Here is a 57671-nt window from a genome sequence, read left to right as displayed (position 1 = left end):
GCTATCCGCCGCGCGTTGCTCGAGCTGATCGTTCACTTCCCCGTGTATCGCACCTACATTGCCGCGCGCGGTCGGCGCGAGGCCGACGAGCCGTTCTTCCAACAAGCGTTGGCCGCAGCCCGCACCACACTGGGAGAGGCCGATTGGCCGCTACTCGATCACCTTGATCGATGGTTGGGCGGCGAAGACCTTCGCTCGTTGCCGCCGGGACCTGCACGGCGCATCCGCCGATATGCCTGCACACGGTTCCAGCAGCTAACCTCGCCGGCTGCCGCCAAGGCCGTGGAAGACACCGCCTGCTACCGCTCCGGCGCGCTGCTGTCGCGCAACGACGTTGGCTTCGATCCGCAGACCTTCAGCGCGCCTGTCGACACCTTTCATGCCGAGTGCCTGGCGCGTGCCGAACATTTCCCTCGAAATTTGCTGACGACGGCCACCCACGACCACAAACGCGGCGAAGACACCCGTGCTCGGATGACCGTGATCAGCGAGCGTGCCGAATGGTACGCCAGCAAAGTGCGCCACTGGCGCCAACTCGCCTATGGCCAGCGTCAGGAACTGCCCGATGGGCCGGCGCCTTCTGCTGGCGATGAAACGCTGCTGTTTCAGGTGTTGCTCGGCTGCTGGCCGCTGGATCTGAACACCGACGACAAGCCGGCCATGGAGACCTTCTGCGAGCGGATGATCCAATGGCAGGAAAAGGCCGTACGCGAGGCCAAGTTGCGCAGCACCTGGACCGATCCAAACAGTGACTACGAAGGTGCGTGCCAGCATTACCTGCGAGCGCTGCTTCTGGGTGACGAGTGCAAAACGCTGCGGGACGACATCGCGGCGGCTGCCCACGAGCTGGCGCCTGCCGGCGCGCTGAACAGCCTTACTCAAACGCTCCTGCGAATGACCACTCCAGGCGTGCCCGACCTCTATCAAGGTACGGACTACTGGGATTTCAGTCTGGTCGACCCTGACAACCGCCGCCCGGTCGATTTCGATAGCCGTCGCGCCACCTTCCAACCGGATGCCCAGCCGACCGAACTGATGAAGAACTGGCAGGACGGGCGCATCAAGCAATGGCTGATCGCGCGCACGCTAAAGCTGCGTCGGGCCCAACCTCAGCTGTTCACCGCGGGCCGCTACCTGCCGTTGAAGGTCGAGGGCGAGCACGCCGAGAGCCTCATCGCCTTTGCCCGTGAGCTCGATGGCAGTTGGTTGATTGTGGTAGCAGCGCGTCTGGCCAGCGGCCTGCTCGGCGACAGCACGACACCCAGTATTCCGGCCGCGAGCTGGGGCGACACCCACGTTCGATTGCCCGATGCGCTGAGCGGTCATGCGATGGAGCGACTTTTTGACGGAATGGCAGTCACACCCAAACAAGAAGGGTTGAGCGTGACTGAAATTTTGCAGCATCTGCCTTTTGCGCTTTTACAGCTAACAAACAGTTCAACAGGAGAATCAGAACGATGACTAAACAAGAGCAGCGCATTCGCGAACTGGCGTATGACATCTGGGTATCAGAAGGCCGTCCGCACGGTGAAGATGCACGCCATTGGGCGATGGCACGCAAGCTGGCCGAGGCGGAAAACGACACTTCCGATACCAAGCCAGCAAAAACCCGCAAGGCAGTCACCAAACCAACGGATGCAACGCCTGCTGACAAACCAGCCAAGGCGACCAAAGCAGCCAAGCCTGCAAAGGACAGCAAAGAACCGAAAGACGTCAAACCAGCCAAGCCAGCGGTCGCCCCAACCAAGGGAGCTGCGCGCCCTAAAGCCAAGGCGGGTACCGACGCTGCCGAAGGCACACCGGAAGGCGTGAAGAAGACTCGCGCGCCCCGAGCCAAGAAAGAAAGCTGAAAGACACCGCGCCACGAATCCGAACCAGCCCTCGCAGAGGGTTGGCGGGCTGTGACGACTCTTCACCTTGCACAGCACCTACCTAGCGTTGCCATCGGAGATTTCATGAGTAGAAACAAACCTGCGGCGCCTCAAATTCTGGTGCCTTCGCGTATTCGCGAAGGACAGCCCTTCCCGCTTGGCGCCACCTGGGACGGATTAGGGGTTAACTTCGCGATCTTTTCCGCGAATGCCACAAGGGTTGAGCTGTGTCTGTTCGATACCGATGGTGAAACCGAACTCGAGCGAATCGAGCTGCCCGAATACACCGATGAGATCTGGCACGGTTACCTGCCTGATGCTCATCCGGGCCAGATCTATGGCTACCGTGTGCATGGACCTTACGAGCCGGATGCTGGCCACCGATTCAACCCGAACAAACTGCTGATCGATCCCTATGCCAAGCAGCTGGTCGGTGGGCTGAAATGGTCCGAGGCGCTCTTTGGCTACACCATCGGCCATGCCGATGCTGACCTGAGCTACGACGAGCGCGACAGTGCGCCCTTCGTACCGAAGTCGAAAGTCATCGACCCGGCGTTCACTTGGGGTCATGACCGACCGGTTCAGGTCCCTTGGGACCGCACAATCATTTATGAAACCCACGTGCGCGGTTTCACCATGCAGCACCCTTCAGTACCCGAAGACATGCGCGGGACATTTGGCGGTTTCAAGACGCCGGACGTCATTGATTACATCCGCAAGCTCGGCGTCTCTTCAGTGGAATTCCTGCCCATCCATGCATTTGTCCAGGACCAACACCTGCTCGAAAAGGGCATGACCAACTACTGGGGCTACAACAGCATCGCCTTCTTCGCGCCTCATCCGAAGTACCTGGCAAGCGGTAAGATCAGCGAATTCAAGGAAATGGTCGCACACCTGCATAACGCTGATCTGGAGGTCATTCTCGACGTGGTCTACAACCACACCGCCGAGGGCAACGAGATGGGTCCCACCCTGTCCATGCGCGGCATCGACAACGCCTCCTACTACCGCCTGATGCCCGACGAGAAGCGCTACTACATCAACGATTCCGGCACTGGTAACACCCTGGACATGAGCCACCCATGCGTGGTGCAGATGGTTACCGACTCACTGCGCTACTGGGCTGAGGAAATGCATGTCGACGGCTTCCGCTTCGACCTGGCAACCATCTTGGGGCGGGAACATGACGGCTACGACGAGCGCCACGGCTTCCTCGTAGCGTGCCGCCAGGACCCGGTCCTGGCCAAGACCAAACTCATTGCAGAGCCTTGGGATTGCGGCCCTGGTGGCTATCAGGTCGGCGGCTTCCCGCCGGGTTGGGCCGAATGGAATGACCAGTATCGCGACACCGTTCGTGCCTTCTGGAAAGGTGATGGCGACCAGTTGCCGGACTTCGCCGCTCGTCTGACGGGGTCGGGCGATCTGTTCAACCAGCGGGGTCGTCGCCCATTCAGCTCGGTGAATTTCATCACTGCGCATGACGGCTTCACCCTGAACGACTTGGTTTCGTACGACGACAAACACAACGAAGCCAACGACGAAGACAACCGCGATGGCAGTAGCAACAACATCTCGTGGAACCACGGCGTCGAAGGTCCGACTGACGACCCGGAAATCCACGAGCTGCGCTTCCGTCAGATGCGCAACTTCTTTGCAACGTTGCTGTTCTCCCAGGGCACCCCGATGATCGTGGCCGGCGACGAGTTCGCTCGCACACAACATGGCAACAACAACGCCTATTGCCAGGACAGCGAAATCGGTTGGGTCAACTGGGAAATCCCGGAAGAAGGCCGAACACTGCAATCCTTCGTCCGGAAACTGATTCGCCTGCGTCAACGCTACCCGATGCTGCGCCGTGGACGCTTTCTGGTCGGCGCCTACAACGAAGAACTGGGCGTCAAGGACGTGAGCTGGATTGCACCTCACGCAGAAGAAATGACAATCGAGCACTGGGAGGATGGCAACAACCGCTGCATGGGCATGCTGCTGGACGGCCGTGCCCAGCCTACCGGCATCCGCAAGACCGGTTCGGACGCGACCCTGCTGATAATCGTCAACGCCCATCATGACGTGGTGAACTTCACCCTGCCGGAAGTGCCGCAAGGCATCTACTGGAATCGCCTGATTGACACAAACAACCCCAACGCGCGCGCCGAGCGATTCGATTTCAACAATGAATACGCACTGACCGGCCGTTCGCTGCTGTTGTTCGAGCTGATCAAAGAAGAAGAGTGAAGCTAAAGCGCTAGCCTTGGCCTGAGTCGAAGTAATTGAAGAAGCCCCGGATAACGGGGCTTTTTCATATCTACAGAGCACTATCGATGTAATCACTCAACCGTTCGTTTGATCTCGACGTGCGGTATTGAACCCCGCAATGCGCCCCAAGTCCCAACCCACAGCGCGGTGTTCATGAACCCAACGGATTTGTTCCTGCCAGCCGCGGGCAGAGTGTCCCTTCCGTGACGGATCACTTTTTTTATGCAACTTACTCGGCTGATCTCTTTCGTCCTTCTAACCTTGTGCTCGCTCGCCACCCTGCCCTCGCTTGCCGGCGGGACCATCAGCAACGCGACGCTCCCCGCCGCCAAGCCCGGCACTGTGAAGCTGTTCGTCAACCGGATCGGGTCGGGCAAAGCGATGGATGTGCGCAACGATACGGACGTTCCCGTCGAAGTCGTGTTGCGCCTGACGCACATGGTCAATGTCACGGGCGTTGGCAAAGGCGTGGTTCGCAAGACGGTCCCCGCACGGACCCGCATGCGCATTGCCACGCTTCGCAAACGCCAAGCCGGCTATCCACTGATGTACCAGCAGTCGTTCAGCTATTCGTTGATCTACTCACCGGAGCCAGGCAAGAAGGGTTCTGTTGGCGGTTATGCCTATGCCCTGCCTTGGAAAGGCGGTCCGTTCTCCATTTCCCAGGGCGCTGGCGGGGATTACAGCCACACCTCACCCAAAGGCCGCTACGCCGTCGATATAGCCATGCCGGAAGGCACACCAATCGCTGCGGCGCGCGCGGGAACGGTATTGAAAGCGCGCGATGGACAGCACGGGCGGATGCCCAACCCGGCGGGCAACTACGTGCGAATCCTGCACGATGACGGTACGCATAGCGCCTATCTGCACCTGAAGCGTGGTTCGGTAAAGGTCAAGCCAGGGCAACAGGTGAAGGTCGGCAGCCTGCTTGGCCACTCCGGCAATACGGGCCGCAGCACCGGCCCGCACCTGCATTTTGTCGTGCAGAAAGCCTATGGCGACTCGATGTTGTCGATTCCCTTCCGTTTCTCGCAGCCGGTCAGCACGCTGCCGAATTTCGCCAGTAACAATTGAGCGCTACGGTGCGTCAGCACGCTGCCAGGCGAAACTGAAGGTCTCGCCGGCCGACATGCGCTCTAGATGATCGGCCACTACGGTTTCCATTCGCGCCAACAGCTCCTCGTCCTGCGTCTGCAACTTTGCCATCAGGCTGTTATCTCCGGCCGTCAACCAGCATTGGGTGGCGCCTAACACGATATGCCCCTGATGATCATCGAAGTCCACCTCGAACTTGTGGCTCCAATGTTTGCAGAGGCGGCGGATCAGGCGACTCGGATCGGATGTCTGGATTTGTACGGTAGAGCTCAGCATGATGAATCCTCTTTCTTAAAATGGGCTGATGAATCAGCCAAACCGATAGGCTGACAGCGTCGTATGCATGACGCGGTCGGTGAATATCCTGCGCCCGGCACTATCGCCCGCAGCGCCGGCCGCCACCATCAGCGGCAATAGATGTTCTTCGCCGCCCGGCGGATGACAGAGCCGCGCCGAAGGCGCCTGCTCCCAGTGCTGGAGCAACGCCTCGCGACGCGCGGGCGGTGCGCTGACGGCGTCGCTCAACCATTGATCAAAGGCATCCGAAATCGGCGCAAAACGCGGATCGCCATAGCCACGCATGTTATGGAAGCTCATGCCGCTGCCGACGATCAGCACGCCGTCGTCGCGCAACGGAGCGATGGCGCGACCAATGGCAAGATGGGCTGCAGCATCTAGATCGCGCTGCAGCGACAACTGCACCACCGGCACGTCAGCCTCTGCAAACATAAGTTTCAGCGGAATGAAGGTGCCATGGTCGAAGCCGCGCAGACCATCTTCGCCCGCCGGAATGCCAGCTGGGCCGAGCAACTCGACCAGACGTGCAGCCAGCGGCGGATCGCCTGGCGCCGGGTAGTCTAATGCGTAGGTGTGCGCCGGAAAGCCTTTGTAGTCGTAGATGAGTTCAGGCCGTGCGTTTGCGGTAACCGTGGCCCTGGGCTCCATCCAATGCCCGGAGATCAGCACAATCGCGCGAGGGCGCCGCGGCAACGTTGCGGCGACAGACCTCAGGAAGGCAGCCATCGCGTCCCAGGCATCGATCGGGTTCCACTCCATGAAGAAGCACGGACCGGCGCCGTGCGGCACGAAAAGCGTTGGCATCCGAGCCGGTGGCGTCCTGTTGGCGTGTTCGTTCATGGCATCGTGATCCTGAGCGGGCGGACGCACAGTATGGATTACACTCGTTTTGAGCTGAACAAGGGAATCCACGTCAACAGTTTCAACTGAGAGTAGGAGCTTCAATGCTCGACCGAATCACCGGCATGCGGGTGTTTGCGCGTGCGGCCAGTGCTGGCAGCCTCTCCGCCGCTGCACGCCATCTGGGACTGTCGCCGGCCATGGCAACCAAGCACGTCGATGCGTTGGAAGCACGCCTAGGAGTCAAGCTGTTCCACCGCAGCACCCGAAGGCTAAGCCTGACTGCCGCAGGAAGCAGTTACCTCGAGGCGTGTCTGCGCATCCTGCCGGAAATCGACGAAGCCGAGGCCAGCGTAGCCTCACAGCGGGTCGAGGCTTCAGGTCTGCTGCGCATGAACGTACCACTGTCGTTCGGCACCCGCTTCATCGCGCCATTGATGCCTGCTTTCAGTCAGCGACATCCTGCGGTCAAAGTCGAACTGGGGCTCACCGACAGTCAGGTCGACCTGATCGATGGCAGCTGGGACATGGCGGTGCGGATTGGTCGGCTCACCGATAGCCCGCTACAGGCCAGGCGCCTGGCGGATTGCCCGATGCTGGTATGCGCCTCGCCCGGTTACCTGGCCCAGCATGGAGTGCCAAGACGGGTGAGCGACCTGTCTCAACATAATTGCCTGGGGTACAGCCTGTCGAACCTGCTGGGCGGCCGAGAATGGGCATTTGGTCCGGCAGGAGAATTCCGCGTGCCGATTCAGGGCAACTTGATGGCTAACAACGGCGCGGCGCTGGTCGCTGCTGCCGTCGGCGACCAAGGGCTGATTTACCAACCGCAGTTCATCGTGGCCGCGGCCCTCGGCCGGGGCCAGCTGGAAGTCGTTGAACTCGATCAGCCACCGCTCGGCCTTGGCGGCATCCACGTCGTCTACCCACCAGAGCGCCGCCCGCCAGCCAAAGTGAGGGCCATGATCGACTACCTGGTCGAAGCCTTTGCTGGCGACCTTCCATGGAATCGCCCGCTCCGTTGACCTTGCCGAAGCTGTAACCCGCCTCCCAAACCTGAACAGGCGCTCGATACCGAGCGTCCTAGGGTGCCGTGCAGCCGAAAAAAAGATGAACCGGGCAAGCCACCGTCAGTCCGAATGAAGGGAGCCGATTGCGTACGCAACGTGCCACGGATCGCGCCGCCTGTAGAGGCTGGCGCATTCCTGAGGATTCTTCAGCCCAGCTGTACCAGCTCGGCTGAACTACAGGATGTCACTGATCATTCGTTCAGCCCAATCGAAGCCCGGCCAGGCGCGATTGGGACCGTTTATGGAGACGCCCATGAAAGCTGTTGTGTATCACGGTGTCGGCGACATACGCCTCGAAGACGTACCCGACCCCAAGATCGAAGCCCCGACCGACGCCATTGTCCGAATCACCGCTTCCGCCATTTGCGGAACGGATTTGCACTTCGTTCGCGGCACCTTCAGCGGCATGAAGCCCGGCACCATTCTTGGCCATGAAGCGGTCGGCATCGTTGAAGAGCTCGGTGAAGACGTTCGCAATCTGCAGGTCGGCGACCGCGTGGTGATTCCCTCGACCATCGCGTGCGGCAACTGCTCGTACTGCCGGTCGGGCTATTTCGCCCAGTGCGACGTGGCCAATCCCAACGGCAAGGAAGCAGGCACCTCGTTCTTCGGCGGTCCGGCGGCAACCGGTCCGTTCCACGGACTGCAAGCCGAAAAGGCGCGCATTCCCTTTGCCAATATCGGCCTGGTAAAGCTGCCTCCGGAAATCAGTGATGATCAGGCAATTCTGCTCTCGGACATCTTCCCGACCGGCTATTTCGGCGCCGAGATGGCCGAAATCGAGGCCGGTGACACGGTAGCGGTATTTGGCTGCGGCCCGGTGGGCCAATTCGCCATTGCCAGCGCCAAACTGCTGGGCGCCGGGCGCATCTTTGCCATCGACCAGTACGACGACCGTTTACGCATGGCCCAGAGTCAGGGCGCCGAGATCATCGATTTCAATCGCGAAGACCCAATCGAAACGCTCAAGCGTTTGACCGGTGGGATTGGCGTCGACCGCGTGATCGATGCCGTAGGCGTCGATGCGGAACACGGTTGCTGCGGTGGCAAACCTGCTGACGGCGCGAACCTTGATCAGAACGCCAAATGGCAACCGGGCGATGCTCCGTCGCAGGCGCTCGAATGGAGCGTGCAGAGTTTGGCGAAGGCCGGCACCTTGTCGATCATTGGGGTTTATCCGCCAGATGCGACGACCTTTCCCATCGGCATGGCGATGAACAAGAACATCACCATGAACATGGGTAACTGCCACCACCGCAAGTACATCCCGCGGCTCATCGAAATGATCCAGGCGCGGCGCATCGACCCGACCAAGATTCTTACGCAGGTCAAGCCGATGACCGACGTCATAGCGGCATTCGAGGCGTTTGATCGTCGCGAAGGTGGCTGGATCAAGGTCGAGCTCAAGCCCCAACGCGAGGGCTCGGGCGTTAACGGGTCGGAAGAAAATCTGGTCGACGAGGCCATCGCCGACACCTTCCCGGCCAGCGATCCAACCAGCATGCAGAACCCCCGTTAGGCCACAGGAGCAGGCGATGGCAGCCATCCATATAGGCATTTCCGGCTGGCGCTACGCACCCTGGCGAGGCGACTTCTACCCTAAGGGGCTCGTGCAGAAGCACGAGCTGAAGTTCGCCTCGCGAGCCGTGAGCAGCATCGAGATCAATGGCTCGTTCTACTCGCTGCAAAAGCCGGAGCTCTATGCCGGCTGGTATGACGAGACGCCCGAGGGCTTCGTTTTCAGCGTCAAAGCGCCCCGCTACATCACCCATGTGCTGCGCCTTCGGGACGTGGAGAAGCCCATCGCCAACTTTCTCGCTTCCGGTGTCCTTGCGCTCAAAGACAAGCTCGGCCCGATGCTCTGGCAATTCCCTCCGTCGTTCAAATTCGATCCCGAGCGTTTCGAAACCTTCCTCGCTTTACTGCCGCATGACACCGAAGCGGCATTGGAAATGGCGAAAGGGTGTGAAGCGCGCATGGAGGGACGTAGCTATCTGCAAATCGATCGCAAACGTCCCCTTCGACATGCGGTCGAAATACGTAACGACAGCTTTGTCGATCCGGCGTTTGTGGCGTTGCTGCGCAAGTACAAGGTTGCACTGGTCGTCGCCGATACGGCCGGCAAGTGGCCCTATCGAGAGGACCTAACGAGCGATTTCGTCTATATCCGCCTCCACGGAGCGGAAGAGCTTTATACCAGCGGCTACACCGATGAGGCGCTGGACTACTGGGCTCAGCGCATCACCCTCTGGAGCAACGGCAGCCAGCCTGACGACGCTCACCTGATCAGCTCCAGCAAACCACCGGCGCGCAAGCGGCGCGCCGTCTACTGCTATTTCGATAACGATGTAAAGGTCCGGGCGCCGTATGACGCGCGACAGTTGTTGCGCCGGCTCGGACTGGATAAAGACCTGGAACCCACTCCAGGCCAGTTGGAAGGAGCATTGGCGTGAATCTGGACAAGAACCATCCCCTCGACAGCAGCGATCTCGACGCGCACATGTCCACCGCGGTCAACACGGTCCGCCTGCTGACCGTGAACACCCACAAGGGCTTCACCGCCCTCAATCGGCGGTTCATCCTGCCGGAGTTGCGCGAGGCAGTCAGGGCGGTATCGGCCGACGTCGTGTTCTTACAGGAAGTGCTCGGCACGCATGAAAAACACGCGTTGCGCTTCCACGACTGGCCCAAGATGTCGCAGTACGAGTTTCTGGCCGACAGCATCTGGACCGATTTCGCCTATGGTCGCAATGCCGTCTACCCCGACGGTGACCACGGCAACGCCCTGCTGTCGAAATTCCCGATCACGCGCTACGAGAACCTCGACATTTCCATTGCCGGGCCGGAACGACGCGGCCTTTTGCACAGCGTGTTGCAAGTGCCGGGGCATGAGGAGTTTCACGCGATTTGCGTACACCTGGGCCTGCGCGAAGCCCATCGTCAGCAGCAACTGCGCCTCCTCTGCGACCTGCTCGACTCACTGCCATCGGATGCGCCGGTGGTTGTCGCAGGGGACTTCAACGACTGGCGACTCAAGGGTGCGCAGGTGCTTGATCGCTGCGCGGGCATGCACGAGGTATTCGCGGTGGCCCAAGGCAAGGTGGCCAAGACCTTTCCGGCACGCTGGCCAGTGCTGCGCCTGGACCGCATCTATGTGCGAAATGCCACGAGCCACAAAGCGAGAATACTGAGCAACAAACCTTGGACACACTTGTCCGATCATCTGCCCTTGGCGGTGGAGATACACCTATGAATTTTCACTGGAGAGACGGGAATCGTCTTCAGTTGCTGGAAAACGGTGAGGAATTCTTTCCCGCCGTCTTCGAGGCCATTGCAGCCGCGGAAAAGGAAGTCCTGCTGGAAACCTTCATTTTCTTCAAGGACAAGGTGGGACAGGAGCTGCAACAGACGCTGATTGCCGCAGCGGAGCGCGGAGTCAGTGTGGACGTCACCGTAGACGGTTATGGCTCGGCTGATCTGGACGGTGATTTTGCCGCGGCGATGGCGCGCGCCGGTGTACGTATCCATGTCTTCGATCCAGGCAAACGGCTGCTCGGCAAGCGGATCAATGTGTTCCGACGCATGCACCGCAAGATTGTCGTGATAGACGGCGAGTTTGCGTTCATTGGCGGCATCAATTTCTCTGCAGATCACCTGGGCGATTTTGGCCCTGCTGCAAAGCAGGACTACGCGATGCGGGTTGAAGGCCCCGTGGTGCATGACATCCACCGCTTCGCACTGAGCGCTATCGGTCCTGCCCAATCGGGCCGGCGCTGGTGGCACCGGCGAATGCGAACGCAAAGCAACGGTTTTGTCGGGGTAAGCCGGGGCGAAGCGCGTGCGCTTTTCGTTACCCGTGACAACAACGACCATCGCAACGATATCGAGCAGCACTACCTGCAGGCCATCCGCGACGCCCGCTCGCGCCTGCTGATTGCCAACGCCTATTTCTTCCCAGGTTACCGAGTGCTGCGGGAGATTCGCAACGCCGCACGGCGCGGCGTTCGGGTCCGACTGATTCTGCAGGGCGAACCGGACATGCCCATCGCCAAATTTGGCGCGCGGATGCTCTACAACTACCTGATGAGCGACGGTGTGGAGATCCACGAATATTGCCGCCGGCCACTGCACGGCAAAGTCGCACTGGCCGACTACGAATGGTCCACGGTGGGTTCGAGCAACCTTGATCCGCTAAGCCTGTCGCTCAATCTTGAGGCGAACCTGATCATTCGCGATCACACGTTCAATCGCCAACTTCATGAGAATCTGGACCGGCTGCTGCAACACGACTGCCGCCGCATTCCGTTGGAACGCATCATCCGCGGCTACTGGTGGCGCGCGCCGCTGGCCTTCATCATCTTCCACTTTCTGCGTCACTTCCCTCAGTGGGTGGGCCTGTTGCCGGCCCATAAACCAAGGTTGCAGTTGCTCGATCCGGAACCGCTTGAGCCCAGCCCTGCCCCCTTGCAGCGAGACCACCAATGACCGAGCGCCAGCAGCAGTCGCAGAGTGGGTGGCGCCGACGCTGGCCGCTGATCAAGAAGATCCTGACCTACTGCTTCTTCATTCTTGTCGCCGGGCTATTGATCGGGCTGGCGCGCAACGTCAACTGGAGCGAGGTCTACCAAACGCTGCGCAATTACAGCGCCCGAACCCTGTGGTTGGCTGGCGCAGCCACCGCAGTGAGTTATGCGGTGTATTGCTGTTTCGACATACTCGGCAAACGTTATGCGCAGCACGACCTGCCGATCCGGCAAATCGTCCCGGTGACCTTCGTCTGCTACGCCTTCAACCTCAACCTGAGCGCCTGGGTGGGAGGTATCGCGCTGCGCTATCGGCTCTATTCTCGGTTTGGCCTGCGCACCTCGCAGATCACCCGGGTGTTTACCATGAGCGTGCTGACCAACTGGCTTGGTTATCTCTGGTTGGCCGGCCTGATCTTCGCCTTGGGCTGGATCACGCCGCCCGCCGATTGGGAGATCGGACGTACCGCATTGCGTGTACTGGGCGCCGGGCTGCTGCTGGCGTCGGCGATTTACCTCTGGGCCTGCGGCTTTTCCAAACGCCGCCACTGGACGATCCGCAAGCACGAAATCTATCTGCCGACCCTACGCCTAGCGGTCGTCCAGATGCTGCTCGGCGCGAGCAACTGGGCGCTAATGGCGCTGGTGGTGTATTTCATGCTGTCGCAGCAGGCCCCCTACCCCGTTGTGCTAGGCATCCTGATGATCAGCAGCGTAGCCGGCGTGATTGCCCACATCCCGGCGGGTCTGGGTGTGATCGAAGCGGTATTCGTGACGATGCTGGGCGGTGGCGAGCTGAGCCAGGCCAGCATCGTGGCGGGGTTGATTGGCTACCGGGTGGTGTACTTCCTCATCCCGTTGCTGTTCGCCACGGTTGTCTACGTGATCTTGGAGATACGGGCCAAGAAGCTGCGCTCCAATAACCAGACTCTCCCCAATGACGATGCGCAAGAGGAGCACCCACCCACCGCCGCCTGATAGGTGTGCTCTTCTAGCCGGGGAACCCGCACAAGCACCAGACACAATAAAGCCGGAGCGATCACCGCTCCGGCTTTATTGTGTCGGCGCCTGCATGTCAGGCGCTGTCTGCCAGGTAAGTTATCCCTGGGGTCGAAGGATGACCACACCGAGCGGAGGCAGCGTCAGCGCCAGCGAAACGTCCTGGCCATGCGCCGGAATCTGCTCGGGGAGCATGCCGCCGCCATTGCCCACGTTGGAACCGCCGTAGCACTCGGCATCGCTGTTGAAGATTTCCACCCAGCGGCTGTCTTCAGGCACCCCTACCCGATAGTTCTCACGCACCACGGGCGTGAAGTTACCCACCACCAGCAGCGGATCGCACGTGGAGCTTTTGCGCAGCCAGGCAAACACGCTGTTGGCACGGTCGTCGCCAATCAGCCACTGGAAGCCGGCCGGGTCTGCATCGAGCTCATGCAGGGCAGGCTCGTGGCTATACAGACGGTTCAGATCGCGCACTAGATTCTGCGTGCCGCGGTGGTCTGGCTCATCCAGCAAATGCCAATCAAGCTCGCGGTCATGGTTCCATTCGCGCCACTGGCCGAACTCGCAGCCCATGAACAGCAACTTCTTGCCCGGATGGGTCCACATGAACGAGAGGTAAGCACGAAGATTGGCAAACTTCTGCCAACGGTCCCCCGGCATTTTCTCAATCAAAGAACCTTTGCCATGCACCACTTCGTCGTGCGAAATCGGCAGCACGAAGTGCTCCGAATAGGCGTACACCATGCCGAAGGTCAGCTTGTCATGATGGTACTGCCGGTTGATCGGATCTTCTTGAATGTACTGAAGGGTGTCGTGCATCCAACCCATGTTCCACTTGTAAGCAAAGCCCAAACCGTTCTCGGACGTCGGCTTGCTGACGCCTGGGAATGCTGTGGACTCTTCCGCGATGACCAGCGCACCGGGAGTCTCAGTAGCCACAACGTCGTTCAGGTGACGTAGAAAGTCGATGGCTTCGAGGTTCTCTCGACCGCCGTGACGGTTGGGAATCCACTCGCCTTCCTTGCGTGAGTAGTCTCGATAGAGCATCGAGGCCACCGCATCTACGCGCAGTGCGTCGACGTGGAATTCCCGCAGCCAATGCAGCGCCGACGCGAGCATGAAGCCATGCACTTCGGTACGTCCCAGGTTATAGATGTAGGTATCCCAATCCTGGTGGAACCCCTCGAACGGGTGTGCGTACTCGTATAGCGCAGTGCCATCGAACTCGCCCAAGCCGTGAGCATCTGTCGGGAAGTGTGCCGGAACCCAGTCGAGAATCACGCCGATACCGGCTGCGTGACAGGCATCGATAAAGGCTGCGAAATCGTGTGCATTCCCGTAGCGCGCACTGGGTGCGAACTGCGACAGCAGCTGATAACCCCAGGAGCCGCCGAAGGGATGCTCCATGATGGGCATCAGTTCGATATGGGTGAAGCCCAGGTCGACCACATAGGGGATCAGCCGCTCGGCCAGCTCATGCCAGTCGTACAGGCGACCGTCATCGCCACCATCGCGGCGCCACGAGCCTGCGTGCAGCTCGTAAATGCTCATCGGGGCTTTTACCGATTGTTGCGCTGCCCGCTGCTGCAGCCAGGCCTCGTCTTTCCACTCATACTCGAGCGGGTGCGAAATCACCGATGCGGTGCCCGGTGGGAGCTCGGTGGCCAGCGCAATCGGATCAGCCTTTAACGGCAGAATGCCGTTTGGCCCGAGAATCTCGTATTTGTAGGATTCTCCCGGCTGCAGACGCGGGATGAAAATCTCCCAGACGCCGGACGGGAAGCGCAGGCGCATCGGATGCCGACGCCCGTCCCAGCCGTTGAAGCTGCCGACCACCGAAACGCGGCGCGCATTGGGCGCCCATACTGCGAAGCGGACGCCCTGTACGCCCTCGACTTCCATGGGCTGAGCACCGAACACGCGACCGACCTGACGATGGTTACCCTCGGAGAACAGATACATGTCCATTTCGCCGAGTTGGGGACCAAAGCTGAAGGGGTCCTCAGTAATCTGTTCGCCACTTGCCCAGCGAATCTTCAGTAGGTACGGCTGTTGATTGGTCAGCCGGGTGAAAAAGAAGCCGGGTACCTGACCCTGCTCCATTGCTGCCAGTACCCGCCCTCCGCTGCGCTCGAGCACCTCGACGCCCAATGCGTTAGGCAGATAAGCCCGCACGACCAGGCCATCGCCGTCAGGATGTGGGCCAAGGATGGAAAACGGATTGCCATGTTCGGCGCGCACCAGCGCATCGACATCGGCATCGGTTGGCAGCAGGTTTTCACCGGGCATTGTCACGGCCGGACGATCAATCATTGGGAACCTCCATCGGAAATCTGTTGTGCCAGCGCCGCCAGCCCCTGAAGCGGGACAGACAGCCAAGCCGGGCGGTTCTCTGCCTCATAGGCCACTTCATACGCGGTCTTTTCCAGGCTGAACAGGGCCAGCGCCGCATCGGCCCCAGCGGCGTCCTTCCAGGCGTGAGGCAACTCGGCGGTCGCTTCACGGTAGGCTTCGAGGAATACCGCACGTGCGCTTTGCTGATAGGTATCGGAAATGTTGCGTCGTGCCTGACCGGCCGCCTCTGAGCTGTCGCTGGATTGAGCGTTGCGCAGGGTCATGGCGGTGGCGTACTCGAAAGAGCGCAACACCCCGGCGACATCTTTGAACGGGCTCAGCTTGCTGCGCCGCTCTTCGAGCGAGCGCGCCGGCTCGCCTTCGAAGTCGATGAAATAGGCATCGCCTTGCGCAACCAGTATCTGCCCAAGGTGCAGGTCACCGTGGACGCGGGTGCGCAGCCCACCAAGGGTACGATCGGCCAGCCGCTTGACCTCTGCGACCAGCTGTTTACGTTGACCAAGCAGCTGGTCGACCAGCGCGGTGGCCTTGCGGTCCAGATCGCCACGGCGGGCTTGCAACAGATCAAGCGCATGCTCGACCTGCCCGGAGATCAACTGCGTCCACTCCTTGGCGTCCGTAGACTTGGTCGGCTCGGCGGCAAAAGCCTGGTTATCAGTCTGCACTGCCAAGGTCATGTGCATCTCACCGAGACGCTGTCCAAGCAAGCGGTTGAAGGCCTCCAGCTCCTCCAGCGCACTGAACTGGTTTTCATGCAGCGAGACGCCGCCTGCAATCTGGTCGCGCACCGCCCGATCGAGTGTGTTCAGCGTCCATTCCCAGGCATCGCCCTGGTTGTCGAGGAAGCGCTGCACGACCATCAGGGCGTATTGCTCGCCATTCTTGTCGAAGCGGCTCACCTGACCCAGCATGGCGGAAATATGTGTGAAACCCTGTTCGGTCAGGAAGCTGCCCATCTCCAGTTCAGGGTGCATCCCTGCCGAGACGCGACGCAGCACCTTGATCATCATGCTGCCCCCGACAATCGCCGAGCTGTTGGACTGCTCAGCGGTGAGATAACGCACCTCAGCCTCAGCAGGCAGGTCAATATCGGCAAGCTGCGCCATCGGCTGGAAACGTATCTCGCCGTCACCGCATGGCAGCACTTGCTCGTCGCGTAGCCCTTGAATGACCCCAAGCACAAACTGCTTGAGCGCGAAAGCATCTGTCAGCAGGCCTACCTGCGGGCCGCGGCGAACACGTGCCATGGCCAGCTGCTGTGGCAGTGCAATGTCGAAATCACCTTCGTCCAGGAAGCCCAGCGGTAACTGGTAAAAATCCGTACGCCCACCCGCCTCGACTGCGATCTCACTCAGCAATACCGGACGTTGTGGGTCGCCAAATGGCACGCTGTAGCAGATCTTGATCGAATTGATCGTCGCATCCTTGCTAGCGAACCAACGCCGCTTCGGCAGGTACGCGGGTAGAGACTCGGTTTCCAGAATCCTTTTATTGGAAGCAGTAAGCGTATCCAGGCGCTTGAGCACCAGCGTTTGAAAGTCAGGCATGGTTTCCACCGGTTCCTGGTGCCAGCTGGGCATCTGATGACTGGTTGCCAGCTGGAACCAGTAGAAGCCGTAAGGTGGCAAGGTCAGCAGATACGGAAGTTGGCCAATCGGCGGAAAGGCGCTACCGCCGACCATTTCCACCGGCACCATTCCTGCGTAATGCGACAGCTCCAGCTCTGCAGCCTGTGCAGAGCGCGACACGTTGGCGACGCAAAAAATCACTTCCGTCTCGCCAGTTGCCGTCGTGAACTCGCGGATGTACGCAAGAATCCGTCGGTTGCTCGGTGCGAGCATCTTGAGGGTGCCACGACCGAAAGCCTTGAATTGCTTGCGGATCGACAGCAGACGACGCGTCCAGTTGAGCAGCGAATGCGGATCACGCTGCTGAGCCTCGACGTTGATCGCCTGGTAGCCATACAGCGGATCCATGATCGGCGGTAGCACCAGGCTTGGCGGGTCGGCTCGGGAGAAGCCGCCGTTACGATCGACCGACCACTGCATCGGCGTACGTACACCATCCCGGTCACCGAGAAAGATGTTGTCCCCCATGCCAATCTCGTCACCGTAATAAATCACCGGTGTGCCGGGCATCGACAGCAGCAAACTGTTTAGCAATTCGATTCGACGGCGATCCCGCTCAAGCAGCGGCGCCAAGCGACGACGGATGCCGAGGTTGATCCGTGCGCGCTTGTCCGAGGCGTAATAATTCCAGAGGTAGTCGCGCTCCTTGTCGGTCACCATTTCCAGCGTCAACTCGTCATGGTTGCGCAGGAAAATCGCCCACTGACAGTTTTCCGGAATGTCCGGCGTCTGCCTGAGGATGTCGGTGATCGGAAAGCGGTCTTCCTGCGCCAGCGCCATGTACATGCGCGGCATCAGTGGGAAGTGGAACGCCATATGGCATTCGTCGCCCAGGCCGCCATCTTCCCCACCGAAGTACAACTGTGTGTCTTCAGGCCATTGATTGGCCTCCGCCAACAGCATGCGGTCGGGGTAATTGGCGTCGATCTCGGCGCGGATCTGCTTCAGTACAACGTGGGTCTCCGGCAGGTTCTCGTTGTTGGTGCCGTCGCGCTCGACCAGATAGGGAATGGCATCCAGACGCAGACCGTCGATCCCTAGGTCCAGCCAGTAGCGCATCACGCTGAGCACTGCCTTCATCACCTGCGGATTGTCGAAGTTGAGGTCGGGCTGGTGAGAATAGAACCGGTGCCAGAAGTACTGCTGGGCAACCGGGTCCCACGTCCAGTTCGAGGTTTCGGTATCGAGAAAGATGATCCGTGTGCCGTCGTACTTGTCGTCGGTATCGGACCAGACGTAGAAGTCGCGAGCGGCGGAGCCCTTCTTCGCCTTGCGGGCGCGTTGGAACCATGGATGCTGGTCGGAGGTATGGTTGATGACCAGCTCGGTGATGACCCGCAGGCCACGCTTGTGCGCTTCGGCGATAAAGCGCCTGGCGTCAGCCATGGTGCCGTAGTCCGGATGCACGCCGCGGTATTCGGCAATGTCGTAGCCATCGTCCCGGCGCGGCGACGGATAGAACGGCAACAGCCAGATGGTGTTCACCCCCAGGTCAGCGATGTAATCGAGCTTGTCGATCAAGCCTTGAAAATCACCGACACCGTCATTGTTCGAGTCGAAGAAGGATTTCAGGTGGACCTGGTAGACCACCGCATCCTTGTACCAAAGAGGATCCTTGATAAAGGCAGCAGGTTTACGCGCTCTGGCCATGGTCTTGTTCCCTTTCATCTGCCCCCATGACTGGCCCATATGTCTGGCCAGCCGAGGCGGAAAAGTAAGCCAGTCGATTTATAAACTGGATAATGAATAGCCTATAAGCAGCTGATATATCTAGTTTTTAGGACATTCTTTAGACATCACTTTAAGTCAGGATCCATGGCATCCGAACTGATACGCCAAATGCCGAATGGCTGGTGCCAAGGCTCGATTCGCATCCACTGAGTCTTGCCGTACCAAGTCCAGCGATGCCCGTTCATAAGGTCTTCGCCTCGGGTTTCGGCATGGTCCGGCAGCCCCATCTCCCATAGCGGAAGCTCGAAATGTGCTTCCTGAGCGTTATGCGGATCGAGGCTGATTGCGACGAGAATGAAGTTCGTGCGATCCGGCGTGCGTTTGCCGAAGAACAAGATGTTGTCGTTGTAAGCCGTGTACGCCTTAAAACCCAGGTGGGTCTGCAGGGCCGGGTTTTGCCGACGGATGCGGTTGAGCTGAGCGATCTCCGCGACAATGTTGCCCGGTGCGTGATAATCCCGGACCCGTATCTGGTACTTCTCGGAATCCAGATACTCCTCCTTGCCGGGGATTGCCGCGGACTCGCATAGTTCGAAGCCCGAGTACATGCCCCACAGCCCGGAACCCATGGTTGCCAGCGCCGCCCGGATGAGAAATCCCGCTCGCCCGGAGTCATGCAGGAAGAACGGATTGATGTCCGGCGTATTGACGAAGAAATTCGGCCGATAGCAGTCACGCAGCGGATGCTCGTTCAGCTCGGTGAAGTACTCGCTCAGCTCCGCCTTGTTGTTGCGCCAGGTGAAGTAGGTGTAGCTCTGGTTGAATCCGACTTTGCCCAAGCGCGCCATCATGGCCGGCTTGGTGAAGGCCTCAGAGAGGAACATCACGTCTGGATCGCGCTCGCGGATGTCGGCGATCATCCACTCCCAGAATGGCAGCGGCTTGGTGTGTGGGTTGTCGACGCGGAAGATCTTCACGCCCTGCTCGACCCAATGCCAGACCACATCACGTAGAGCGATCCACAGGCCGGGCATGGCGTCTTCGGCGTAGAAATCGACGTTGACGATGTCCTGGTATTTCTTCGGCGGGTTTTCCGCATAACGGATGGTCCCGTCCGGCCGCCAGGAGAACCAGCCCGGATGCTCATTGAGCCATGGGTGGTCCTGAGAGCACTGGATGGCGAAGTCGAGGGCGATCTCCAAACCGTGCTCGCGTGCGGCAGCTACCAGGTCGCGGAAGTCATCGAGCGTGCCGAGATCGGGATGAACTGCATCGTGCCCACCGGCTTCGCTACCGATGGCATACGGGCTACCGGGATCATTCGGGCCAGCGTGCAACGTGTTGTTCGGCCCTTTGCGATGCTGTCGGCCAATTGGGTGAATCGGCGTGAAATACAGGACGTCGAAGCCCATGTCCCGAATTGATGGCAAACGCTTATGCACGTCACGGAAAGTACCGTGACGGTTAGGGTCATCGGTTTCAGAGCGCGGAAACAGTTCGTACCAGCTGGCAAACAACGCAAGTGGGCGCTCGACCTCAATCGGGAACACCTCACTCTGGCTGCAATGCTCGCGGGGGTCTGCGTCAGCCATCGCGGCAGCCGTTTCACTGGCCAGCATCACCGAGACACGTTCATCGTCCAGGTGCGCCATGCTCAACCGATGCAGCAGATCATCGATGATGGCTTTGGTCTCGCCTTGGGCACGCTGGCTGGCGCGCTCGAGCAGCAGGCGACCTTCTTCGAGTTCAAGCTGAACCGGTACGCCAGCGTTGTGCTTCTTCGACAGCTCGTAGCGGTAGGTCTCGTAGATATCCCACCAAGCTTCGATCATGAACTCGTGCGAAGCGACTTGCGTCGGGGTGAACTGCCCTTCCCAGCTGTCATTGCCGATCAACTTGAGCCGTGCCCGGCGCCAGGTGGTTTCATCCTTGGTCCGCCAGCAGATCGATGCGGCTAGCTGATCGTGCCCATCGGCAAAGATCTTGCTCGTCACATTGATCGGGTGGCCGATGGTTGCCTTTGCCGCAAATCGTCCGCCTTCCAGTACGGGCTGGGTCGATTCAATGGCAATGCGCGGCATCTGCAATGCCTGTTCAAGTCGGGGGTGAATCACCGGATGGGGCTTTGCATCGGTCATTGAACGGGGCTCCTAGGCGAAATTGCAGCGAAACGGCAAACCTACCCCGCTCGTGACTGGCAATCGAGCGTGGCTGGTTGTACCGATGGAAAACCCGTCATGCGGGCTTTCTCGGGCTCTGTTCTTTCCGAACCAAAGGAGGCCTGAAAAGTTCAGCTTAAAGGCCGCTACCGCTTGCCACAGCCGGCGTTGCGCTTGTTTTAGGCCAAATACGAGACGGATGATTTGGCGGGGAGGCAGGCCGCTCCTGTATGAGCCAGCTTGTTGACGATCAAACACAACGCGAACACCGCTGATCGCCACCAAGGTGGCTTCTACAAACGCGTACTGTGGCGAACATAGAGAGCCAAGCTACGGCCAAGCCCCTACTTGTAGGAGCCAGCTTGCTGGCGATCCGAAACCACGCGAATATCACTGATCGTCACTAGGCTTGTTCATGCTTGAGCCATAGCCTGGTGCGCTACTCACCACCTGCGATCAATAACGGGTTGTAACCGCTACGGCCATATTCGCCCTGTTCGGCCAACAAGATGTCGAGCGCGAGGCTTGCCAGGTCGTCCGCCACGGGTTCGGCGCGTCCGTGTTCTTCACGCAGCATGACCTTCAGATAGCTATGACACTCGCCGCAAGATTCCGCCTGGACCGGCATCGCCGGTTTGCCCTGCTCGTCATCCAGCGTGAGGTACAGCAGTTTTGCGCCGCTGTCGCAAACGCTGCACTTAAGTCGTTCCAGATGCCACTCGGTGGCGCACAGAGAGCAATGCAGATAGCGTACGCCAGCACGATGGCGCTCGTTGTGGATGACACTGGCGACCGGTGGCGAACCGCAGCAAGGGCATAGCCCCTTGGCTTCCCCCTCCGGCTTATCAGGCGGTCGAGGCAGGGCTATCGCCAGCCTCATCCAACTGATCTGCAGGGCAGCGGCAACCAATGGCAGCAGCGGTCGGGTTGTTTCATCGCCGGGGCGCGCTTCTAGGACATCGTCGGCTAACGTATCCAACTGCTCCTGAGACAGCTCCCTCAACGCCCTGAGAAAGGGCCGCTGAGCCTCGCCCACATGAAGCTCCATGGCATCGAGCATAGACAGAAGGTCCTCCTGCCACGGCACGTCACGTTTCAAGGCCTGAAAACCAAGCGGCGGCAGGCCATGTCTAAGCGCCTGATCGAACGCATCCTCAGCCGGGCGCCAGGATGGTTCGCGTTCGTTGAGCACCTGATGCTGGGCTTGTACCAGTCGTGCCATAAAGGAGAGAAACTCATCCAGCGGTGGAACCTGCAGGACAAGCTCCCGTAACCGCGTAGCGCGTTTGCTGAACACCTTGGCATTCGGCAACACCACATTTGGCGCCTCCATGATCCCCGAAGGCGCACTTCCATAAGAGTGGTTCACTGCAACTCCTTAAGTTCGTTTCGACGGCACGTCACGATCAGGCGAAAGACCACCCGGATCGTCATAACCTTCCTTACGGCGTACCTCGTCATACCAGAGACCGTGGTGGTGACGCGCCCAGGCGTGGCTTACACGGCCCTGGGTCATTGCGCGTACCGAGCCCTTCACCCAGATTGCCGAGTAGACGTGAATCACCAGCGTGATGATCGCGATGAAGGCGGTATAGGCATGGATGGTCACCGCCCAGCGCAGCGCCCAAACCGGCATCTCATCGGCGACCCAGGGCCGCCACAGGACGATGCCGGTCACCAGCAATACCGGCACGGTGGCGAGGAAGATCCAATACACCAGCTTCTGCCCGGCGTTGTTCTTGCCCACTGGAGGTAACCGCTCGTCGCGGTTGCCCAGCACATCGCGGATCTGCTTCATCCATTGCACGTCGTGGCGACGGATCAGGTTATCGCCGAAGAAGCGCACAGCCTGGATGACGAAGAACAGCGACATGAACACGCCGATGTACGGATGCACGATGCGTGTGGGTTCCGGACCGCCGAACAGCCCGGTGAGGCCGAAGAAGAACGGATAGAACAACGCCAACCCGCTCAGCACGAGCAATACGAAGCTGATCGCGATAAGCCAGTGATTCACCCGTGTCCACCAGCCATAACGCAGGATGCCGTGCTTAACGTTTGAGTGGCTCATAGCCGGTCCTCCCCGCGCTTATCGATGTCGCGGGCGTCATGGGCTTTTACTGGATCAGGATCGTCCTCCGGCTCTTCTTTCGGCCCCTTCATCACATAATGGAAGAAGCCCGCCAGTACCGACATGCCCAAGGCCACCGACATGATCGGCTTGGTCACTCCCTTCCATAGCTCGACCGTAGGGCTGATGTGCGGATCGCGCGGCAAGCCGCTGTAGATTTCAGGCTTGTCGCTGTGCTGCAGCACATAGACGACATGGGTGCCGCCAACGCCTTGTGGATCATAGATACCGGCGTTTTCGTAGCCGCGATCCTTGAGGTCCGCGACCCGATGGGCGCCGTAGTCGAGCATGTCTTCCTTGGTGCCAAACATGATCGCCGAGGTCGGACAGCTCTTGACGCACGCGGGCTCAAGCCCGTGATAGACGCGATCTGAACAGAGCGTGCACTTATAGGCCTTGTTATCCCGCTCCGAGATCCGCGGAATGTCGAAGGGGCACCCCGCGATGCAGTAGCCGCAGCCAATGCAGTGCTCGGAATTAAAGTCGACGATACCGTTTGCGTACTGCACGATCGCCCCGGGCGACGGGCATGCCTTGAGGCAGCCCGGCTCGGCGCAATGCATGCAGTTGTCCTTGCGGATCAGCCACTCGAGGTTGCCCTGCTCGTCCTCGTACTCGCTGAAACGCATGACCTCGAACGACTCGGCGGTGAGGTCAATAGGGTTATCATAGACGCCGTGGCAGTGGCCAACCTCGTCACGCAGGTCGTTCCACTCCGAACAAGCGACCTGGCAGGCCTTGCAGCCGATGCAGACCGACACGTCGATCAATTTGGCGACAGGCTCCACACCGCCTTGGCGGACTTGGGGAGAAGGCGTCGTCGTCGCTGATCGCGCGACGATGTTCTGCAGGTTGATCTGGTCTCCTCGCATAGCCTTCTCCTAGAGCTTCTCGACGTCCACCAGGAACGACTTGAATTCCGGTGTCTGCGTATTGCCGTCACCCACGAAGGGGGTCAGGGAGTTGGTCAGGTGGGCCTTGCGGGCGACGCCCTTGAAGCCGAAGTGCAGCGGGATGCCGATTTGATGCACGGTCCTTCCATCTACCTGCAACGGCACCATGCGCTTGGTCACCACAGCGACCGCCTCGATGAAGCCCCGCTTGGAACGCACTCGCACCCGTTCGCCCTGAACAATGCCGAGCTCGGCCGCCAGTACCTCGCTGATCTCGATGAATTTCTCGGGTTGCATGATCGAGTTCAACAGCGCGTGGGTCGTCCAGAAATGGAAATGTTCGGTCAGCCGGTATGTCGTCGCCGCGTACGGATACTCCTTGTTCGAACCGAAATCGTCACGGTCCTGCGGGAACACCCGAACGATGGGGTTGTGGAACGCCAAGGGGTTGTTCGGGTGCAACGGATTGCGGTCGATCGGACTTTCCATCGGCTCGTAGTGCTCTGGGAACGGCCCCTCGTTCAGCCACTCGCTGGCAAAGAAGTGTCCGGTCCCAGTCTGCGTGACGATGAAGGGGCCAACACCGGCTGACGGTGGCGTAAATATCGGGTAGTCCGGCACGTCGGCACCGATCCACCGTTCACCGTTCCACCAGATGAAGGCCTTGTTCGCCGCCCAGGGCGTACCGTCCGGTCGCGCCGAGGCGCGGTTGTAGAGCAGCCGCCGGTTCATCGGCCAGGCCCAGGCCCAACCCAATGTGGTGCCGGTGTCGTACGGGTCGCTGTTATCACGCCGCGCCATCATGTTGCCGGCCTCGGTGTATGCACCCGAGTAGATCCAGCAACCGCAGGCAGTGCTGCCGTCATCGCGCAGCTGGGTGAAATCATCCAGCAGCTCTCCGGCGCGCTTGATGATGTTGCCTTGATCGTCGGTGAGGTTGACCAGCGCCCTGCCGTTGTACTCCTTCGCCAGTTCCTCGGCAGACGGATATAACGGGTTGGTGTAGTCCCAGGAGAGATTGAGGATTGGATCAGGAAAGGCTCCGCCCTCCTCCTGATACATCGCCTTCAGACGGACCATCACCTGCGCCAGGATCGCTGTATCGGTCATGGCTTCACCCGGTGGCGGAGCGGCCTTCACATGCCACTGCAGCCAGCGCGAGCTGTTGGTGATCGAGCCGTCATCCTCAGCGAAGCAGGTCGTCGGCAGGCGGAAGACCTCGGTGGCGATTTCCGCCGGATTGACCGGGTTGTATTCGCCATAGTTCTTCCAGAACTCGCCGGTCTCGACTTCCAGCGGGTCCATGATCACCAGCCACTTGAGCTTGGACAGCCCCTCGGTCACCTTCCGCTTGTTCGGGAACGACGCAAGGATATTGAAGCCCTGGCAGAAGGCCCCAGTCATCTCGCCCTTGGTCATCTGGTTGACCGCGTAGAGCACGTCGTACAGCGGTGCGGACAGCTTTGGCAGCCAGTCATAGCACCAGTTGTTTTCCTCGGTGGCCACGTCACCGTACCAGTCCTTCATCAGGCTTACATGGAAGCGCTCGTAGTACTTCCAGTAGGACACCTCGCCCGGCAGCAGCGGCTGCTTGACGCGGGTTTTCATGTAGTCCTGATAGTTCTGCAGGTTCGCCGACGGCAGATTCATGTAGCCCGGCAACAGATTCGATAGCAACCCGATGTCCGTCAGGCCCTGGATGTTGGAGTGGCCGCGCAAAGCGTTCACACCGCCGCCGGGCATGCCCATGTTGCCCAGCAGCAGCTGAACCATGGCGCCTGTGCGTATGATCTGCGACCCGATGGTGTGCTGGGTCCAGCCCAGCGCATAAAGGATCGTCATGGTCTTGTCAGGCGCTGCGGTGGTGGCGATCAAGTCCCAGATCGTCAGCACCTTGTCACGCGGCATCCCCGTGATGTTTTCCACCTGATCCAACGTGTAGCGGCTGTAGTGCTTGCGCATCAGCTGGAATACGCAGCGTGGGTGCTCGAGCGTGGGATCGGTTTTGGCAAAGCCATCCTCACCGAGCTCGAAGTTCCAGGTGCTGCGATCGTAGGTGCGGTCTTCCGGATTGAAGCCGGTGAACAACCCATCCTCGAAGCCGAAGCCTTCTTTCACGAGCAAAGCCGCGTCTGTGTAGTTCAGGACGTACTCGTGGTGATAACGGCCGGTTTCGATCAGGTAATTGATCAGCCCGCCAAGCCAGACGATGTCCGTCCCGGTGCGCAGCCAGCCATGGATATCCGATACCGCTGTAGTGCGGTTGTACCGTGGGTCCACGGAGATCAGGCGCGCGTCGTTGCGCTTCTTCGCGTGCATCACCCAGCGGAAACCGACCGGATGCGCTTCCGCGGAATTGCCACCCATGGACAGGATGACGTTGGCGTTACCGATGTCGACCCAATGGTTGGTCATGGCACCGCGACCAAATGAAGGGGCAAGACCTGCCACCGTCGGTCCGTGTCATACGCGTGCCTGGTTGTCCATCGTAAGAATGCCGAGGGCTCGCGTGACCTTCTGCGTGAGATACGCGGTTTCGTTGGTACAGGCCGAAGCCGCAACCATCGATGTCGTCATCCAGCGATTGACCAAGCGACCTTCTTCGTCGTGGGTCTGGAAGTTGCGGTCGCGGTCTTCCTTCATTTTCCGGGCGATGCGATCGTAGGCCTCGTCCCAGCTGATGCGCTTCCATTCGTTGGTATACGGCTCGCGCACTTCCGGATATTTGACGCGCGAAGGGCTATTGATGAAGTCCAGAACACCTGCGCCACGTGGACATAGCGAGCCGCGACTGACCGGATGGTCCGGGTCGCCCTCGACGTGGTAGATCTGCTCGATCACGTTGATCGAACCGTCACCACGTGAGTAGAGCAACATGCCGCAACCTACCGAGCAGTAGGTGCAGATGTTGCGGGTCATTTTGGCGCCGGTCAGTTTGAAGTGACGAATCGACGCGACGGCTTCATCAGGCGCAAATCCCATCATGGCCATGCTCGACGCGCCCACACCGGCCGCACCGAACTTCAGGAACTGTCGCCGGGATACTCGCACGGTCATCGGTATCTCCTGTTACTTATTATGTCTGCCCATCTAACCACATCGACTGAACCGCTCTGGAATGGTTCCTCCGGCGGGACAGACGGGGCGGCGTATTCGCTACGCCAGTACGAGGCTAGTCCAGTAAACCGGCCACAGACAGGTCACCCGTCGCGTCATTGACGCGCAGCGAGATCCTTCAACAGCTGCGCTGAAAGGCTCTGACGGGTCGTGGCGTAGTCGGCCCATGGATCGAGCTTCAGGCTCTTGAGGCGTTCATGGAGATTGAGGATGTTCCACTGATCGGCGCCGCTGACCTGGTCCAGCTCCTCCCGGGTGATGGGCACCGAGACGGGCAGCCCTGGGCGTGCTCGTGCGGAAAAAGCAGCAACCGTGCTAGCGCCTCGCTGGTTGCGCAGGTAGTCGACGAAGATCTTGCCGACCCGATTCTTCGGCCCCATCTTTGCGACGATCTGCTCAGGTGACTCTTTGGCCAGGCGAACCGTGACCATACGGGCGAATTCGTTGGCGCAATCCCAACTCTGACGACGATCGATCGGCACTACGACATGCATGCCGCGCCCACCGCTGGTTTTGATGAAGGCCTTGAGCCCGAGTTGATCAAGCAGCTCAAGGGTCATGTTCGTCGCCTCGACCATGCTTGACCACGGCAGCTCCGGGTCAGGATCCAGATCGAAGACCACCCGGTCCGGCTTGTCGATGCGGTCGCTGCGCGCATTCCAAGTGTGAAACTCGACGGTGCCCATCTGCACCGCCTCGACGACCGCGCTGATACTGTCCGCCTGGATCAGGCGTGCATGCTCCGGATCGAGGGACTTATCCAGCACGTGCATGTGCGGCATTTTCAGCCGCCCGCAGTGGCGCTGGAAGAAGCTATCTCCGTTGACTCCATCCGGCGCCCGGACGATGGACAGCGGACGCTTGGCCAGATGAGGTACGAGCCATTCGCCCACTGCCAGATAGTATTCAGCGAGCTGCAGCTTGGTGGCACCACTTGCCGGATCGATGACCCGTTGCGGATTACTGATGCCGATACCGCCTACAACGGGGCGATTTTTGGCAGCTTTTTCAGCCATGCACGCTCCTTATGAGGTCAGCTCGCTTTTTTGCTGTTGGACTTACTGGCAGCCGGTTTACTGGTGCTAGTCTTGCGGGCCGTCGCGGTTTTGCTGGTCGAGGATTTGCTGGCTGTGGACTTGGCCGGTGCATTCGATTTGATGGCTGTAGTTTTGCTCGTGGTCCGCTTGGCAGGCGATGCCTCTTCGCTGTCTTCGTCGTCGTCAACGTCTTCAGTCGGGGCAGCTTTCTTAGCGGAAGATTTGCCGGCCAGGCTACGTTTGAGCAGTTCGGTCAGGTCGATGACATCGGCGCTGCGACGATCCACTGCTTCTTCCGGCCCGCCCACGGCTTCGAGTTTGCCTTCGCGAGCCTTGGTCTCCACCAGATCCATGATCTGGTCTTGGAAGGTGTCCTTGTATTGCTCGGGGTTCCAATCCTCACTCATGTCCTCGACCAGCCGCTTGGCCATGTCGAGTTCCTTCGGGTTGAGGTCGGCATTAAGCGCCTCGTCCTTCATTTCGAGGTACTCCACGCCCCTGACCTCATCGGCCCAGCGCAGCGTATTCATCACCAGTGCCTTGCCCAGCGGCATCACCACGGCCAGATGTTGCTTGTTGCGCAGCACCACGTTGGCGATGCCGACCTTGCCAGTCTGAGTCAGGGTTTCGCGCAGCAGCGCGTAAACCTTCTCACCCCGCCGATCCGGGGTGAGGTAGTAGGGTGTAGCGATGTACAGGAAGGAAATGTCCTTGGCGTCGACAAAGGCAACAATGTCTACCGTCTGCGTGGCTTCTGGGTGAGCGGCCTTGATTTCGTCGTCGCTGATAACTACGTAGTTACCCTTCTCGTATTCCACGCCTTTGACGATGTTCTCGCTCTCGATGTCCTCGCCGGTGGTCTTGTTGATGCGCTTGTAGCCCACCCGGTCCATGCTGCGTTTGTCCAGCCAGTCAAAATCTATACCCGAGCGCGTGGTCGCAGGTACCAAGGCGACGGGGATGTGAACCAGGCCGAAACTGACGGCGCCTTTCCAGATCGTACGGGGCATAAGCCTTCCCTCCTGTAGACAGTCGTTCGGTCAGCCGTTGACCACGGTGCCGCCGTTCACATGGATCACCTGGCCACTGACATAGGAAGCGTCGCTGCTGGCCAGATACACGTATGCCGGCGCGACTTCATCGGGCTGGCCGGGACGCTCCATGGGCACGTTGGCGCCGAATTTCTCGACCTTGTCTTCGTCGAAGGTCGACGGAATCAGCGGCGTCCAGATCGGCCCGGGTGCGACCCCGTTCACGCGAATGCCGCGGTCGGCGATGTTCATTGACAGCGAGCGGGTAAAGGCAGTGATGGCGCCCTTGGTCGATGAGTAATCCAGCAGCTGTGGGCTGCCTTTGTAGGCCGTCACCGACGTGGTGTTGATGATAGAGGCGCCTTTTTTCAGGTGCGGCAGTGCAGCCTTGGTCATCTGGAACATGCCGAAAATGTTGGTGCGGAAGGTCTTCTCCCACTGCTCTTCGCTGATGTCTTCAAGCTTTTCCTGGGGATGCTGCTCGGCGGCGTTATTGACCAAAATATCGAGCTTGCCGAAGGCGCTCACCGTTTCGTCAATCACCTTGCGGCACACGTCGCGGTCCGCCACGTCGCCGGCGAAAGCCAGACATTTGCGTCCCTGCTCTTCCACTGCACGCTTGGTTTCCTCGGCGTCTTGGTGTTGATCCAGATAGAGAATCGCTACATCGGCGCCTTCACGCGCAAACAGCACCGCTACCGAGCGGCCGATGCCGCTGTCGCCGCCAGTGATGATTGCGACCTTGTCCTGGAGCTTACCGGCCGCTTTGTAGTCCTCGCCACGGTACTCGGGCCTCGGGGTCATCTCGCTTTCTTTGCCCGGTTCAGCCTGTTGCTGCGGGGGGAGCGTCTGGTTTTCGTCGGGCATGCAAAATCCTCCGTCAAGGGATCAAACCTGTATTCGGAGGACTTGGCGCGGGTGGGAAAAGTTTCTATGAAGCGATGAGAGGCCCCAATGCAGAGGCCTCGAAGAATCAATCGACGCGCAGTACGACCCGGCCGCGCGGGACACCGCTTTCGACGTATTCGTGGGCTGCCACGACGTCGTCGAAGCCGAATACCTTGTCGACCTGCGGCGTGATCAGGCGGTCGGCCGTGAGCTGGTTGATGTGCAGCAAGGCATTCTGGACCGCCTCGCGGTTTTGCTCGATGCCCAGCTCGGGTTGCCCGGTGAAGTCGCACAAGCAATGCAGGAAGAACTTGAAGTTCTTCTTGAACGCCGCGCAGGCTGGAAACGCCGTTTCGTTACCACCGTTGAGCCCATAAAGAATCAGCTTGCCACGCGGCGCGATAACGTCACCAAGCAGCTTCATCTGTGAGCCACCGCAACCGTCGAGCACAACTTCGACGCCTGCTCCGCCGGTGATCTTTTGCAGCCGGCCGACGAGATCCTCCTCTTCGGTGACGATGACGGTCTCGGCCCCCAGCTCACGCAGGAAGTCACGATCCTCTGCCGTGTCGCAGGTGGCAATTACCCGTCCGCCAAGCGCTTTCGCCATTTGCACGGCCGAAGGACCGGTGCAATGCCGTGCTTCGGTCACCAGCACGTATTGTCCGGGTTCGAGCTGAGCCAGCTCGACCAGAGCGAAATACGACACCAGGGCCGGCGTGTAATGCACACACGCCTCGGCGGCGCTGAGCATCTCCGGATGGTGGACCAAGGACGCCTGCGGCAGCAGCACCTGCTCGCCGTAGAGCGGGTACTGGTTGAGATCATGCGCAGGGAAACTGGCGACACGATCACCAATCGCGAAGCCGTCCACGTCCTCGCCCACCGCAAGCACTTCGCCGGCGATCTCGCTGCCGAGCCCGGCCGGGAGCTTGGCGTGACGCGGCGCCAGATCCTGCCGCCAGAGCACGTCATTCCAGCTGACGCCGATCGCCTTGACGTCGACAAGCACTTCGCCAGGCCCCGGCCGTGGGACTTCTCGCTGTTCGTAGCGCAATACGTCCGCGGGCCCGAACTGGTGGAAACGGATGATGCGGGACATGAAAAAGACCCCTCGATTACTACTGTGTCTGTGACTTTATCTGCAGTATTGGCACAACTCCAGCAGCGATCCCTGCATTCCGCTCGATAGTCGCCATGCGTGGGAATGATGATGTGCTGTATGTAAGGCCACTCCGCCTGCTGCAGGTTTGTGTCATTGCAAAGCGGGAATGGACATGCCGACGTCACTCCGATCTGTCTAGAATGCAGACGCAACCCTCATTTCGGTCAGCCGCGCCTTATGTCTGACCACAGCTTGAAGTGAAAGGCATGAATCGCAACGACCTTCGCCGCGTAGACCTGAACCTGTTGATCGTCTTCGAAACGCTGATGCACGAGCGCAGCGTGACCCGTGCCGCGGAGAAACTCTTTCTCGGCCAGCCGGCGATCAGTGCTGCACTGGCGCGCCTGCGCACGCTGTTCGACGACCCGTTGTTCGTACGCACCGGCCGCAGCATGGAGCCGACTGCACGCGCGCAGGAGATCGCCGGTCTGCTGTCGCCGGCGCTGGACTCGATCTCCACGGCTGTCAGCCGCGCCTCCACGTTCGATCCCGCCACCAGCGAGCTGGTGTTTCGTATCGGTCTGACTGATGAGGTCGAGTTCGCCCTGCTCCCGCAGTTGCTCAGGCGTGTGCGCGCCGAGGCGCCCGATGTAGTGCTGGTGGTAAGGCGCGCCAACTATCTGCTGATGCCGGGCCTGCTTGCCTCTGGCGAGATCTCGGTGGGCGTCTGCTACACAGAGGAACTGCCAGCGAACGCCAAGCGTAAAATCTTGCGCAGGCCGAAACCAATGCTGCTCCGCGCTGACAGCATCCCCGGCCGCATGACGATGGAAGACTACTGCTCGCGCCCACATGCCATGGTTTCCTTTGCCGGCGATTTGAATGGCTACATCGATGACGAACTGGCGCTCCACGGCTGCAAACGCAAGGTCGTGCTCGCCGTACCGCAGTTCAACGGGCTGGCCAGCCTGCTGGCGGGCACTGACTTGGTCGCGACGGTACCGGATTACGCCGCGGCGGCCCTGGCCGCTAACGGGGGTGTGCGTGCCGAGCCGCTGCCATTCGACACTAGCCAGGACTTCGAACTGTCCATGGCCTGGCGCGGCGCCCAGGATAACGACCCGGCCGAGCGCTGGCTGCGTTCGCGAATTCAGATGTTCGTAGGCGACCCGGACAGTCTCTAAACCGCCGTTTTTCTCTTAAGCAAAGCGCTTGCCGTGGTGGGCTGAAACCACCCTACCTGAGCCCTGCTTTCGACCCGCAGCTGGTGGGCTGAAGCCAGCCTAATATCAGACCCTGCACATCCCCGTCGTAGGGTGGGCTTCAGCCCACCAGCCCGGCCGAAACCACCTCAGTCGATTGGGCACCAATGCCGCTGCAATCCCGTACTCAACATCGATGACAAATGCTGCAACATCATCGCGGATGATATTTACATTCGCCTCGTTCGATTTCTGCTTGTAAAGGCCAACCCCCACACTTCCGCCATCGATAAAAACCCGAGTTGCGGAGTCAAGCATGGATCGTTCACTCAAAGCCTTGCGTTACCCATTGGTTGCGATTGCTGCCGCCCTTGTAGGCGCATGCGGAAAAGCGCCTGAAGCCACCGAAGCGGCTATGCCGGCCCCCGCCGTCAGCGTTGCTGAGGTCATTGAGCAGCAGGTAACCGAATGGGACGAACTTACCGGCCGCCTGGAGGCGCCCGAGTCGGTCGATATTCGTCCACGCGTGTCGGGCTTCATCGACAAGGTCGCGTTCGAAGAAGGCTCGCTGGTGAAGAAAGGCGATCTGCTGTTCCAGATTGACCCGCGCCCGTTCGAAGCCCAGGTCAAACGCTTGCAGGCCGAGCTGCAACAGGCTCGCGCTACTGAGCGCCGGACCGCAAGCGAGGCCGAACGCGGTGAGCGACTGCGCGCCAATAACGCTATTTCCGCCGAACTGGCTGATGCGAGGGCCAGCGCCGCCAGCGAAGCGAAGTCCGCCGTCGCGGCCATCCAGGCTCAGCTCGATGCAGCCAAGCTGGATCTCGGTTTCACCCGCGTCACTGCCCCCATCGATGGCCGCGCAGGTCGTGCGCTGATCACCGCGGGCAATTTGGTTAATGCTGGCGAAGCCTTGCTGACGACGCTTGTTTCGACCGACAAGGTCTATGCCTACTTCGAGGCAGATGAACGCACCTACCTGAAATACCGCGAGCTGGCCCGTGACGGTGAGCGTGGCGAGGAAACCCCTGTCTACCTTGGTCTTTCCGATGAAGACGGTCACCCGCATCTGGGTCACATGGACTTCATCGATAACCAGGTTGATCCCCGCACCGGCACCATTCGCGGTCGCGCCGTGTTCGACAACCGTGACGGCAGCTTCACGCCAGGGCTTTATGCGCGCCTGAAGCTGGTCGGCAGCGCCACCTACGATGCCGTCCTGATCAAGGATGTCGCGGTCGGAACCGATCTGGGCAAGAAGTTCGTCCTGGTCCTCGGGGAGGACGACACCGTCAACTATCGCTCCATCGAGCTCGGCCCGAAGCTTGAGGGCCTGCGCATCGTGCGTGACGGTCTGAAGGAAGGTGAAACCATCGTGGTGAACGGCCTGCAGCGCGTTCGTCCGGGCAACGCCGTGCAGCCCCAAAATGTGCCAATGGCCGACGCTGACACCCTCGCCGCGCTGAAAGAACAGAACCGTGCAATCTCCGCCGCGATGAAGCCGCAGGTGGTCGACCGCACGCTGGCGCGCGGACCGAGCAGTTGATTTTCAACACGTCCAGCTGACCGGCGCCGAGGCGCCACACCATAAAAACTGATTCCGCCAGGGTGCGTCATGCGCACCCTCTCCCCCGGAGTGCGTCATGAATTTCTCTCAGTTCTTCATTCAACGGCCAATCTTCGCCGCGGTGCTGTCGCTGATCATCCTGATCGGTGGTGCCATCTCGCTGTTCCAATTGCCGATCAGCGAATATCCCGAGGTGGTGCCGCCGACGGTTGTGGTCCGCGCCAGCTTCCCGGGTGCGAACCCCAAAGTCATCGGCGAAACCGTCGCGTCCCCGCTGGAACAGGCCATTACGGGCGTCGAGGGCATGCTCTACATGTCGTCCCAGGCGACCGCCGATGGCAAGCTGACCCTGACCATTACGTTTGCGCTGGGAACCGATCTGGACAACGCCCAGGTGCAGGTGCAGAACCGCGTCACGCGCACCCAACCGACGCTACCGACCGAAGTGCAGCGCCTCGGCGTTACGGTGGACAAGGCCTCCCCGGACCTGACGATGGTGGTGCACCTGACCTCGCCGGACGAACGCTACGACATGCTTTATCTGTCCAACTATGCGGCGCTCAACGTCAAGGACGAGCTGGCGCGGCTGGACGGGATTGGTGATGTGCAGCTGTTCGGCATGGGCGATTACTCGCTTCGCGTCTGGCTCGATCCAAACAAGGTGGCCTCGCGCAACCTCACCGCAACTGACGTGGTCAACGCGATCCGCGAGCAGAATCGCCAGGTCGCAGCCGGTTCGCTGGGTGCGCCGCCTGCACCGGGCGCGACGGACTTCCAGCTATCGATCAACACCCAAGGCCGACTGGTTAGCGAGGAGGAGTTCGAGAACATCATCATCCGCGCCGGCGAAGACGGCTCGATCACTCGCCTGCGGGACATCGCACGTATCGAACTGGGTTCCAGCCAGTACGCGCTGCGCTCCTTGCTCAACAACCAACCGGCCGTCGCCATTCCGGTGTTTCAGCGCCCTGGCTCGAACGCGATTGAAATCTCCGACTCGGTGCGTGCTCGCATGGCCGAACTGAAGAAGGATTTCCCCGAAGGCGTGGACTACGAAATTGTCTACGACCCGACCATCTTCGTGCGCGGCTCCATCGAGGCGGTGGTGCATACCCTGCTCGAGGCCATCGTGCTGGTGGTACTGGTGGTCATCCTGTTCCTGCAGACCTGGCGCGCCTCGATCATCCCGCTGGCCGCCGTGCCGGTGTCGCTGATCGGCACATTCGCCGTGATGCACATGCTGGGGTTCTCGCTCAACGCGCTGTCGCTGTTTGGTCTGGTGTTGGCGATCGGCATCGTGGTGGACGACGCCATCGTGGTAGTGGAGAACGTCGAGCGGAATATTGGCCTCGGCAAGTCTCCGGTCGAAGCCACCAAGCAGGCGATGAAGGAAGTGACGGGGCCAATCATTGCGACGGCGCTTGTGCTCTGCGCCGTTTTCATCCCGACCGCGTTCATTTCCGGCCTCACCGGGCAGTTCTACCAGCAGTTCGCGTTGACCATTGCCATTTCGACGGTCATTTCCGCCTTCAACTCCCTAACTCTGTCCCCAGCCTTGGCGGCCGCATTGCTGCGCAGCCATGACGCGCCGAAAGACGGCTTCTCGCGGCTGCTGGACAAATTGTTCGGCGGCTGGCTGTTCGCGCCGTTCAACCGCGTATTCGAGCGTGCGAGTCACGGCTACGTCGGTGCGGTTAAACGCATCCTGCGCGGCAGCGGCATCGCCCTGGTGGTTTATGTCGGTCTGGTCGGACTCGGATACCTGGGATTCGCCAGTACTCCGACCGGTTTCGTGCCGCCGCAGGACAAGCAGTACCTGGTGGCCTTCGCGCAACTGCCGGATGCGGCCACGCTGGATCGCACCGAGGATGTCATCAAACGCATGTCGCAAATCGCAGCCGAGCATCCCGGTGTCGAAAACACCGTGGCCTTCCCGGGCCTGTCAATCAACGGCTTCACCAACAGCCCGAACAGCGGGATCGTCTTCACCCCACTCAAGCCCTTCGATGAGCGCAGTGATCCCTCGCTGTCCGCCAACGCCATCGCGGCTGATCTGAACGGCCAGTTCGCGCAAATCCAGGACGCCTTCATCGCGATCTTCCCGCCGCCGCCGGTACAAGGGCTGGGCACCATCGGCGGCTTCCGCGTGCAGGTGCAGGACCGCGGCAACCTCGGCTATGAGGAGCTCTACAAGCAGGTACAGAACGTCATCGCCAAGAGTGCCGACTACCCCGAGCTGGCCGGGCTGTTCACCAGTTACCAGGTGAACGTGCCGCAGATCGATGCCGACATCGACCGGGAAAAAGCCAAGACTCATGGCGTGGCTATCGATCAGATCTTCGACACCATGCAGGTCTACCTCGGCTCGCTGTATGCCAACGACTTCAACCGCTTTGGCCGCACTTACCAGGTCAACGTCCAGGCCGAGCAGAAGTTTCGCCTGACGCCCGACCAGATCGGTCAGCTGAAGGTGCGCAACAACCGTGGCGAGATGGTGCCCCTGTCGACCTTCGTCAAGGTCAGTGACAGTTCCGGCCCGGATCGCGTGATGCACTACAACGGCTTCTTGACCGCTGAAATCAACGGCGCGGCCGCCCCCGGCTACAGCTCCGGTCAGGCCGAAGCGGCGATGGAGCGGCTGCTGCAAGCAGAGCTACCGAACGGCATGAGCTTCGAATGGACCGAGCTGACCTATCAGCAGATCCTGGCGGGGAACACCGCGATGTTCGTCTTCCCGCTCTGCGTGCTGCTGGCCTTCCTGGTATTGGCGGCGCAGTACGAAAGCTGGAGCCTGCCACTGGCGGTGATTCTGATCGTACCGATGACACTGCTCTCGGCCATCACCGGGGTGATCCTCTCTGGCGGCGACAACAACGTGTTTACCCAGATCGGCCTGATCGTCCTCGTCGGCCTGGCATGCAAGAACGCGATTCTTATCGTCGAGTTCGCCAAGGATAAACAGGAAGAAGGCATGGACCGTCTATCCGCTGTGCTCGAGGCCTGCCGCCTACGGCTGCGCCCGATTCTGATGACCAGCTTCGCGTTCATCATGGGTGTGGTTCCGTTGGTGCTCTCCTCCGGCGCGGGTGCCGAGATGCGTCACGCCATGGGCGTTGCGGTGTTCAGCGGCATGCTCGGGGTAACCTTCTTCGGCCTGCTGCTGACGCCGGTGTTCTACCTGGTCATACGCGCCTACGTTGAACGGCGCGCAGAGAAGAAAGCGGTACTGAAGGAGGCGCACGTATGAAGGCTGTCATTTCCACTCCGTTACTGCTTGCGGCTGTTCTCGCCTTAAGCGCCTGCGCAGTGGGGCCGGATTACCGCGTCCCGGAGGTTGCGCCCGCACAGATTGAGCGTGCTGCGGCGGTGGGCTTCGATCAGTCACGATTCCAGGCAGCCTGGTGGCGCCAGTTCGATGATCCGACGCTCGATGCACTGGTGGGTGAAGCATTGTCCGAGAACCGCGAACTGCGCATCGCATTCGCCCGGCTCCGCGCCGCTCGTTCCATTCGCGATGACGTGACCAATGATCGCTTCCCTACCGTAACCGCAGGGGCCGGTGCCGAGTATGGCGAGGCTCAGCAGCCGGGCTTCGGCGAGGAGCGCAGCAGCATCGAGCGCTACGATCTGGGGCTGGACATGGCCTGGGAACTCGACCTGTTCGGCCGGGTGCAGCGGCGTATCGAAGCCAGCGAGGCGCAAAGTGAAGCTGCGGAAGCGGAGCTCTACCAGCTACAGGTCAGCCTGATTGCCGAACTGGTCGATGCCTATGGCCAGCTGCGCGGGGCGCAACTGCGTGAACGCATCGCCCGGGAAAACCTTGAGAACCAGCGCAACTCGCATCGCCTGACCGAGCAGCTGCGCGACGCTGGCGTAGGTAGCGAACTTGACGTGCTGCGCGCCGATGCACGGCTGGCGGCAACCGAGGCCAGCTTGCCGCAACTGCAGGCGCAGCAGACCCGTGCGACCAATCGCATCGCAACCCTGCTCGGTCAGCGCGCCGATAGGCTGAGTGTCGACCTTGCGCCGCGTGAGTTGCCTGCCATCGCGAAGGCGCTGCCGATCGGTGACCCCACCGAGCTGTTACGTCGCCGACCGGACATTCTTGCGGCTGAACGGCAGCTGGCAGCGGCGACCGCCAACGTGGGCGTAGCGACGGCTGATCTGTTTCCACGGGTGAGCCTGAGCGGCTTCTTGGGCTTTATTGCGGGGCGCGGTTCGCAGATCGGTTCGAGCGCGGCTCAGGCTTGGGGCGTCGCACCGAGCATCACCTGGGCAGCGTTCGACATGGGCAGCGTTCGCGCCAGATTGCGCGGTGCGAAAGCGGATGCCGAGGGGGCGTTGGCCAGCTACGAGCAGCAGGTACTGCTGGCGTTGGAGGAATCGGAGAACGCATTCAGCGACTATGCGAGAGCTCAGGAGCGGTTGCTCGCCCTGTTGCGTCAGTCCGGCGCCAGCCGCGCGGCAGCAGAGCAAGCAGCGATCCGTTACCGGGAAGGCACGGTGGACTTTCTGGTACTGCTGGATGCCGAGCGTGAGCGTCTCGCTGCCGAAGATGCACAGGCCCAGGCCGAAGTCGAGGTCTACCGTGGCGTCGTAGGCCTTTACAAGGCACTCGGCGGCGGTTGGCAGCTGGCCAACGGCTGATCGACAACGGCTCTGCGCTGCAGTCTAGCGGCGCAGAGCCGCCCCTATCTGCGGCGAAAGTGTGACCTGTTGCAACTCCCGCTGCCTCAATTATGAATTCTGTGAGAAAGCCCTTTTTACGGTGCGGCTTATTTGGCATAACGCTTCATTGAAGCTCAATCACATCTGCTTCTCGGATGTCATGCCAACCCACCAAAAACAAAGAGCCTTTTCATGATCAAGCCGATCATCACCCTCGCCGGCCTGGTGCTGGCGTTGACCGCGACCGCGGTCGAAGCTGAGCCGATCGTCATCAAGTTCTCGCACGTCGTCGCTGAAGACACCCCGAAAGGCAAGGGTGCCCTGCTGTTCAAGAAACTGGTTGAAGAGCGTCTGCCCGGCCAGGTAAGCGTCGAGGTCTACCCCAACTCGACGTTGTTCGGCGATGCCAACGAGCTTGAGGCGCTGGCCAATGACGAGGTGCAGCTGCTAGCGCCTTCGTTAGCGAAGTTCGAGAAGTACACCAAGCAGGTGCAAGTATTCGACCTGCCTTTCCTGTTCGATGACCTGGAGGCCGTCAACCGTTTCCAGAAGCGCGCCAAGGGACGCCAACTACTGCGCTCGATGGAGAAGGAGAACATCACCGGTCTGGCTTACTGGCACAACGGCATGAAGCAGCTCTCGGCAACAAAGGCGCTGCGCCTGCCAAGCGATGCAATGGGACTGGCTTTCCGTATCCAGCCCTCCGCCGTTCTGGAGTCGCAATTCGCACAGGTCGGAGCGCCGACCAAGAAGATTCCTTTCGCCGAGGTCTACGGTTCGCTGCAGAACGGGACCGTTCAAGGTGCAGAAAACCCCTGGTCGAATATCTACAGCAAGAAGATGCACACGGTGCAGCCTTACATCACCGAATCCAACCATGGCGTGCTCGACTACATGCTGGTGAGCAATACGCGGTTCTGGTTCGGCATACCGCATCAGGTGCGCACCGAGTTGGAAGGCATTATCGACGAGGTCACATTCGAGGTTAACCGCGCCGCGGAAGAAGCCAACCAGGCCGACCGCGAGCGTATCCGCAAGGCGGGCACGTCCGAGATCATCGAACTGACCCCGGAACAACGCGAAGCCTGGCGCGAAGCCATGCGGCCGGTGTGGCAGGAATTCGAACCGGTGATCGGCGCCGATATCATCAAGGCAGCACAGACGGTTAACCGCAAGCAGCGCGACTGACCTCCCCGCCTCACCTTCCAACCGCGGCAGCAACGCCGCGGTTTCCCCAAAGCCGCTCGGCGAGATTACCGCCCCCCCCATACGCAGCGCACCCTCCAGCAGCCACGAATGTCATTTGGGCCCGCACGTTGGCGCCGTTGGGTTATCAGCGCTCAGGCGTCTCTAGCAGCGGTTCGAAATCCAGCTGCGTTTCTTCCCAACCGCCGCCTAACGCTGCGATCAGTTGAACGCTGGCAGCGAGTTGATCGCCCAGCAGGGTCAGGTAGGTGCGTTCGTTGTTCAGGGCGCTGGTTTGCACGGTGGCGACGCTGAGGAAGTCGACTGTACCGGCGCGGTACTGGTTCTGGATCAGACGTAACGATTCCTGGGCGGCTTCCAGCGCTTGCCGTTGAACCACCGCTTCAGCGGCGAGGACGCGCAATTGCACCAGGTTGTCCTCAACCTCACGAAAGCTGTCTAGCACGGTCTGACGGTAATTGGCCACTGTCAGGTCATAGTTGGCCTCTGCCGCTTCGAGGTCGGCACGCCGGCCACCGAAATCAAGCAGTGTGGCGGCCAGCTGCGGGCCTAATGACCAGAAGCGGTTGGGTAGACTGATCAGGTCGCTAAAGCTGCTGTTTCGATAGCCACCGCTCGCGCTCAGTGTCAGGTCCGGATACCAGGCGGCTTCGGCCACGCCAATTTGCGCGTTTGCCGCAATCACTTGCCGTTCAGCCGACGCGATATCCGGGCGGCGTTCGAGCAATTGCGAAGGCAGGGCCAGCGGCACTGTTGGTAAATCGGGGATTTCATCACGTTCCTCGATGTCCAGCTCCGACGGTGGTACCCCAATCAGCACCGCAATAGCGTGCTCCATCTGGGCCCGTTGCCATTGCAGGTCGATGGCCTGAGCCTCCGTGCTTCTGAGCTGAGTCAGCGCCTGGGTCACATCTGACTTGGGCACGATGCCCGCACGATACTGGTTTTCAGTGAGGCGCAATGATCGCGCAAAGGCTTCGACCGTCTGGTTCAGTAGCCGCTGCTGTTCGTCCATCACGCGCAACTGCAAATAGGTCTGGACCAGTTCGGATTGCAGGCTCAGCCGCACAGCAGCGAGATCCGCTGCTGTGGCCTGCATGTTGGCTCGATTGGCTTCAAGGTTGCGCCGCAGACGGCCCCATATATCCAGCTCCCAGGCCGCATCGAGCCCCACGCTGTAACTCTCGCTGATGCCGCTGAGGCCGTTTCCGCTCTGTGCGGCTGAGCTGGTCGAACTGCCCTGTCCGGCACGCGTCGCGCCGGCGCTGCCCCCCACTGTCGGGAACAGCTGAGAGCGAGCCCCCCGCACCAGCGCGCGCGCCTGTCGGTACTGCGCTTCGGCCGCCGCCAGGTTCTGGTTGGACGCGTTCAGCCGTTCGACCAATGCATCCAACTTCGCATCACCGTATAGCCGCCACCAACTGCCGCGCTCCAGCACGTCGGCCGGGTTGGCGACCTTCCAACCTTCGGCCCGCTTGAATTCCGCGGCCATTGGCAGCTCGGGTCGCTGGTAGTCAGGACCCAAGGTGCAGGCACCTAGAGAAAAAGTCATGACGACGATGGCCAGCGGGCGTAGGGAGTTTTTCAGGGACAACGAACTCATAGCGGTCTTTCCAGGGCGGCATCGGTGCGTACACCGCGCCAGCGGTTGAAACGGTGGCGCGCGCGGTCCAGATAGAGGTAGACCACCGGCGTGGTGTAGAGCGTTAGGATCTGGCTGAGGATCAGGCCACCAATGATGGTCAGGCCCAACGGCTGGCGCATTTCTGCCCCCTCCGCCCCCCCGAGCAGCAACGGCAATGCGCCAAGGATCGCCGCCATAGTGGTCATCAGGATCGGCCGAAAACGCAACAGGCAAGCCCGGCGAATCGACTCGTCCGGCGCGAGATGATCGTTACGCTCGAACTGCAGCGCCAGATCGATCATCAAAATCGCGTTCTTTTTCACCACTCCGATGAGCAGAAACAGCCCGAGCAGCGAGATCAGGCTGAACTCTTCGCCCGTCAGAATAATGGCCAGCAACGCGCCAACACCGGCTGAAGGCAGTGTGGACAGGATCGTCAGCGGGTGGATGTAACTCTCGTACAGGACACCCAGCACGATATAGACGAGCAGCAACGCGCCCAGAATCATCAATGGCTGGCTGTCCTGCGTAGACTGGAAGACGTCACCCGTACCGCCGAGGCGCCCCTGAACCTCACTCGGCAGACCGATCGCCGCAACCGCACGCTCGATAGCCCGCGTCGCCTGATCGAGGCTGACGCCCGGCGCCAGATCGAAATCGATGTTCTCGGCGGCGAACTGCCCGTCGTGACTGACGCTGTCCTCTTCCAGGCTCCGCTCGTAACGTGCGAAGGCAGCTAGCGGAACACGCCGACCATCGCTGGTGATGACCTGAATCTGCTCCAGCACCTCGGGATGTTGGGCGTAGCTTGGATCGATCTCCATCACCACTCGGTACTGGTTCAGCGATTCGTAGATGGTAGAGATCTGCCGCTGGCTGAAGGCATTGTTGAGCATCGTCGTCACAGTGCTCATGTCGATGCCGAGCCGCTTGGCGGCATCGCGGTCGATCTTCAGGCTGATCTGCTGTGCGCCCTCGCCTTCATTGGCGTCGATGCTGGTCAGCTCTGGCAAGGCCATCAATGCTCGGGTCACTTGCGGCACCCAGGTTCGGAGATCGGCCAGATCGCTGGCCAGCAGGTTGTAGGAATAGGCCGAGCTGCTCTGCCGACCGCCCCCGAATTGCAAATCCTGATCGGCCATCAGAAACATCCGACCACCCGGTACCTTCGGCTGGTTCTTGCGGATACGCTCGATCACTTTTTGCGCGGAAATCTTGCGTTCATCCAGCGGCTTGAGCCGGACAATCATGAAGGCATTGTTGATGCCGCCCTGCCCGCCAATGAAGCCTGCCACGCTTTCCACGGCCGGATCGGCCAGCACCGCCTTGCGGTAGGTCTCCATCTTCGGCTGCATGACCTGGAACGACAGGCCGTCATCGCCGCGAATGAAGCCGGTCAGCTGGCCGGTATCCTGTTGCGGGAGGAAGGTTTTCGGAACCTGCACATACAAAAAGACGTTGAGACCGATGGTCGCCAGCAAAGTAAACAGTGTGATCCGATGATGCCGCAGCGCCCAGCCTAGGGACCTGTCGTAATGGCCTAACAACCACTGGTGGGCCTTGTGGCTCCAGCGATACAGACGGCCGTCATGCTCGGGCTGATGAGGCTTCAACCAGCGCGCACAGAGCATCGGCGTCAACGTCAGCGAGACCAGCAGCGAGACCAGAATCGCCGCTGCCAGGGTGATGGAGAACTCGCGGAACAGCCGCTCGACAATGCCGCCCATGAACAGGATCGAGACGAATACGACCACCAGCGACAGATTCATCGACAACAGGGTGAAGCCCACCTCGCGCGTACCGATATAGGCGGCACGCAACGGCGGAACCCCCTCGTCGATGTGCCGAGCGATGTTTTCCAGCACCACGATAGCGTCATCCACCACCAGCCCGGCGGCAAGGATCAAGGCCATCAGCGACAGCACATTAAGCGAGAAGCCGAACAGGTACATAACGGCAAAGGTGCCAACCAGCGAAACCGGAACTGCCAGCGCTGGGATCAGCGCGGTACGCAACCGGCCAAGAAAGAGAAATACCAGCACGATCACAAGGCCCACCGCGATCAGCAAGGTCCGTTCGGCCTCGTGGAGGGTGGCACGGATGACCGGCGAACGATCCATCGCCACTGCCATGTTGACGCTGCCGGGCACGATCGCCTGCAGTGCCGGCAGCTCGTTGCGGATGCCCTCGATGGTTTCGATGATATTGGCGCCGGCCTGGCGATTAATCACCAGCAGTACGGCACGGTCGTTGTTGAAAAAACCGTCGTTGTAGCGATCTTCAACCCCGTCTTTGACCTTCGCCACATCGCTCAGACGCAGCGCCGCGCCGTCCTGGTAACGGATGATCAGCGGCAGATAGTCAGCGGCTTCATGCAGTTGGTCGCTGGCCAGCACCTGCCAGTGGCGATGGTCGTCTTCGACCATCCCCTTGGGTCGCCGAACATTCGCATTGGCGATGGTATTGCGCACCTCATCGAGCGAGACGCCGTACTGCTCGAGCTGCTGAGGCTGCAGCTCGACCCGTACCGCAGGCAACGAACTCCCGCCCACCTGCACCTCGCCCACGCCTGGAACCTGCGACAACTTCTGCGCCAAGATTGTCGAGCCGATGTCGTAGAGCTGCCCCTTGCTGAGCACGTCGGAGGTTAGCGACAGCACCATGATCGGTGCTTGTGCAGGGTTGATCTTGCGGTAGGTCGGCATGCTGCGCATCCCGCTGGGCAGCAGATTGCGCGAAGCGTTGATTGCCGCCTGAACATCGCGGGCGGCACCATTGATATCCCGCTCAAGATCGAACTGGATGATGATGCGCGTCGAGCCCTGACTGCTGCGGCTGCTCATCTGGCTGACGCCTGCGATGCTCCCAAGGGAGCGCTCCAACGGCGTCGCCACGCTGGATGCCATGATTTCAGGGCTGGCGCCGGGCAGGCTGGCTTGTACCGTAATCACCGGAAAATCCATGTTCGGCAGCGGCGACACCGGCAACAGACCGAAGCTGACCCCACCCAGCAATAGAATCGCCAGGCTCAGCAGCATGGTGGCGACCGGGCGCGCGATAAAGGGGGCGGACAGGTTCATGGCTTAAAGGCCAGGGAAAGCTCGAAACTCATAGCGCCGCCTCTTGAGCTGAAGCGGATTTGCGCCCGAACCGGCTGCCCAGCCGATCGAAAAACAGATAAATCACTGGCGTGGTAAACAGTGTCAGCAACTGGCTGAGCAGCAGACCGCCGACCAGCACCAGCCCCAGCGGTTGACGCAATTCGGCCCCTGAGCCCGAGGCGAGCATCAGCGGTACCGCGCCGAACAGCGCCGCCAGCGTCGTCATCAGGATCGGTCGGAAGCGCAGCAAGGCGGCGCGATAGATCGCGTCCTGCGGACTCATGCCCTGATTGCGCTCGGCCTCGAGGGCGAAGTCGATCATCATGATGGCGTTCTTCTTGACGATGCCAATCAGCAGGATGATGCCGATGATGGCGATCAACCCCAGATCGTTGCCGGTTAACAGCAACGCCAGCAAGGCGCCGACCGCTGCCGAGGGTAGCGTCGACAGGATGGTGATCGGGTGGATGTAGCTCTCGTAGAGCACACCCAGCACGATGTACATGGTGACCACCGCTGCGAGGATCAGCAGCAGCGTACTCGACAGCGAGGCGCGGAACGCTTCGGCAGCGCCTTGGAACCGGCTCTGAATTCCAGCAGGCAAGCCGATTTCCGCCTCGACGCTCTCGATGACTTCCACCGCTTTACCCAGCGAAACGCCATCGGCCAGGTTGAATGACAGCGTCACCGCTGGAAATTGGCCGATGTGGTTGATCAGCAGGGGCGCGTTGCGTTGTTCAAGCGTTGCTAAGCTCGACAACCTGACCGGCGTGCCGCCTTCGCTCTGCACGAACAACTGGTCAAGCGCCTGCGCGCCGAGGCGGTCGCCTGCCTCCGCCTCGAGCACCACGCGGTACTGACTGGCTTGAGTGAAAATTGTGGAAATCTGCCGCTGACCGAATGCGTCATATAACGCATCGGTGATGGCCGATATCTGAATACCCAGGCGCGCCGCCGCATCTCGGTCGATATCCAGGAATATTTGCAGGCCATCGCTTTGCAGGTCGCTCGCGACATCGGTCAGTTCCGATCGCTCGCGCAAAGCTGCGACCAGCCGCGGGGTCCATTCTTCGAGCAATTCTCCGTCGGGCGACTCCAGACTGAATTGGAACTGCGTGCGACTGACCCGATCTTCGATGGACAGGTCCTGCACCGGCTGCATGTACAGCTCGATGCCCGGCAGTTTGGCCAGCTCCGGCCGCAACCGGTCGATGACCTGGCTGGCGGTGACATCGCGTTCATCGTGAGGTTTGAGATTGATCAGCATCCGCCCGCTGTTAAGCGTTACGTTATCGCCATCAACGCCAATGTAGGACGACAGGCTGGCAACAGCGGGGTCCGCGAGAATCACGCGGGACAGCGACTGCTGGCGCTCGCTCATGGCCCGGAAAGAGATGGATTGAGGGGCCTCACTGATGCCTTGTATCACCCCGGTGTCCTGCACCGGAAAGAAGCCCTTCGGCACCGCCAGATACAGCACCACCGTAAGGCCAAGCGTGGCCACGGCGACCAGCAAGGTCAGCGTCTGATGGCCCAACACCCAGGTCAGCCAACGTGCATAACCGCCAATCAGCCGCTCGACCCAGTCCGGTGCCGATTTTTCAGCCGCGGCGGGCTTGAGCAACTTGGCACACATCATCGGCGTCAACGTCAGCGAGACCACCAGCGAGATCATGATCGCGACGGCCAGGGTGATGGCGAACTCGCGGAACAGACGCCCCACCACGTCTTGCATAAACAACAGCGGAATCAGCACGGCAATCAGCGACAGCGTCAGCGATATCAACGTGAAGCCGATCTGCTTCGCCCCCTTGAGCGCGGCTTGCAGCGGCGTCTCGCCGTCTTCCACATGGCGAGCGATGTTTTCGAGCATGACAATGGCGTCGTCTACCACGAACCCGGTCGCAATGGTCAGCGCCATCAACGTCAGGTTGTTCAGCGAAAAACCGGCGAGGTGCATCACGGCAAAGGTACCGATCAGCGACAGCGGCACCGCGATGGAGGGAATGATGGTCGCCGACAAACGCTTGAGGAAAACGAAGGTGACCATCACCACCAGAAACGTGGCCATCAGCAATTCATGCTGGACGTCAGTGATGGCAGCCCGGATCGTCTGCGTACGATCGGTGAGCACCACCACGTCCAGGCCGGTCGGCATGCTCGCCGTGACCTCTGGCATCAGCGCCTGAATGCGCTCGACCACTTCAATCACGTTAGCGCCGGGCTGGCGCTGGATGTTCAAAAGGACTGCCTGGCTTTGATTGGCCCAGGCCGCGAGGCGCTCGTTCTCGGCGCCGTCGATGATGTCGGCGACATCTTTCAAGCGGAGTGCCGCGCCGTCCTCGTAGGCCAAAATAAGTTCGGCGTATTCTTCTGGGGTTTTCAGCTGATCGTTGGCATCGAGCATCGAGACGCGCGTCGGGCCGTCGAAATTACCCTTGGGTTGATTGACGTTGGAGCTAGTTACCAATGAGCGAACGTCAGCGAGCGACAGACCGTAGGACGCAAGCGCCTCCGGATTGACTCGAATACGCACCGCAGGGCGCTGGCCTCCGGCGATGCTGACCATGCCCACGCCACTGATCTGCGCAAGCTTCTGCGCCATGCGCGTATCGACCAGGTCGTGCAGCTCCGGCAGAGCCAGGCTTTCAGAGGTGATGGCCAGCGTCATGACCGGGGTGTCCGCTGGGTTGACCTTGTTGTACACCGGCGGTGCTGGCAGATCGTTGGGCAGCAGATTGCTTCCGGCGTTGATAGCGGCCTGGACTTCCTGCTCGGCCACATCCAGCTCGACTTCGAGCGAGAAGCGCAAGGTGATCACCGAAGCGCCACCGGAGCTGGTGGACGACATCTGCGTCAGCCCCGGCATCTGCCCGAACTGCCGCTCCAGCGGAGCCGTCACGGCGCTGGTCATGACTTCCGGGCTGGCGCCGGGATACAGCGTCATCACCCGAATGGTCGGATAGTCCACCTGGGGCAAGGCTGAAACCGGCAGCATGCGGTAGGCAATCAGGCCGGCCAGCAGGATCGCGATCATCGTCAGGGTGGTTGCCACGGGCCGAAGAATGAACAGCCGCGAGATGTTCATCGCGCTGGACGCTCCTTGGCGCTCTGAGGCTCAACCTTCGGATTCTCAGCGGCCTCTTCGGCGAGCTTCTGACGATCCACCACTTCGACCTCGCTGCCATCGCGCAGGCGGTCGGTGCCCTCCATGACGATTCGTTCGCCGACGCTCAATCCGCTGGTGACGACCGTTCGGTCGCCGTTGCTTGGGCCTACTTCAAGGACTCGCAGCTCCACCTTGGAGTCCTCGCCGACGACGTATGCGTAATTGCCCCGCGAGCCGAATTGCAGCGCGGCCGAGGGAATCAGGACCGCATCAGGCAAGGTTTCCACCCGTAGGCGAACGTTGACGAACTGGTTGGGTATCAGCAGTTCGTCCTCGTTATCGAAGCGCGCCTTCATCTTCAGCGTGCCGGTGGTCGTATCAATCAGGTTATCGACGCTTTCCAGTACGCCCTCACCGAGTAGGATGTGTTCGCCACGGTCCCAGGCCTGTACGGACAGCTCTTCACCGCGGCGGAACCGGGCAATGACTGGCGGCAGCTCGCTTTCAGGCAGGGTAAAACTGATCGCCATGGGTTGGGTCTGGGTAATGACGACCAACGGCGTGGTGTCGTTGGCCGCCACAAGGTTGCCTTGATCCAGCTGACGCAGGCCGACGCGACCGTCGATTGGCGCGCGAATTTGTGTGAACTGCAGGTTCAGCTTGGCCTCGTTGACGGCGGCCTGGTTAGCGGCGAGTGTGCCTTTGTATTGATTCACCAATGCCTGCTGCGTATCGAGCGTCTGTTTGGCAATGCTGTCGTCGGCGAACAGGCCTCGATAGCGATCAAGGTCGACCTGCGCGTTCTGCAACAAGGCGCGGTTCTGCTGGAGAGTGCCTTCGGCCTGCTGCAGCGCCACCTCATAAGCACGAGGGTCGATGACGGCAAGCAGGTCGCCGGCCTTGACTCGCTGGCCCTCGTCGAATCGAATCTCGACCAGCTCTCCTGCCACGCGGCTGCGCACGTTGACTGTATTCAACGGTGTGACGGTGCCGAGCGCCTTGGCATAAACCTCGAATGGACCTTGCTCCACCGGGGCAACCCGCACCGGTGTCGGGCCGCCGAAGGCACCGAACGCTGGCCGACCGCCCGCTCGCTGTGACGGCGCCTCGGCAGTGGTTGGCCATAGCCACCAGAGCAGCAGCGCAATCGCAACAACCACGCCGCCGATGATTAGCCAGCGCCGCACGGAGCCGGCAGAAGAAGTAGTTGCCTCGGACATGAACTGGGTTCGCCTGAAAATGAGCGTGAACCATAAGCAGTCGCGCTCCGCTCGCAAAGGGGATTTACGGCATTTTTACGTATCCGGCGTTGTCGCAACCAAAACCGATCGCATAAAGCGCAGCACCGGCGCAGGAACCATGCTTGAGCCATTCAGTCTATGTACCGTTCGCTCGGTGCCTGACAAGGGTGGCGTACCGGACCACCTGCACACGATGGGATATGCCGCTATTTATCAGGCCGTCCGATAATGGCCTGCACAGGATCAAGGAATGAACGCATCACTGGTCATCCTGGCGCTAACCGTCGCCAGTTTTCTATTGGGTTTTCTACGCGACCTGTTCATCGCCAAGTCCTTCGGACTGAGCTGGGAAGCGGACCTGATATTCGTCGCATTGATCCTGCCGATGTTTTTCGAGAACTTCCTCGGCCTCGCCCTGCGCGACGCGATGATTCCGTACCTGCAAAAGCTGCGCAGCCAATCCGAAGCCCTGTTTGAAGCCGTCAGCCGCTGGCTTTATTGGCGGGTCATGCTCATGGGCGCAGCTGTGAGTGCCCTCGCCATCATTGCAAGCTATTGGCTTCTGAACATGCTGGCGCCCGGCTGGACGGACGCTCAGGTTGCCGCCGGCCAGATCGTATTCTGCGTAGGGGCGGTACTGGTCGCCGTTCAGGCGGTTTTGTATTGCCAGGGTGCACTGCTCAACATGGATGAGGTATTCATCCTGCCGATGACACGGACGGTGCTGCTCAACGCTGGCGCGATCGTCGGCATCCTGCTGTTCCAACCCACCGGGATGGTGATTTTCATTGGCATGCTGCTGCCCCAGCTGGCGTTGATTCTGGTCCAGCACCGGCGTATCGCGTACCTGCGCGGAGGCAACAAAGTCGAGACGAAGGGGCATGCAGGTGGCTTCGGTCTCGCGTTCGCACCGGTACTGCTAGCGGCTGGCGCGCAACAAGCCTGCATTCTTGCTGAGCGAATGTTCGCCTCCTACCTGGAGGAAGGCAGCATCACGATGCTGTCGTTTGCGTTTCGCATCGTCACCATACCGCTCACGCTTTACGCCTTGTCCGTGCTCTCGGTGCTCTTCCCCCGCTTCGTCTCGAGCTGGAATGATGGCGACCTCAGCGGCCATGCTGCTGTTATCCGCAAGGGATTGCTGGCGACGCTGCTGTTCCTGGTTCCGGCGTCCGTCGTGCTCTGTTCATTCCCGCAACCGGTGGTCTCGGTGCTACTGGAGCGGGGCCAGTTCGGCGCAACGCAAACCGATGCCACGGCCTCGTTGGTGGTTCTGTATGCCCTCGGTCTCCCTGCGATGGGCTTAGCGCTGCTATGGGGACGCGCGCTCTTAGCGCAGCATCAATCACGGTTATTTCTGGTGATCATGCTGGTCAGTTCCGCATTTACGATCGGCCTCGATGCGCTGCTCTACGGTCCATATGGCGCCGAAGGCCTGGCAGTATCGTTCTCTGCCGGCGTGACCTTGCAGGCGCTTTTCATGGGGCTATACGTTTATCGCGCGTCGCCGGCCGGCCTGGCTCCAGGTGTTCTCGGGCGCTGGATCGCCACAGCCGTCACTGTTGCGACGGCGCTGCACTGGTTACCCTCACCGCAAGGGCTGTTGCAGTTGTGTCTGTATATCGGGCTGGTGCTCTGTGCTTTCGCAATAGGTGTACTGCTGCTCGGCGAGCGGGATCTATTTAAGCCGGCCTATTGGTCTATGAAAAAGGCGTGACGGCTAATTCTGCGGAACCGTTGAACGGCTAGCTAGCCACTAACTTCTGTCTCTGCAGATGCAAACTATGCTAACTTTGCATCTACAGATTCAAAGTGAGCATATTAGCCATGGCAGCAGTTCTTCAAGCACAGGCGTTAACGAAAGATCAATGCGCAACCGGTCTCAAGGCTGCGGTAAATATCTTGGAAAGATGGCAGGCAACCACCGATCAAGCCTGCAACATTCTGCGCATTTCACGGAGCACGCATGCCCGAGCAAAGTCGGGTGACGCCTCTTGGTCGGTCAGCCTCGATCCGGACCAGATGCAACGCATCAGTTTCGTTCTTAATATTCATGCCGCGCTCCGGCTGATCTTCGACAATCCGGAAAACGTGTACGGGTTCGCGGCAATGGCCAACCACAACGAATTCTTTAACGGGCGTTCCCCATTGGAAATCATGGCCCAAGGCGACATGATTTCCTTATATGAATCGTTCCGTCGCATCGATAGCCTGCGAGGCGCGCAGTGGTGAACCCGGGCCAGCTACCGGACCTGGTTGATGCCCAACGGCAGGCCTATCGGCTAGTCAACTCCAAGTTTCCGCCCATCGCCTTGTTCGATGATGTCGCCGATGCCGACGAGTTTGAAACGCTCTACCAACTACAAGCGCTGACCAATCCGCGGCTCCGAAACGAAACTGGACGTTTGGAGCTGATCTCGCGGTCTGAAATACCCTTCGGCATACCAGGCTGCTCATACGCTACTGCGCCGTTTACCCACGTGAACCCAGCTGGATCGCGGTTCAGTGACGGTAGCTATGGGGTACTTTATCTGGCCAGCACGATGGACACCGCGCTTGCCGAAGTTCGCCATCACCAGAACCGCTATTGGTCGAACGTGCCTGGGCTGAGCTATGAACGCTTTGTTTTTCGAGGCTTGTCGTGCCGCTTCAACGAGGCCGGAATGCTCGATGCAACGTCAATTCCGATGACCGATCCGCTCTACGACCCGGACGACTATACGAGTAGCCATCGCTTTGGGCGCCTGCTGAAAAAAAACCGGACACCCGGTTTGCGCTACCACTCCGTGCGCAAGGCGGGCCAACACTGCTGGGCACTGATGACCCCAAAGCCCGTGATTTCGATCATCCAAAGCGAGCATTACGAGATGGTCTGGAACGGTGGCATTTCGAGTGTCAGCTCGATAAGCGCTATCTGAACATCGCCAGCTAGCCATCGCTCAAATAAGTGCAGGCCAAGCGGTTGCTCTCAGGAGGTAATTTCACGCTCCTGGAGCAAAAGAGCAAAGCCACTCGCTTGCCCGTAACGCCCTCCCCCTAGGCTCAGCCACGATCCGCTCCCCAAACTCCTTGCAGCAGAACGCCTTTCGGGCTGGTCCGATCCATAACGGCGGCTGAGTCTCGCCGAATCGCCAGAGGGACGGATATGCAACACCTTGATCTGCAAGTAATCGATCAGGCGCTTCAATGGGTAGCGGACGAACATGAGGTATGGTTTTGCACCGTATTGTCGACTTATGGATCGGCGCCGCGAGCCCCCGGTGCGCTGCTAGTAGCCCGGGCCAATGGCGCTCATGTGGGCTCGTTGTCCGGCGGATGCGTCGAGGAAGAGTTCCTCGACAGCCTGGCGCAGGGCGAACTGCAAGCACCCGCGCAGATCGTTCGCTACGGCGAAACCGATGACGACCGGCGTCGCCTACGGTTGCCCTGCGGCGGCATCCTGCAGGTGCTGGTGGAGCACCACAGACCGACCCCCACATGGCACTCCCATCTACGCACGCTACAGGCGACCCTGCTAGGCCAACAGCGCTTGCTGCGGCGAGTAGATCTGACGTCCGGCGCTGCCGACCTACTGCCGGACCACGGCGGTGAGCAGACCTGCCTTAAGGGTGAACAAGTGGATATTCGTATCGGCCCCGCGCTTCGGCTTCTACTTGCAGGGGTATCCCCCGTCGCACAGGCGTGCGCCAGCTTTGCCCGAGCGCTTGGCTGCGAAGTAATTGCCTGTGACCCGCGCGAGGAAATGCAGGGCACGCTGATTGAAGGCATCGAAGTGCAGCCAGTGTTGCCGTCGGTATTTATTGCGTCCGGCGCGTGTCACGAAGCCACCGCCGTGGTCGCACTGACCCATGATCCACGTATTGATGACCTCGCACTGATGGAAGCGGTACGAACCCCCGCGTTTTATATCGGCGCCATGGGTTCGCGCCAGACCTCTGCCAAGCGGGCCGAGCGATTGCAGCGCGTCGGTGGGCTCGACGAAAAACAAATCGAGCGCATCCACATGCCCATCGGACTGGACCTCGGCAGCAAGACGCCGGCTGAGATCGCCCTTTCAGTGATGGCTGACGTGCTGCGCGTCTACCGAGGCAAAACGCGGGAAGCGCTTTAAACGCGCAAATTAATGCTGCAAGCCCCGCCGCGTTTGGGTTCGGAGTGTTATCCACAAAAGCTGTGGATAACACTGTGAACATAGTCTGAATTACTCGGCCAAATGCCCGTCTGATGCGGGCTACGAACAGATCGACGAGTTTTTGCTCATAACTTTTTAGTTCTTTAGATTCAATAACTTAAGATATTTACTCGAAACAAACGAAACGGCTTGATATGACAAATGCTACAGCGAGGCCTCAATGTGCATAACAATTTCTTGTCAACCATTTTTTAAGACAGATTCGTCGCCAATTCACTAGACAAATCAAATTTGCCGTTCTATGTGCGATGGCTTGTAATAGTCCTATGATTTGCAAGATGTAGCCGTAAAGACTTCCCCCCAGATGAGGTCAGAGACCGATCGGCACGCTTGCACAAGAGGCATCGCGGCTCCCAATTGAGAACTCGCTCACCCTTGTTATTTGGTCGCTTGGCACTGCGCTGGCCTATGATGGCCTTGCAATGTTCAACCTCTCTCCAGAACCGACCATTGCTTCCCCGCGCTTCCTGGCGCGGTTTTTTTTGGCCATCGCGTAGGGCCTGGCGGGTTTGCGAGCAAACCCCAATTCATCTTGGCTACAGCTTTAGACACAGTACGCGACCGTTCGCAAACCCCGCATCAGGACAATGCGTTGCGCTGTCCTAGCGATGCCTTCAGTTAGGTGAGCGGCGACCGCAGCCGCCGTCTTGTTCAGTTAGATATAGACTTGGCGAGCGGCGCCGCAGGGAAGACGATTTCGACCCGGTAACTGCGCCAGTCGTTGATGCCATTCGGCACGGGGCGATATCGATGGCGTTGGCGTTGCGTGCTCGGCGATCGCTTTAGCATGCTTCGCGCTCTTTGCAGCGGCCCTGAGTTCGGCGAGGCTTGGGCTTTTGCGCACAGGTTCACTGGCGCTTCTTTCAAGGGTGCGAAGACAAAGTTTGCATGAAACCTTGGTTGAATCGTGAGTACTGGTCAGGTTCGATCCGATGCGTCCGCATGCCACAGCTCCTTCGGACACGGAGTGATGAATGGCCAATGTGTTGTCTCCTGCTTTTTGGGGCGCGGGATTCTACATGGTCATCTTTTACTAATCGGATTTTTTTGGTTGAGGCCGCCGCTCGGATCCGGCTATTCAAACGTGCCGCAAGCAAGGTTCCAAGTGAGCATCATCGTCAAGCTACTGCTAGGTGCTGGCGAACGGGATCAGCTAACTGTGTCGTTCCTTGGATTCACGAGTACCATCCGATACGAATGACCAACCACCTCTAAAGAAAGCTTAAGTTCTGTTGGCTTTAAAAACCGATCCGTTGATATTGGATTTCAAGGTGCGTCTTTTCGCCAGTTCTTCGTGGAATTGGCGTCAGCTAGATAAAGCTTCTAAAGATATCTCCTGTGGGCTCGTGCCGAGCCCGCGTCAGAGCACTGCTGGACGCCGACTACCGGGAGTTGCCAATGACAGGGCAACATTGCATCGCAGCGGCCGCCCTTCCGCCCATACACAAAGATCCATTTGATCGAATGCTGATCGGGCAAGCGCTTTCAGCCGCACGCGTGAAACTCATCATTTCCGCAACGCGGGCGCAAAACCAAATAACCCTCGAGCTACAGAAAAGCGCTGACTCACCCGTTTGGACGCTTGGATTGCGAAAGCTTGTCTTCTTCGCCGACGAACCTAGTCCAGACTCGGTACAATTTGCGTCCAATTACGCTGGGCCATGAAGATGGCTGTATCGAACAAGGAACTCACCACGATGGCGTCTCCTAAAAAGCAGCAAAAGCGCGCCCAGCGGGCTAAGGTCAAGGCCCAGCAGAACCGTTCGGGGACGGGGAAGGTTAATCTCCCGCATCCGTTGCTGGCCAATCCGTTGATCAATGAGCCGTTCGATGATGTCGAGATCGACCTGAGCACATTCGACTTCAAAGACATTGAAGAGAACGGTTTTGACCCGGGCCAATTTGACGATCTGTTCCAAGCCATGAAAGCCGCCGAAGGCATCAGCCTGCTAGCAATGTGCCTCGTGTTCCTGCAATACCCGGTGCTGGAGTTGGTGGTCGCCGAGGAAGCGGAAGACGCTGCCGTCGACTTCATGATGGGCTTGTTGATTGTCTATCGCGGGATATTTCACGGTGAGGACGAAGACACAGCATTGAACTGGGTTGGAGGCGACGCCTTCCAGAGCGCCTACAACGAAGCATCCGTAATTCTGCAGAAGAAGAACGCTCGGCGCACTTCGGCAACCCGGGACTAGCCGCGCACGCCACCTCCTTACCCCATTCTTTTAAAGCCTCGCGATCACCGTGGCCGCAACGCCGAACGCCGCTGCAGCCAATAGCGGCACTTGGACCGGTGCGAGGCCTGATACATAGAAGGCTCTACCAAGGCGACAGCAGTAGTTCTCGCCGGGGCCCCTCGCCGCTCCTAACAGAACAGCCATACATAGACTGGACCATGAACGACGCGATGCTCATAAGGACGGTCAGTGTCGCTGCGTTGATGAATGCTGTTTTAAGGATTTAAGGTCTGTAACGAGCGCGGCGCCGACTTCAGCGATGGCCGCGTCGCGCTCCTCCAGCGTCAGAGTCGTTCCGGTCAGATAGACAGCCACTATTACCGGTTCAGAGGTCGGGGCGTTGCTCCCCTGAGGCCAGATCACGGCGATGACACCGCGTGAACCATAGCCACCCGACCCAGTGCGATCGGCAATTTTCCAGCTCTCTGGGAGACTCGCGCGCAGTAAGGGGCCGCCAACTTTGTTGTTAATCAACCAAGCTTTCAGTTGCTCACGGGAGTGAGTGGAGAGACTGTCACCCAACAGCAGTGTCTCCAAGCTTCTTGCGGCAGCCATCGGAGTCGTAGTGTCACGTTCCTCGCCAGGACCGACATCGTTAAGCTCTGGCTCATAGCGGTCTAGACGGGTTACCGCATCCCCAATGGATCGCATGAAAGTCGTGAACCCCTGCGGTCCTCCGGTGTTGCGAAGAATGAGGTTTGCAGCCGTGTTATCGCTCATCGAAGTTGTTGCGCTACACAAATCAAAAAGGGACATGCCGCTTCTGCCGACACGATCCTTGGTAATAGGCGAATAGCTCTGAAGATCCGTTTCATCGAAACGAACGCGCGTATCGAGCTTGATCTCATCTCTATCAGCCAGAGCAAGTAGGTGGCCGCACGAAAACGCCTTGAAGGTGCTGGCAATTGGAAAACGCTCGTCGCCTCGATGGCTCCAAGACTGTCCGCTCTCCAGGGCAGTGACGCTGACTCCGATGTGGCCGCCGGTGCGCGCTTCAATCGAGGCCACGGTCTCCCTAAGCGCAGAGCCAAATCCGAACGAGGATGCCGAAATCGCCTGGTTAGAGCTCACGAGAACAGCGGCTCCCAAAGCCAGCGAAAGTGCGTGGCGTCGCAGGCGCCTCTTGGTTATGTATTTAGTGTTCAAGCTATTCTTCCTAAGCGCCACGGCAGGCAGGTGGACGACAAGGCACATTCGCGACGCCTTATGACTAGACAACCCTGGGAGCACTAACGCCTCCGGCGGCCCTTCGGGAGCTCGGCGAGGCCAGGGATGATAGGAGCAAAACGCTCCTCTGATCCTTAGCGAAGAGTATTGGTACAGCGGTGGGTTCAAGGGTTCGCTCTGCCCGTACCTCCGTTCGCCGGACAGGTGAAGCGCTTGTCCGACGAGCCTGGGGTGCGGCCCTTGACCTACGCATCGACACCGACGTCATTGCCGACCTGAAACACTGATATCAGGTTCTCGTTACCCTTCCTGCGTCATCGACTGGTCGCTCCCGTCAGCGGTGTCGTTCATCACATCTCTTTGCTGGAGCAGCGCCCCGGAACACTTCGTCGAGCTCACTACCGGTAGGTGAACTTGGAAACGCATCGAACCGGCCATGTTTCAGCGCTTGGGCCGCGCTGTAAAAGCCGCTCCATGCGGCGCGCGCCAGCGCGCCGCCTACACTGATTCGTCTGACGCCCATGGCTGACAGTTCTTTAACCGTCAGGTCACTGTTCCAGCCAATTAGTACGTTGACCGGCTTGGGCGCCACGGCCAAGACGACCGCAGCGATGTCGTCACGCGTCTTGATCCCGGGTGCGTAAAGGCAGTCGGCACCGGCTTCGGCGTAGGCCTGCAGCCGCTTGATGGTGTCCGGCAGATCGGGACGGCCAACGAAAAAGTTTTCCGCACGAGCGACCAGGAGCGTCTTGGAGCCGCTTGCATCAATAGCATCCCGTGCCGCACAGACACGTTCGACCGCCTCCTGCATATTCCTGACAGGTGCGTACGGATCCCCTGTCGAATCCTCGATGGAAAAGCCTGCAACGCCGGTCACCACCGCAAGCTGTGCGCTTTCGAACACCTCACGGGATGATTGGCCGAACCCGTCTTCAAAATCTGCATTGATAGGCAGATCAGTGGCCTCAACGATGCTCCGCATATAGTCCAGCACAGCGTCGCGCTGCATAGAGCCGTCGGGCTTTGCGCAGGACCAGGCATGGCCGGAGCTGGTCGTCGCCAGTGCCTTGAACCCCATGCCGGCGAGCAGTTGCGCGCTGCCTGCATCCCACGGATTAGGAAGCACAAAGCACCCGGACTCATGCAGCGTCCAGAACGCTTCGCACTTCTGTTCGACGGTAAGTTTGGCCATAACAGCTACCTCTCTTTGCGTTTCTAGCACCACCGAGAACTGTCTACGCAGCGACGCCGGTCATACTGCGCGAGGTCCCAAGTCGTCTTGATACCCAAGGGCTCCAACTGAGCCGTCAACCGCCGGCCGACACCCGTACCTTATCCACTTCGGTGAATATAAGCAGCTTGTCTCGTCGTGCCGGGTCGCGCAGGTC

43 protein-coding genes and 2 pseudogenes (2 of these 45 running past the window's edge) are annotated in these 57671 nt (G+C 60.0%); 22 read left to right on the top strand and 23 right to left on the bottom strand.

Annotation, left to right across the window (positions count from 1 at the left end; translation table 11 throughout):
• From C1896_10860 to C1896_10845, 4 genes are all read left to right on the top strand, one after another.
• Positions 1-1461, top strand: partial view of a malto-oligosyltrehalose synthase gene (locus C1896_10860; GenBank protein AZZ45360.1) — the 3' portion only. 1353 nt of this gene lie to the left of the window's left edge; the window shows 1461 of its 2814 coding nt (coding positions 1354-2814); the start codon falls outside the window, past its left edge; the stop codon is at positions 1459-1461.
• Positions 1458-1850 (top strand): hypothetical protein, encoded by a 393-nt coding sequence (locus C1896_10855; protein ID AZZ45359.1) that lies wholly within the window; start codon positions 1458-1460, stop codon positions 1848-1850. The genes C1896_10860 and C1896_10855 overlap by 4 nt, the downstream gene beginning before the upstream one ends.
• A 105-nt stretch (positions 1851-1955) precedes the next feature.
• Positions 1956-4106, top strand: a complete 2151-nt coding sequence (glgX, locus tag C1896_10850) for a glycogen debranching enzyme GlgX (protein ID AZZ45358.1) — start codon at positions 1956-1958, stop codon at positions 4104-4106.
• A gap of 243 nt (positions 4107-4349) precedes the next feature.
• Positions 4350-5201, top strand: a complete 852-nt coding sequence (locus tag C1896_10845) for a peptidase M23 (protein ID AZZ45357.1) — start codon at positions 4350-4352, stop codon at positions 5199-5201.
• A gap of 3 nt (positions 5202-5204) precedes the next feature.
• Here C1896_10845 and C1896_10840 read toward each other — a convergent pair whose 3' ends face one another.
• Entirely contained in the window at positions 5205-5498 is a 294-nt protein-coding gene (locus C1896_10840) for a DUF2218 domain-containing protein (protein ID AZZ45356.1), read from the bottom strand.
• A gap of 33 nt (positions 5499-5531) precedes the next feature.
• A complete protein-coding gene (locus C1896_10835) occupies positions 5532-6359 on the bottom strand; it encodes a dioxygenase (protein ID AZZ45355.1) in 828 nt (275 codons plus the stop codon).
• Positions 6360-6463: 104 nt separating this feature from the next.
• Here C1896_10835 and C1896_10830 point away from each other — a divergent pair, with 104 nt between their 5' ends.
• From C1896_10830 to C1896_10805, 6 genes are all read left to right on the top strand, one after another.
• Positions 6464-7384 carry a LysR family transcriptional regulator gene (locus tag C1896_10830; GenBank protein AZZ45354.1) on the top strand — a complete coding sequence of 307 codons (921 nt, stop codon included), beginning with the start codon at positions 6464-6466 and terminating at the stop codon, positions 7382-7384.
• A gap of 298 nt (positions 7385-7682) precedes the next feature.
• Positions 7683-8948 carry a glutathione-dependent formaldehyde dehydrogenase gene (locus C1896_10825; protein ID AZZ45353.1) on the top strand — a complete coding sequence of 422 codons (1266 nt, stop codon included), beginning with the start codon at positions 7683-7685 and terminating at the stop codon, positions 8946-8948.
• A gap of 16 nt (positions 8949-8964) precedes the next feature.
• A complete protein-coding gene (locus tag C1896_10820; protein AZZ45352.1) occupies positions 8965-9882 on the top strand; it encodes a DUF72 domain-containing protein in 918 nt (305 codons plus the stop codon).
• Positions 9879-10682, top strand: a complete 804-nt coding sequence (locus C1896_10815) for a hypothetical protein (GenBank protein ID AZZ45351.1) — start codon at positions 9879-9881, stop codon at positions 10680-10682. The genes C1896_10820 and C1896_10815 overlap by 4 nt, the downstream gene beginning before the upstream one ends.
• Positions 10679-11914: a cardiolipin synthase ClsB gene (locus C1896_10810; protein AZZ45350.1), complete on the top strand. Its 1236-nt coding sequence runs from the start codon at positions 10679-10681 to the stop codon at positions 11912-11914. Before C1896_10815 ends, C1896_10810 begins: the two co-directional genes overlap by 4 nt.
• Positions 11911-12930 (top strand): hypothetical protein, encoded by a 1020-nt coding sequence (locus tag C1896_10805; protein ID AZZ45349.1) that lies wholly within the window; start codon positions 11911-11913, stop codon positions 12928-12930. The genes C1896_10810 and C1896_10805 overlap by 4 nt, the downstream gene beginning before the upstream one ends.
• Before the next feature lie 120 nt (positions 12931-13050).
• Here C1896_10805 and C1896_10800 read toward each other — a convergent pair whose 3' ends face one another.
• From C1896_10800 to C1896_10745, 12 genes are all read right to left on the bottom strand, one after another.
• Positions 13051-15267, bottom strand: coding sequence for a 1,4-alpha-glucan branching enzyme (locus C1896_10800; GenBank protein ID AZZ45348.1), 2217 nt, complete (start codon positions 15265-15267; stop codon positions 13051-13053).
• On the bottom strand, positions 15264-18587 hold the full coding sequence (gene treS, locus C1896_10795; GenBank protein ID AZZ45347.1) for a maltose alpha-D-glucosyltransferase: 3324 nt from the start codon (positions 18585-18587) through the stop codon (positions 15264-15266). The genes C1896_10800 and treS overlap by 4 nt, the downstream gene beginning before the upstream one ends.
• 146 nt (positions 18588-18733) lie before the next feature.
• A complete protein-coding gene (locus tag C1896_10790; protein AZZ45346.1) occupies positions 18734-20746 on the bottom strand; it encodes an alpha-1,4-glucan--maltose-1-phosphate maltosyltransferase in 2013 nt (670 codons plus the stop codon).
• A gap of 460 nt (positions 20747-21206) precedes the next feature.
• The gene (gene fdhE, locus C1896_10785) at positions 21207-22136 is read right to left on the bottom strand and encodes a formate dehydrogenase accessory protein FdhE (GenBank protein ID AZZ45345.1); all 930 of its coding nucleotides are present in this window, start codon (positions 22134-22136) and stop codon (positions 21207-21209) included.
• A 9-nt stretch (positions 22137-22145) separates the two neighbouring features.
• Positions 22146-22838, bottom strand: coding sequence for a formate dehydrogenase subunit gamma (locus C1896_10780; protein AZZ45344.1), 693 nt, complete (start codon positions 22836-22838; stop codon positions 22146-22148).
• On the bottom strand, positions 22835-23770 hold the full coding sequence (gene fdxH / locus C1896_10775) for a formate dehydrogenase subunit beta (protein ID AZZ45343.1): 936 nt from the start codon (positions 23768-23770) through the stop codon (positions 22835-22837). The genes C1896_10780 and fdxH overlap by 4 nt, the downstream gene beginning before the upstream one ends.
• Before the next feature lie 9 nt (positions 23771-23779).
• Positions 23780-26242 carry a formate dehydrogenase-N subunit alpha gene (gene fdnG / locus C1896_10770; protein ID AZZ45342.1) on the bottom strand — a complete coding sequence of 821 codons (2463 nt, stop codon included), beginning with the start codon at positions 26240-26242 and terminating at the stop codon, positions 23780-23782.
• Between the two features lie 12 nt (positions 26243-26254).
• Positions 26255-26848 carry a sulfate ABC transporter substrate-binding protein gene (locus tag C1896_10765; GenBank protein AZZ45341.1) on the bottom strand — a complete coding sequence of 198 codons (594 nt, stop codon included), beginning with the start codon at positions 26846-26848 and terminating at the stop codon, positions 26255-26257.
• A 155-nt stretch (positions 26849-27003) separates the two neighbouring features.
• Positions 27004-27924 (bottom strand): ATP-dependent DNA ligase, encoded by a 921-nt coding sequence (locus C1896_10760; protein AZZ45340.1) that lies wholly within the window; start codon positions 27922-27924, stop codon positions 27004-27006.
• 17 nt (positions 27925-27941) lie between these two features.
• Positions 27942-28955, bottom strand: coding sequence for a Ku protein (locus C1896_10755; protein AZZ45339.1), 1014 nt, complete (start codon positions 28953-28955; stop codon positions 27942-27944).
• 30 nt (positions 28956-28985) lie between these two features.
• Positions 28986-29843 carry an NAD(P)-dependent oxidoreductase gene (locus tag C1896_10750; protein ID AZZ45338.1) on the bottom strand — a complete coding sequence of 286 codons (858 nt, stop codon included), beginning with the start codon at positions 29841-29843 and terminating at the stop codon, positions 28986-28988.
• 106 nt (positions 29844-29949) lie between these two features.
• A complete protein-coding gene (locus C1896_10745) occupies positions 29950-30966 on the bottom strand; it encodes an alcohol dehydrogenase (protein AZZ45337.1) in 1017 nt (338 codons plus the stop codon).
• Between the two features lie 269 nt (positions 30967-31235).
• Here C1896_10745 and C1896_10740 point away from each other — a divergent pair, with 269 nt between their 5' ends.
• Positions 31236-32153, top strand: coding sequence for a LysR family transcriptional regulator (locus tag C1896_10740; protein AZZ45336.1), 918 nt, complete (start codon positions 31236-31238; stop codon positions 32151-32153).
• Positions 32154-32258: 105 nt separating this feature from the next.
• Here C1896_10740 and C1896_10735 read toward each other — a convergent pair whose 3' ends face one another.
• Entirely contained in the window at positions 32259-32489 is a 231-nt protein-coding gene (locus C1896_10735; protein AZZ45335.1) for a hypothetical protein, read from the bottom strand.
• On the opposite strand from C1896_10735, the gene C1896_10730 reads away from it, so the two are divergent.
• The 4 genes from C1896_10730 (at position 32488) to C1896_10715 (ending at position 39594) form a co-directional block, all read left to right on the top strand.
• Positions 32488-33717, top strand: coding sequence for an efflux transporter periplasmic adaptor subunit (locus C1896_10730; protein AZZ45334.1), 1230 nt, complete (start codon positions 32488-32490; stop codon positions 33715-33717). The two genes, C1896_10735 and C1896_10730, sit on opposite strands and share 2 nt — an antisense overlap.
• A 97-nt stretch (positions 33718-33814) precedes the next feature.
• Positions 33815-36985, top strand: a complete 3171-nt coding sequence (locus tag C1896_10725; GenBank protein AZZ45333.1) for a hydrophobe/amphiphile efflux-1 family RND transporter — start codon at positions 33815-33817, stop codon at positions 36983-36985.
• Positions 36982-38385, top strand: coding sequence for a TolC family protein (locus C1896_10720; protein ID AZZ45332.1), 1404 nt, complete (start codon positions 36982-36984; stop codon positions 38383-38385). Before C1896_10725 ends, C1896_10720 begins: the two co-directional genes overlap by 4 nt.
• A 216-nt stretch (positions 38386-38601) precedes the next feature.
• Positions 38602-39594, top strand: coding sequence for a C4-dicarboxylate ABC transporter (locus C1896_10715; GenBank protein AZZ47621.1), 993 nt, complete (start codon positions 38602-38604; stop codon positions 39592-39594).
• Between the two features lie 145 nt (positions 39595-39739).
• Here C1896_10715 and C1896_10710 read toward each other — a convergent pair whose 3' ends face one another.
• From C1896_10710 to C1896_10695, 4 genes are read right to left on the bottom strand one after another with little or no spacing between them, the layout of a single operon-like run.
• On the bottom strand, positions 39740-41215 hold the full coding sequence (locus tag C1896_10710; GenBank protein ID AZZ45331.1) for an RND transporter: 1476 nt from the start codon (positions 41213-41215) through the stop codon (positions 39740-39742).
• On the bottom strand, positions 41212-44316 hold the full coding sequence (locus C1896_10705) for an acriflavine resistance protein B (protein AZZ45330.1): 3105 nt from the start codon (positions 44314-44316) through the stop codon (positions 41212-41214). The genes C1896_10710 and C1896_10705 overlap by 4 nt, the downstream gene beginning before the upstream one ends.
• 28 nt (positions 44317-44344) lie before the next feature.
• The gene (locus C1896_10700; protein ID AZZ45329.1) at positions 44345-47425 is read right to left on the bottom strand and encodes a multidrug transporter subunit MdtB; all 3081 of its coding nucleotides are present in this window, start codon (positions 47423-47425) and stop codon (positions 44345-44347) included.
• A complete protein-coding gene (locus C1896_10695; protein AZZ45328.1) occupies positions 47422-48666 on the bottom strand; it encodes a multidrug transporter subunit MdtA in 1245 nt (414 codons plus the stop codon). The genes C1896_10700 and C1896_10695 overlap by 4 nt, the downstream gene beginning before the upstream one ends.
• Between C1896_10695 and C1896_10690 the strand changes: the two genes are divergently transcribed.
• From C1896_10690 to C1896_10670, 5 genes are all read left to right on the top strand, one after another.
• Positions 48665-48916 carry a hypothetical protein gene (locus C1896_10690; GenBank protein AZZ45327.1) on the top strand — a complete coding sequence of 84 codons (252 nt, stop codon included), beginning with the start codon at positions 48665-48667 and terminating at the stop codon, positions 48914-48916. The two genes, C1896_10695 and C1896_10690, sit on opposite strands and share 2 nt — an antisense overlap.
• A gap of 21 nt (positions 48917-48937) precedes the next feature.
• Positions 48938-50404, top strand: coding sequence for a virulence factor (locus tag C1896_10685; protein AZZ45326.1), 1467 nt, complete (start codon positions 48938-48940; stop codon positions 50402-50404).
• Positions 50405-50514: 110 nt separating this feature from the next.
• A complete protein-coding gene (locus tag C1896_10680) occupies positions 50515-50919 on the top strand; it encodes a hypothetical protein (GenBank protein AZZ45325.1) in 405 nt (134 codons plus the stop codon).
• On the top strand, positions 50913-51605 hold the full coding sequence (locus C1896_10675; GenBank protein ID AZZ45324.1) for a hypothetical protein: 693 nt from the start codon (positions 50913-50915) through the stop codon (positions 51603-51605). Before C1896_10680 ends, C1896_10675 begins: the two co-directional genes overlap by 7 nt.
• A 227-nt stretch (positions 51606-51832) precedes the next feature.
• Positions 51833-52798 carry an XshC-Cox1 family protein gene (locus tag C1896_10670; protein ID AZZ45323.1) on the top strand — a complete coding sequence of 322 codons (966 nt, stop codon included), beginning with the start codon at positions 51833-51835 and terminating at the stop codon, positions 52796-52798.
• Between the two features lie 736 nt (positions 52799-53534).
• On the opposite strand, the gene C1896_10665 is transcribed toward C1896_10670, so the two are convergent.
• Positions 53535-53861 (bottom strand): hypothetical protein, encoded by a 327-nt coding sequence (locus C1896_10665; protein AZZ45322.1) that lies wholly within the window; start codon positions 53859-53861, stop codon positions 53535-53537.
• 401 nt (positions 53862-54262) lie between these two features.
• Between C1896_10665 and C1896_10660 the strand changes: the two are divergent.
• A pseudogene (locus C1896_10660) lies at positions 54263-54361 on the top strand (PIN domain nuclease).
• A 215-nt stretch (positions 54362-54576) separates the two neighbouring features.
• Positions 54577-55074, top strand: a complete 498-nt coding sequence (locus C1896_10655) for a hypothetical protein (GenBank protein AZZ47620.1) — start codon at positions 54577-54579, stop codon at positions 55072-55074.
• A gap of 228 nt (positions 55075-55302) precedes the next feature.
• On the opposite strand, the gene C1896_10650 is transcribed toward C1896_10655, so the two are convergent.
• The 3 genes and pseudogenes from C1896_10650 to C1896_10640 form a co-directional block, all read right to left on the bottom strand.
• Positions 55303-56310 (bottom strand): class A beta-lactamase, encoded by a 1008-nt coding sequence (locus tag C1896_10650; GenBank protein AZZ45321.1) that lies wholly within the window; start codon positions 56308-56310, stop codon positions 55303-55305.
• 307 nt (positions 56311-56617) lie between these two features.
• Positions 56618-57475 carry a 2-methylisocitrate lyase gene (locus C1896_10645; GenBank protein ID AZZ47619.1) on the bottom strand — a complete coding sequence of 286 codons (858 nt, stop codon included), beginning with the start codon at positions 57473-57475 and terminating at the stop codon, positions 56618-56620.
• Positions 57476-57484: 9 nt separating this feature from the next.
• Positions 57485-57671: pseudogene (locus C1896_10640) on the bottom strand (DNA polymerase V subunit UmuC); it runs 57 nt beyond the window's last position.

Source organism: Pseudomonadaceae bacterium SI-3 (genome assembly GCA_004010935.1).
GTDB lineage: Bacteria > Pseudomonadota > Gammaproteobacteria > Pseudomonadales > Pseudomonadaceae > Stutzerimonas.
This window is presented reverse-complemented; position numbering and strand designations above follow the sequence as displayed.

What these genes read in the sequence shown, in the direction of transcription:
- C1896_10855 (AZZ45359.1), top strand. Translation starts at nt 1,458, where the DNA reads ATGACTAAACAAGAGCAGCGCATTCGCGAACTGGCGTATGACATCTGG.
- glgX (AZZ45358.1), top strand. Translation starts at nt 1,956, where the DNA reads ATGAGTAGAAACAAACCTGCGGCGCCTCAAATTCTGGTGCCTTCGCGT.
- C1896_10845 (AZZ45357.1), top strand. Translation starts at nt 4,350, where the DNA reads ATGCAACTTACTCGGCTGATCTCTTTCGTCCTTCTAACCTTGTGCTCG.
- C1896_10840 (AZZ45356.1), bottom strand. Translation starts at nt 5,498, where the DNA reads ATGCTGAGCTCTACCGTACAAATCCAGACATCCGATCCGAGTCGCCTG.
- C1896_10835 (AZZ45355.1), bottom strand. Translation starts at nt 6,359, where the DNA reads ATGAACGAACACGCCAACAGGACGCCACCGGCTCGGATGCCAACGCTT.
- C1896_10830 (AZZ45354.1), top strand. Translation starts at nt 6,464, where the DNA reads ATGCTCGACCGAATCACCGGCATGCGGGTGTTTGCGCGTGCGGCCAGT.
- C1896_10825 (AZZ45353.1), top strand. Translation starts at nt 7,683, where the DNA reads ATGAAAGCTGTTGTGTATCACGGTGTCGGCGACATACGCCTCGAAGAC.
- C1896_10820 (AZZ45352.1), top strand. Translation starts at nt 8,965, where the DNA reads ATGGCAGCCATCCATATAGGCATTTCCGGCTGGCGCTACGCACCCTGG.
- C1896_10810 (AZZ45350.1), top strand. Translation starts at nt 10,679, where the DNA reads ATGAATTTTCACTGGAGAGACGGGAATCGTCTTCAGTTGCTGGAAAAC.
- C1896_10805 (AZZ45349.1), top strand. Translation starts at nt 11,911, where the DNA reads ATGACCGAGCGCCAGCAGCAGTCGCAGAGTGGGTGGCGCCGACGCTGG.
- C1896_10800 (AZZ45348.1), bottom strand. Translation starts at nt 15,267, where the DNA reads ATGATTGATCGTCCGGCCGTGACAATGCCCGGTGAAAACCTGCTGCCA.
- treS (AZZ45347.1), bottom strand. Translation starts at nt 18,587, where the DNA reads ATGGCCAGAGCGCGTAAACCTGCTGCCTTTATCAAGGATCCTCTTTGG.
- C1896_10790 (AZZ45346.1), bottom strand. Translation starts at nt 20,746, where the DNA reads ATGACCGATGCAAAGCCCCATCCGGTGATTCACCCCCGACTTGAACAG.
- C1896_10780 (AZZ45344.1), bottom strand. Translation starts at nt 22,838, where the DNA reads ATGAGCCACTCAAACGTTAAGCACGGCATCCTGCGTTATGGCTGGTGG.
- fdxH (AZZ45343.1), bottom strand. Translation starts at nt 23,770, where the DNA reads ATGCGAGGAGACCAGATCAACCTGCAGAACATCGTCGCGCGATCAGCG.
- C1896_10765 (AZZ45341.1), bottom strand. Translation starts at nt 26,848, where the DNA reads ATGACCGTGCGAGTATCCCGGCGACAGTTCCTGAAGTTCGGTGCGGCC.
- C1896_10760 (AZZ45340.1), bottom strand. Translation starts at nt 27,924, where the DNA reads ATGGCTGAAAAAGCTGCCAAAAATCGCCCCGTTGTAGGCGGTATCGGC.
- C1896_10755 (AZZ45339.1), bottom strand. Translation starts at nt 28,955, where the DNA reads ATGCCCCGTACGATCTGGAAAGGCGCCGTCAGTTTCGGCCTGGTTCAC.
- C1896_10750 (AZZ45338.1), bottom strand. Translation starts at nt 29,843, where the DNA reads ATGCCCGACGAAAACCAGACGCTCCCCCCGCAGCAACAGGCTGAACCG.
- C1896_10745 (AZZ45337.1), bottom strand. Translation starts at nt 30,966, where the DNA reads ATGTCCCGCATCATCCGTTTCCACCAGTTCGGGCCCGCGGACGTATTG.
- C1896_10740 (AZZ45336.1), top strand. Translation starts at nt 31,236, where the DNA reads ATGAATCGCAACGACCTTCGCCGCGTAGACCTGAACCTGTTGATCGTC.
- C1896_10730 (AZZ45334.1), top strand. Translation starts at nt 32,488, where the DNA reads ATGGATCGTTCACTCAAAGCCTTGCGTTACCCATTGGTTGCGATTGCT.
- C1896_10735 (AZZ45335.1), bottom strand. Translation starts at nt 32,489, where the DNA reads ATGCTTGACTCCGCAACTCGGGTTTTTATCGATGGCGGAAGTGTGGGG.
- C1896_10725 (AZZ45333.1), top strand. Translation starts at nt 33,815, where the DNA reads ATGAATTTCTCTCAGTTCTTCATTCAACGGCCAATCTTCGCCGCGGTG.
- C1896_10720 (AZZ45332.1), top strand. Translation starts at nt 36,982, where the DNA reads ATGAAGGCTGTCATTTCCACTCCGTTACTGCTTGCGGCTGTTCTCGCC.
- C1896_10710 (AZZ45331.1), bottom strand. Translation starts at nt 41,215, where the DNA reads ATGAGTTCGTTGTCCCTGAAAAACTCCCTACGCCCGCTGGCCATCGTC.
- C1896_10705 (AZZ45330.1), bottom strand. Translation starts at nt 44,316, where the DNA reads ATGAACCTGTCCGCCCCCTTTATCGCGCGCCCGGTCGCCACCATGCTG.
- C1896_10700 (AZZ45329.1), bottom strand. Translation starts at nt 47,425, where the DNA reads ATGAACATCTCGCGGCTGTTCATTCTTCGGCCCGTGGCAACCACCCTG.
- C1896_10690 (AZZ45327.1), top strand. Translation starts at nt 48,665, where the DNA reads ATGAACTGGGTTCGCCTGAAAATGAGCGTGAACCATAAGCAGTCGCGC.
- C1896_10695 (AZZ45328.1), bottom strand. Translation starts at nt 48,666, where the DNA reads ATGTCCGAGGCAACTACTTCTTCTGCCGGCTCCGTGCGGCGCTGGCTA.
- C1896_10685 (AZZ45326.1), top strand. Translation starts at nt 48,938, where the DNA reads ATGAACGCATCACTGGTCATCCTGGCGCTAACCGTCGCCAGTTTTCTA.
- C1896_10680 (AZZ45325.1), top strand. Translation starts at nt 50,515, where the DNA reads ATGGCAGCAGTTCTTCAAGCACAGGCGTTAACGAAAGATCAATGCGCA.
- C1896_10670 (AZZ45323.1), top strand. Translation starts at nt 51,833, where the DNA reads ATGCAACACCTTGATCTGCAAGTAATCGATCAGGCGCTTCAATGGGTA.
- C1896_10655 (AZZ47620.1), top strand. Translation starts at nt 54,577, where the DNA reads ATGGCGTCTCCTAAAAAGCAGCAAAAGCGCGCCCAGCGGGCTAAGGTC.
- C1896_10650 (AZZ45321.1), bottom strand. Translation starts at nt 56,310, where the DNA reads ATGTGCCTTGTCGTCCACCTGCCTGCCGTGGCGCTTAGGAAGAATAGC.
- C1896_10645 (AZZ47619.1), bottom strand. Translation starts at nt 57,475, where the DNA reads ATGGCCAAACTTACCGTCGAACAGAAGTGCGAAGCGTTCTGGACGCTG.